A 57357-nucleotide genomic window follows, 5' to 3' on the forward strand; every position below is an offset into this window, starting at 1 on the left:
TTGGGACTTACACCCCGCCCTTCCGTCCCTTAAATGCCGAGGAAGAGGCCGAACTATTCCGAATGCTCCAGGAATCTGGCGCTGATGTACTGTGGTGCGGCATTAGCACACCAAAGCAAGAACGATTTATGGCGAAATATATCGACAGGCTTCCCGTCAAGCTCATGATTGGTGTCGGTGCTGCCTTTGATATCAACAGCGGTCTGCTGAAAGACTCTCCGGAATGGGCAAAGCGTTGCGGTCTACAGTGGTTTCACCGCCTGTGTCAAGAGCCCAGGAGGCTATGGCGCCGCTATCTTTTGAATATTCCCCGCTTTGTATATTTGTACATGCTGCAGTGGGTGGGGCTACGCTCTTATGAGCTGGATCTGCCGAAGAGATCAGCCCACAGCCTGGCGCGCAGCTAATAATATCGTAATAACTTGAATGGACAAGTAACCGTAGTTTTATGTGGTTACTTATATTCTGCTTACTTCTCGTTACTCATATTGCCTTGGTCAAATTATTCGGTAACTTACCAGCTCACTTGATTGAGGGATGGGATTACGTGAATTTTTGCGCGGGTGAAGAGTTGCATAGAACAAGATTGCATTTCACAGGATGCAGGCGTGCCCTTTAGGGCGCCCTTTATGCATGTGCTTTGCCAAGAGCTAGATAACGCGGAGCAGCAACAAAATAATCACGATGAGAAGGATCAGTCCGACCCCGCCACTCGGATAATATCCCCAACTGCGGCTATAAGGCCACGCAGGAAAAGCTCCAATCAGCATCAGAATTAAGATGATAAGCAGAATTGTCACCATGACAGCCATCCCTCCAGAATGTTTGGTAGTGAGATGGCAGAAACTCCGTCATGGATATCTAAGATTTTAAAATTTCGTTATGTTCCAGGCACGTTGCCACAGTTGCCTGACATTCAACCCCTTTTATTTAAACAAAGAACCGGGACCTTACTGTCTTTTCTGGTCATAGCAGGAATTCAGATGGCGCGAAGCAATCTTCCCGGAAGAAAAACAATGGCTGCAACCAGATCGAGTATGCCATGCACTGCAATACCCGCCAGTCGAAATGGCAATAACACCAGCCAGACAAATGGGTAAATCAGCAATGCCAGCAGCGCCAATGGCCAACAGCAGAAAAATAGTAGGCACCACAGCAAAAATGGAACCATCCCAACTCCCTCCTCTTGCATTACGCAGGCTGTGGAGAGGAAAGTTCCATAAACTTTCCGAGTTCGCTGAATTTCAACTCGTAGTGGCCCCCGCCCCAGGGCTTTGGTCTTACCAACAATGCTTTCGCTGCTGGTAGCATCCTTACCACCCATGGTCTGGGCTTGCCCACTAAAGCAGACTGTTGTTATCCCCTTAGGGTCACTGTGATTTTGCGCGAATCGCCCCCCGTAGACGTCATGACGATTTCACCATTGGCCCGCTTCGCAACTGAGGCAAACTTATCGCCCCACTCGATAAGGACCAGGCTGTCAGGGGTTGCGATCTCGTCCAGACCCAGACTGTCAAGCTGGCGCTCCTGTTCGATACGGTAAAGATCCAGGTGATACAGCATGACAGGCTCATCCTTGCCATTCTCATGCCGTACTCCCTCGTACTCATGGATCAGCGTAAAGGTCGGACTGGTGACCTCATCCGGATCGGCCGCATCCAGTGCCTCAGCAATTCCCTTAACCAGCGTGGTCTTGCCTGCCCCCAGGTCACCCTTCAGGATAAGAAATTTTGGTGGCGCCAGCAGCTTTACAATTTCGCGGCCAACGCGAATCGTATCCGCAGCGCTGTTGGTTTCAAATTCGTGGACGGTGGTTCCTGTCGCCTGGCTCATCGCGGCAATCCTTGTATCCAAAGATAACCGCCTTCGTCTTCTGCGCGAAAGCGAAAAGCACGGGAAAGGTGGGCGATCGTGTCGGTGGCCAGCAACGTGTGCTCGTCCTGCTCGCGGACGGCAAAGTCGGCAGCAAGGCCATGCAGGTAAACAGCCGCATTGACGGCCTCTGTCGGGGACTGCGGGTACTGCGCCAGCATGGCCGCCACCATGCCGGTAAGAATGTCGCCGCTGCCGCCTTTGGCCATGCCCGGATTCCCCGTCGTATTGACGGCAATGCTTCCATCAGGATGGGCCACCAGAGTGCGCCAGCCTTTGAGTACCAGAATGACCCGATATTTCATGGCAAAGTCTCGCGCCAACTGATCGCGGTTGGCCTGTACCTCTCCTGTGCTACATTCGCAAAGGCGCGCCATTTCCCCCGGATGCGGAGTCAGGACCAGCAGACGATTGCCGCCATAAAGCCTGTCGCGATGCCTGGATATAAGATTCAGCGCATCGGCATCTAGCACAGTGGGAAGATTTGTCGTTTCCAGCAGGCCCAGAAGAAACTTTTCTGCCTCAGGCTGCTGACCCATTCCTGGTCCAATGGCCAGTACCGATTTTTTATGGACCAGATTGTGCAGGATCTCGGGTTCAAGGTTGCTGCTATGGATCTCCCCCTGCGGGCCCGCCTGAAGCGGTATGGTCATCAATTCAGGGGCAATCTGAGCAACAGAGGCCAGGATGGGCTGAGGCACGGCCGCGGTGACCAACCCCGCACCTGTCCTCAGTGCAGCCAACGATGCCATGGCCGCTGCCCCTGATTTTCCATAGGAACCCGCCACAACCAGAACATGACCGTACTTGCCCTTGTTGCTGTCCGCAGGACGTGGCGCTTCGGTAATCTTCTTCGATGCTCCAGTCCATTGAAGTCCAAGCCCTGACCGGATGGCCGCCTCGGGCGATCCAATGGGGGCAGTCACAATGGGCTTATGCGCACTATTTGTCAGATTTCCAAAGACGTGCGCGGGCTTGGGCGCAGTAAAGGTCACCACTGCATCCGCGCGGAAGGCACCCTCCACCTGGGATTCGCGCGCGTCCGCGTTCCATCCAGAAGGAAGGTCCACAGCAACCACCGGTGTTTGGCGCGCACAAATAAGGTCTCGCAGGGCAGCGGCCACTCCGCGCAAGGGAGGTTGAAAACCTGTTCCCACCACAGCGTCCAGAAACAGGTCTGCTTCTGACAACAATGCAGAGACCGGACCGGAGGAAAGTGAATCTTCATCAGGCGCAATCACCGGTACCATTCCCATGCGCTCAAACATGACGGCTGCGTCTCCTTTCAGTTCCGCAGCATAGCCCAGGAGCAGCACCTTCACCTGCCGCCCGGCCTGACCAAGAGCACGGGCCGCTACAAATCCATCTCCACCATTGTTTCCCCTGCCACAAAGAACAGCGATGCGCTGCGCATCCGGAAACTCGCGCAGAACAAAACGCGCAACGGCCTGCCCGGCGTTTTCCATCAGAGTCAGCGAGGAGACACCATAAAGCTCTGTGGAGGCGCGATCACAGGCACGCATTTCATCCGCAGTCAGGATTTTCATCCCCAGGCCATCCTCTCTGAAATGAAAACGGCCTCCCAAGCGGAGACCGTTTTGTCAGAATCATACTCACGCACCTACTGTGTCGCAGTCGATGCCATCCTTACCGATGCTGTCTCGGTAGCTGGCTTGCTGATGAAGTAGTTCTTGTCCCACAGGTTGCGGTAGAAAATCCCGGTCAGTTCCGCTGCCTTGGGGCCAAAGGTCGGGCGGCCGCCTTCCAGAAAGAAGACCGTCACAATGCGTCCGTACTGCGTGTCCGCATAAGAAGCAAACCAGCCATAGCGGGTGCCGTTGTTGGAGCAGGTGCCGGTTTTGCCCAAAATCGGGAACTGATTGAAGTTGGCACGCAGAGAGCGCGCGGTCCCATACTGGACGGCGGCCTGCATTCCGTCCTGGATCTCGGGAAGAATTTTCGAAATGTCCAGCGTGCGTTTGATGCGCGGCTGAAAATTGAGTACTTCTTCAGGAGTTGTGGGATGCTGCAGGTAATACAACGTTCCCCCATTGGCGATCGCAGCCACCAGGGCCCCCAGTTGCAGCGGGGTCATGGAGACACCTTCTCCGAAGGAGCACATGCGCCCTACGCCACCTTCGCTGTCAGGAATCGGCTCGTCAGGATAAACACCGAGGTGTTCACCGGGAATGTTGTATCCGGCCAACTCTCCCAGGCCGAACTCATTGGCATAATGGCGGACCCGTTCAAAGCCAAGGCGGCGACCCAGTGTTTCAAAGTAGAGATTGTTGGAGTGGGCCAGCGCCTGCGTCAGATTCATGCTGTAATGGCCACCCAGATTCACCGGAGTGTCTTTCGTAATAATCCCCTCATCGAGGGCCGCCAGAGCAACGGAAAGTTTAATCGTCGAACAGGGCTCGGCCCCGCTTGACAGCGCCAGCTTCTGGTTCACCATGGCCAGAATGCGTCCATTACTGGGATCGATGGCCACCACTGTGCCATTCATGTTCCCCAGCGCATCTACAGCAGCCTGACGCACAATAGGGTCTTCACCACCGGTAACATCCCCTGAGATCAGGTCATCGATGTCCGCAAAGGAGTTGCCAGTAAAACGTTCATAATAGCGGTGCCGCACCCGCAGACTCGCGCGACGTACGCGTCCGCGGCGGACGGTCACAGAAGCATTTTCAAGATGGGCAGTGCGGTGCGTATGTTGCAGTCGCGCCATGCGCTGTTTTGCCCGGGAGGACTCAACCACACGGGCGCGGCGCGTGGTGTGGCGGGTCGTGGATGTGCTTCCCGCCCACAAAAACACTGGCAGCACTATGAACCCCAACAAAAAGAAAGATACCCTGTGCCTCATTCCGCGATTCACCCCAAGCCAGCTTATTGCATCCTACCGTAAAAGGCCCCTGTACTTCTGATGACAAGACATCAGTTGCGCAGGCCGGTTCCTCCAAAGGCACCCTGGTCCCATTCTGGGATGCAACCAGGGCCTCAACTCAATTGGACACACCCGGCAGCAAAAAGATGCCTTCCGCTTTTCGGATCACTTTCAGATAGGGAATGTGCCGGGCTGATATTTTCACTATACCTTTCTGAAAGTCTTTTACAAGCCCCCGCGACGCATAAATGCAGGAATATCCAGTTCATCCCCCTGCTCTTCGCCACGCGGTTCAAAAAATACCTCTCTAGGGCTGGACGGTGCCGCCACAGCAACGGCAATGGGCTCGGACCGTTGTTCTATTCCAGTTTCAGCAACGCCCGGTGCTTCCGGCGCCACAGAGGACAGCGGGATGGCCGGGGCCACAGACTGGCGGACCTCCGGCTCCTCTTCCTCTTCGCTCATAAATCTTGGGGCCGACGGCTGGGCTGTCTCAACATGCACACGGGGCGCTACCGGCTCGCGCAACGTTACGTTCAGCATCCGTTCGCGGCGTTCGGCCATCTCCTGCCGGAACCCTGTGGCAATCACTGTGATTTTTACCTCGTCCCCCATATTTTCATCCAGCACCGCGCCAAAAATGATGTTCGCATCCTCATGCGCCGCATTCTGGATAAGAGTCGAAGCTTCATTGACCTCACTCAGCTTCAGCGAACTTGACCCGGTGATGTTGATCAGAATGCCCTTGGCCCCGTCAATCGCACCGGCCTCAAGCAATGGCGAAGAGATGGCCGCCTGTGCCGCCTCCAGCGCACGATTCGCACCGCTGCGTACCGCGGTGCCCATGACCGCATAGCCCATCCCGGCCATCGTGGTCTTTACATCAGCAAAATCCCGGTTAATGATTCCGGGGATGGTAATGATGTCTGAGATCCCCTGCACTCCCTGGCGCAGCACATCATCGGCAATCCGGAAAGACTCAAAAAAGCCCGCGTCTTTTGCCACAGCCAGCAGCTTTTCGTTCGGGATGACGATCATCGTATCAACGGACTCAAGCAGCTCTTCCATGCCGCGTTCCGCCTGAAGCATCCGGCGCTTGCCTTCAAAACCAAAGGGACGGGTCACCACGGCCACCGTCAGTGCGCCCATTTCACTGGCCAGGGAGGCAATGACCGGGGCAGCTCCGGTGCCGGTCCCGCCGCCCAGTCCCGCGGTAACAAAAACCATGTCCGCGCCCTCCAGGGCCTCAATGATCTTTTCCGAATCCTCAAGGGCGGCGCGGCGACCAACATCTGGATTCGCCCCTGCTCCCAGGCCGCTGGTCAGTTTCAGACCAAGCTGCAGCTTTACAGGAGCATGGGAGAGCTGCAAAGCCTGCGCATCCGTGTTGGCGACAATGAATTCCACTCCTTCCACACGGGCCGCAATCATGCGGTTCACCGCATTTCCGCCGCCGCCGCCTACGCCGATGACCTTGATCTTGGCACCGCGCGGGACCTGTTCATGGTAATGAATACGGATCTCTTCTGAAGGGTTCATGGGCATTGGCTCCTACACACTTCCTGCAAAAATGGCGCGCAGTTTGGCGCGCAGTCCCTGGTCTTCCGCCGCACGGCTCACGCTGGTGCGGTGGGCATACAAAAGCATTCCTGTTAGAACAGCGTTCTCCGGGTCCACCAGCTCTTCCGGCATCCTCGACAGCGCTACCGGCGTTCCAATGCGGGCAGGCGTGCGCAGCAGGCTTTCGGCCGTATCCAGCAGACCGGGCAGACGAGCGCCGCCTCCGGTGAGCACGCAGCCGGCCCCCAGGGCCTCCAGCACGCCGCCCTGGCGCAGATTGTCCCGCAATAAGTGGAAGAGCTCGCGCGCCCGCGGCTCAAGGATCTCCGCCACGAAGCGCTGCCGCACCGTACGCGGACCATGCCCGGGCATCCCATACAGCTCAATTTCATTGCCCGAAGGCACCGCCGTGACCACAGCGTGCCCATAGTTGCACTTGATCCACTCTGCCTCTTCGACCGAAACATGGAGGCCAACCGCCAGATCGTTTGTGAAGTGGTCTCCGCCAATCGGGACCACCGCCGTATGCGCCACCGATCCCTCAAAGAAAACCACCAGTTCCGTAGACCCGGCGCCGATATCAATCAGGCAAACTCCCAGTTCCCGCTCATCGGCTGAAATGGTGGCCTCTGCCGCAGCGATGGCTTCAAAAACCGACTCGGTCACTTCCAGCCCGGCTTTATTGGCGCAGGTCACAATGCTCTGCAGGGCGCTGGCCGAGGCCGTTGCAATATGCAGGTTGACTTCCAGCCGGTTCCCGATCATCCCTACCGGGTCATGGATGCCCGGCTGATCGTCCAGAATGAATTCCTGGGGCAATAAATGCAGGATCTCCCGGTCATTGGGCAGCGAAACCGAACGGGCACGGTCCACAGCGGCGCGCACATCTTCCCGTGTAATCTCGCGCATGCGCGTGCCCAGGCTGATGCCTCCGCGGCTGTTCACACCGCGCACATGCCATCCCCCCACGCCCACCACGCAACGATCAATGGTGGCCTGGGCCATGGCTTCAGCCATCATGGCCGCGTCGTTCACGCTGCGGGCGGCTTGCTTCAATTCGGCAATCACGCCTTTGCGCATCCCTTTGGAATCGGCAATCCCATGGGCACGATACCGCAGAGCGCCATCATACAGCTCAGCCACCAGCACCCGGGTCTTTGCGCTCCCCACATCCAGCACCGTCAGCAGGTTCTCCGTCTTCTGGCTCATGCTCTCTTCCTGTAGGGGTGTGCAGGGGCCTTTGTTTTTGCCTTGCCGGCTTTCGGCACTGGCTGTTGGTTCTGCTCAGCAGATGCCTCCTGGCCCATGGCCGCGTCCTTTGACATTTTGAGCACCACCTGACCGTCGTAACGCAGATCTACGGAAGCAAGGTTCGGATATTGCTGCTTCCATTCGCCCAGGTGCTGCTTGTACTCGTTCCAGCGATTCAGGAAGTTGTCCTGCCCAAAATGCAGCAAGATGTCGGAACCACCCTCGGACACCAGCCCCTGAACATCTTCCGGGTCTGAGAGATCAATCTCACTCAACTGGCTGGAGACCCTCTCACCGCCCGTATCGATGTCAGCCATAAACTTCTGATAGAGCTTCATGCGTGGACGCCGAACCGAAAGCGGGTCCTCCGGATGGATGCCGATGACCACCGGAAACGAATAGTGTTTTGCCGCCAGTGCAGCAGGACTCATGTCCAGCAGGACGCCGTCGGCATCTACCAGCTTGACCTGGTTGCCCACCCGCGCAAAGGCAACCGGTACACGTTCCACAATCGAAACACGAATCTGGTTGGGAAGGATGCGCATGACCGTCGCATGGGCCACCCAGGGGACCTGCTCCAGTTCTTTGCGTCGTTGTGCCAAGGGCACGAAAAACAGGTTGCGCCCAATGTCCGCACCAAAAACTGAAAGCAGATCAGCACGCGTAAGCTGGCTGTTGCCGTCAATCTGAATGTTCGCTGCAGAATCGATCCGGAAATGGGGATCATGGTCGAGAAAATTCTGGACGGCCATCACAAGCATGACACAAAGCACCACAAGAATGACGCCGAAAAAGCCAAGGGCCACGCGTCCCGGTATGGTTTTTGTCAGAAACGGAGGCAGGAAGCCCTTGCGAACCGGGACCCGTTTACGGGCACGCAGAAACGCCTCTTCCTCGGATGCGTCCTCTTCATCCACACGTGGAATGGGCCGCTGAAGACGCGTCCGGACCTTCACTTCGGGACGCAGGAACTCCTCAGCTGGCAGATGCTCTGCCAACGCGGGACCGTTTTGATAAGGACCTGTTTTCGCCACGCCCGAGCCGAGTCGTGAGAGTCGCCAGCACCACTATAACGTGCGCTGAGCTGTGGAGACATGAAATTCGACCGATGTATCCGGAAAGGTAACCTCAAAATGAAACAGACCGTGCTATCTGGCGGCAAAGGTAAAGTCTTGGTGCACAGTTTGTCTTGCTGCAATCGTCACAGTGACTGCCTTCTGTCCCAGCACCTCGTGGTCCGCAACAAGTGTATAGGTCCCCGGAGGCAGCCCTCTGATCTCAAAATGACCATCAGGCCCGCTGATTGCGTAAAACGGGTTGTCCGTGACATTGATGAATGCCTCCATCCACGGATGATTATTGCAGCGCACCGGAATCATGAGCTCCGGGGTCCGGAAAACGCGCGTTTCAGGCGCACCATTCGGCCCCTGGGAAATGTCCGTGGCCTGGTTGGTTTCAACTTTTGGCAGCATGTGCACGTTGTGCATCGTGGGATCGCTGTTCGTAAAACGGACCGGTTGGCCAACCATGACGCCAATGACATGCGGTGTATACCTGCATCCCTTCTGGTCCATGACTACCGGGGTCGAGGGAGCAGGATAGATTCGATTGCCCAGGCCGTCTTTGATGTAAAGAAAGACATTCTGTAGGCCGCCATCTTTCCCCACATATTGTTCGCTGTAATTGGCCGGGCTAAGGCTACACACCGGGTCCTGCGCCATATCAATCTGCACCGGGGCCGGCATCTTTCCGGAGACATGGACGGTACCCGAGATGGCGCCTGCCGTGGTCCAGTCTATTTGCGTGTACTGGACGGCCGAATGGGCCCCACCGGTTGGCTTCTTGCATCCGGTAAAAACAAGCAGTAAGCCGCAAACCACGATCGCAGGAGCCAGTTTCCTGATCACCATCCACCCCTTCAGAAAATCTCATCCGCTTTTGGGGCCTCCGTCCATCCATGTGCTTCTCTCAGAACGGAGACCCCGAAGATTGAAGTCTAAGCGGCCTCCTCGACCGCCTTCACGACCGCGTCCGCAAATGCCTTTGTCCCGGAGGTTCCGCCCACATCGCGCGTAAGGGTCTTCTTTTCCGCATAGACCTTCTCAAGCGCTCGCTGTACCCTGTCAGCCGCAGCTTCCTCATCCAGGTGCCGCAACATCAGGACGGCCGATTGCAACAGCGCCGTCGGATTGGCAATGTCTTTCCCCGCAATGTCCGGCGCTGAGCCGTGTACGGCCTCAAAAATGGCCGCCTCTGCACCCAGATTTGCCCCGGGGACCAGTCCCAGTCCGCCAACGAATGCCGCGCAAAGGTCGCTGACAATATCTCCGTAAAGATTTTCAAGTAGCAGCACATCGTACTGGTACGGATTCAGGACCAGCTGCATACAGGTGTTGTCAATAATATGCTCGCCGTAGGTGATTTCCGGAAAGCCCTTGCCCACCTCGCGCGCACAGCGCAGAAACAGGCCGTCAGACATCTTCATGATGTTGGCCTTGTGGATGGCATGGATCTTCTTGCGCCCATGTTTGCGCGCATACTCAAATGCAAATTTCGCGATGCGCGTTGAGCCTTTTTCGGTGATTACTTTCAGTGACTCGACAACGCCCGGCACGACTTCATGCTCCAGACCCACATACTCGCCTTCTGTATTTTCGCGAATGATGATCAAGTCCACATTCGGATAACGTGTTTCCAGGCCAGGCAGGTTCTTGATCGGCCGGAAGTTCGCATAGAGCTCAAACTTCTTGCGCAGGGTCACATTGATCGAAGCAAAGCCCCCGCCCACCGGAGTGGTTACCGGGCCTTTCAGCGCAATTTTGTTGCGCTCAATGGACTCGTAGAGTTCCTTCGGAATATATTCCTTGTATTTCTCGAATGCTTCTGCTCCCGCAGCGAAGCGTTCCCACTCGAATTTCACTCCCGTCGCTTCCAGAATGCGGACCACCGCATCGGTCACTTCCGGGCCGATTCCATCACCGGGAATCAGGGTTACTTTGTGTATTTTTGTGTTGGTCATAATCCTCAGTGCGTCCATGCAGACGCTGTTTGGCCAGGAAACCGGGAATATACAAACAAACTGCGGCCGCGCATCGGCTCAACAGCGCCCACGGGCGCGGGCCGCCATCAACTATGCTTTCCCTTCTTCCCTGCTTCTTTTCCGCTCAGTAATTGTTCCAGTTCTTCCTTGAACTCACGCACGTCCTTAAAATCGCGGTATACGCTGGCAAACCGGATATAAGCGACTGTGTCCAGCGTTTTGAGCCGGTCCATCAGCAGTTCCCCGATCTCAGCCGTCGTCCTTTCACGCTCTGGAGAATCCATCAGAAAGCTCTCTGCTTCATCCACCAGAGACTCCAGCTTGCCGGCAGAAATCGGACGCTTTTCGCAGGCGTGCAGAAGCCCGCTGAGCACTTTTTGCCGCTCAAACCGTTCCCGGCGGCCGTCCTTTTTCACTACCATGTAGGGGATTTCGTCAATACGTTCATACGTGGTAAAACGCTTGTTGCAGCGCTCACACTCGCGGCGGCGGCGGATCGAATCTGCCTCTTTGCTCTCTCGCGAGTCCACCACCCGGTCTTGCGTAAACCCGCAGTAAGGACACTTCATTTGTCTGTCTTCTTCCATTCTAGCAAGGGGCCGTCGCCCTCCAGCCCCTACTGCCCGCTTTTATAAGGACGGGCAAACTGTTAGCATCAGATATTCCCGGAAAGCGAATGGCTGACGCAAAGCTTCAAATCATACCTCTGGGCGGATTAGGTGAGTTCGGCATGAACTGTCTCGCCATCCGCTATCAGAACGACATCATCGTGATGGATGCCGGGCTGATGTTTCCTGAATCAGAACTGCTCGGTGTGGACATCGTCGTCCCCGACATTACTTACCTTGTCGAGAACCGCGAGTTGGTGCGCGCCATCATCCTGACTCACGGTCACGAGGACCACATCGGGGGGCTGCCCTGGATCCTCTCGGAGCTCAACGTCCCGGTCTACGGCACAGAGTTCACTTTGGCCTATGTGGAGGGCAAGCTCGATGAACATAAATTGCTGGACCAGACTGAGCTGATCGAGATCATCCCCGGCACGAAGTTCTCTCTTGGCCCCTTTGTCATTGACCCTATCCGTGTCACCCATAGTCTCGTGGATTGCGTGGCCCTGGCCATTGAGACCCCTGTCGGAATCATTGTCCACACCGGCGATTTCAAGATTGATCTTTCTCCCCCGGACGGCAAGGCCTTTGACCTTCACAAGTTCGCCGAATACGGAAAGCGCGGTGTGCTTGCCCTGTTACAGGACTCGACCAACGTGGACCGCCCCGGCTATACTCCCAGCGAATGGGCCGTCAAACCGCGCCTGGACGAACTCTTCTCACGCACAAAGAAGAAGCTCTTCTTCAGTTGCTTCTCGTCATCGATTTACCGTATCGGCATCGCCGTGGACCTGGCCCACAAACATGGCCGCAAAGTGGCCATTGTTGGCCGCTCGATGGTCGAGTCGGCCGAGATTGCGCAGGACCTCGGATATCTTGATGTGCCTCCCGGCGTCATCATCAATCCTGGCCAGATCGCCGACTACGCTCCGGAAGAAGTGATGGTGCTCATCAGCGGGACGCAGGGCGAACCCATGAGCGCCTTGAGCCGCGCCGCCGTAGACAACCACAAACATGCGCGCATCCACCCAGGAGACACCGTCGTCCTCAGCTCGCGCGTCATCCCAGGCAATGAGAAAAGCATCTTCCGCGTCATTGATCACCTCTGCCGCCGCGATGCGCATGTGATTTATGACGATGGCGCCTCCGGCCTGATCCATGTCAGCGGACATGCCAGCCAGGAAGAGCAGCGGCTGATGATTAACCTGCTGCGCCCGAAATTCTTCATCCCGGTGCATGGCGACTACCGCCACCTGAAGAAGCACGCCGAACTGGCACAGAATATGGGAGTTGTGGACCTGGCCCTGGTCATCGAAAACGGCGACATCCTCGAACTCGGCCCCGATGACGCACGGATTACCGGAAAGGTCACTGCTGGGCGCGTCTGCATTGATTCAGGCTCGACCGCCGATGTCGTCGAAGACCTCGTCATCCGCGACCGCCGCCACCTCAGCGAAGACGGCATCGTTCTGCCCATCCTGACCATCAACAAACTCAGCGGTAAGGTCGAGCGGCAACCGGAAATCGTCAGCCGCGGCTTTGTTGGCGCGGACCCTGAACTGCTGGAAGCCGCCCGCAAGGTCATCACCCAGACACTCGAAAACTCCAGCGATGAAGAAAAGGCCGACTACGGCGTCATCAAGGAGAAGATCCGTATCGACCTGAAACGCTATATCCAGAAAAACACCAGTCGTCGGCCTCTGATTATGCCCGTGATTCTGGAGATTTAGCCAATGCTGGTGACTCTGGAAGAAATCCGCGCAGCGCAGGAACGGATTCAAGGCGTGGCCTCCCATACCCCTTTGGTCCGTTTGCAGATCTCCGGGCCGCCCGGGAATGTCTTCATCAAAGCCGAAGGGCTGCAGCCCATTGGCAGCTTCAAACTGCGTGGCGCCTATAACAAAATTTCGCAGTTGAAGGAGGCCGAGCGCCAACGCGGCGTGATTACCTACTCCAGCGGCAATCACGCTCAGGGAGTTGCTTATGCCGCCCGCGCCCTCGGTAGGAAGGCTGTCATCGTGATGCCCTCCAATGCTCCTGAGGTCAAAAAGCGCGCAACTGCCGCGCTGGGAGCGGAAATCGTCGAGGTCGGCCCCTCCAGCCTGGAGCGGAAAGAAAAGGCCGAAGAACTGCAGGCGCAATTCGGATACGTGATGGTGCCGCCCTATGACGACCGCGACATCATCGCCGGACAGGGCACCTGCGGGCTGGAAATCCTCGAAGACCTCCCCGAAGTAGACCTCGTACTCTCCCCCGTAAGCGGAGGAGGGCTGTTGAGCGGCGTGGCAGCAGCCATCAAACTCCTAAAGCCTTCCGTCCGGGTCCTCGGCGTTGAACCCGACCTGGCTGCCGATGCACAGGAGAGCTTTCGCACCGGCAGGCTTGTCACCTGGCCGGCGGAGCTCACTTCCCGCACCATCGCCGACGGACTGCGCACCCAGCGCCTGGGCGATCTGAACTTCGAGCACGTCCGTGCTTACGTAGATGACATCATCACGGTAAAAGAGGAAGAGATTGCCTGCGCCATGCAGACGCTGCTTTATCAGGCGCGCCTCACACCCGAGCCAAGCGGGGCCGTTACCACGGCCGCTGTCCTCTTTCATTCCGAAGGGCTGGTGCCCTTTCGCAATTGCGTTGCGATTATGAGCGGCGGAAACGTCGAACCTGACGTACTCAAGCGCATGCTGGCCACCAATTAAGAAGCGGTCAGGATGTCTGGACCAGCCTGCTCAGCTTTCCTCCCCGATCGCCACTACGAAATACTGCGCCGGTCCCTGGCCGGTGTTGCGAATGCCATGCTCTTCGCCGGAGTGAATGAAGGCCGCCGATCCCGGACCGATGGTTGTGCTTTTGCCTTGAATCGTGACCTCGACTGTTCCCTTTGAAATAAGAAACAGTTCTTCATGCACGTGGTGATGCGGCGGATGCGGCATGGCTCCTGGCGCCAAAGTGGTTTCATGCACTTCCAGATGCACCCCCGCATGCGTGACGCCGTTCAGGATTGGACGCGAAGCATTGGCTCCATTGGCATGTACAGGTAGTTGATCGAATGGCTTGGCAAAAGACGGAATCGGCTGGTTGTTGTCAGCTGCCCATGCGAAAGGGCCCAAAAGCAATGGAAGGGCCTGGCATAATGCCCGTCTTGAAAGGTCCATAAGCTCCTCGTGTATTGCCTGCGCACTGATTTTACCGGAGAACACGGGCCATGACGCGCAGTTCCTCCTCCGGTACACTCTTTCTTTATGGACCTCTCCGCTATTCAGTCCGCGCTCCGTGAGCAGCAGCTCGATGCATGGCTTTTCTACGACCATCACCACCGCGATCCCATCGCAGAGCGCATCCTTGGGCTGGACCCTCATGCGCACGTTACACGACGCTGGTATTACGTCGTTCCCGCGCAGGGTGAACCGCACAAGCTGGTACACCGCATCGAACAGGGCCGCCTGGACACTCTGCCCGGAAACAAGACCGCCTACTCCTCATGGCAGGAGCTGCAATCTGGTCTGGAGCGGATCCTTCGGCCCTATCAACGCATCGCCATGCAGTACTCGCCGCGCAACGCCATTATGTATCTCTCGATGGTAGACGCCGGCACGATTGAATTTCTGCGCGAAATCGGCAAAACCATCCTCAGTTCCGCCGACCTGGTGAGCCAGTTTGAGGCTGTGCTTACTGCGGAACAGATTGCCAGCCACTATGAGGCGCAGCGCGCACTCGATGAGATCCTCGCAGAAGGGTTTCGCCGCATCGGCCAGCGCGTTTCTTCCGGCATCACAGAATACGAGATGAAGGTGTGGTTTCAGGAGGCCATCTCCCGTGCGGGCATGGTAACGGAAAATGGTCCGAACGTCTCCGTAAATGAAAACTCTTCGGACTCCCACTACGAACCCACGGCAGAACACTCGCGCAGAATCGAGAAAGGGGACTTCCTGCTAATTGATATCTGGTCGCGCATGGACCGCCCCAACTCCTGCTGGTATGACATTACCTGGACCGCTGTCGTTGGCCGCGCGCCTTCTGAACGCGAACAACAGGTCTTCACCACAGTAAAGAATGCGCGCGACGCCGCCATACGCGCTGTACAGCAAGCATTTGCAGCAAAGCAGCCCATCGCCGGATGGCAGGCCGATGACGCGGCGCGCAACGTCATTCATGAGGCGGGATTTGCGCCGTATTTCACCCACCGTACCGGGCACAACATCGCCACCGAGATCCACGGGAACGGTGCACATCTGGACAATCTGGAGACCCACGATGAGCGCCGCATTCTTCCCTTCACCTGCTTTTCCGTAGAGCCAGGAATTTACCTTCCGGAATTTGGCGTTCGCAGTGAAGTCAATATGATGACAACGCAGGACAAGGCCGAGGTGACCGGGCGCATCCAGCAGGAGCTGGTACGGGTAGAATAACGCCCTTTTCCATCGACGCCCGCAAACACGATACGGCAAACCGTGGCCGGAAGCAGTCCTACTGCCCTTCGTCCTCTGCCGGAATCGCGTAGTATCCCTTTCGCGCCTGCACCTTCAGGCCATCTCCCCTGCATGAGATGTCCAGCTTACGGAAGCTGCCGTCCATTTTTGTATTGGTAGGCGTGTAGCTGGCCAGATACTGCGTGCGGAGCTCATCTTCAATCTGCTGAAAGGCTGCTTCCATCTTTTTGCCATTGTTGCCTACATCAATCATGCGGCCGCCGGTCTCTTCGGCCATCTTCTTCAAAGCCGAGGCCCCCGAATAGCCCATGCCATAGTTGAAATAAAAGCCCCGGTCAGCAATCAAAAGCGCATAAATAATGGTGTTGGACTTCTGTGCCTCTTCAATGGCTTCAGCAATTTTGTGTGTGCTGCCCTGGTCCTCTCCGTCGGTCAGCAGAATCAGGGCCTTCCGACCCGTCTCTGAGCGGAGCTTGTCGGACGCCTCATACACTGCGTCATACAGCAAAGTCCCCTTGGGGTCTCCGTGCACGGGTACCGGACCCTGCCCCATTCCAGGAACGCCGATGGCCCCCCCTCCGCCTCCAGTGTTGATCTGCGCCTGGTCCATGGCCTTCTCAAGCAAACGGGGATTGCTGGTGTAGTCCTGTAACAGGTTCACCTGAACATCAAAGGAGACCAGAAAGGCTTCGTCCTTCGCACGCAGGATGCGCTTCAGAAACGCTGTTCCCGTCTGCTGCTCCATGGGCAGAACATTCTGCTGGCTGCCGCTGGTGTCGAGCAGTATGCCCAGGGTCAGGGGAAGGTCCGTTTCAGGAGCAAAATTCTTGATCTTTTGCGGCTGCTTGTCTTCAAGAATCGTACAGTCGTCTTTCGTCAGGTTTGGGACCAGCCCTCCCTGCTTGTTCCGCACCGTAAAATACACACTCACCAGATTGGCGCTGGCACGGAATGTTGTGGTGGCCGTATTGACCTGGTCCGTTGTATCGGGGGCGTTACTGACCGGAGGAGCATCCGGAGAACCGGGCTCCTGCGCGCTGGCGCGGAAACCAATCGCTGCACAGGCCAGGACGAAAACAAATATGGAAATCCGCCGCCGCATGGGTCTACTCTAATTGGACGGATGAGAGGAATGAAAGGTCTTTCTTTCGCCTCGAAGGGGTGCCGAAGAACCCGATCTCTCCGTTTTGATAGTCTTAAAGAAGCCTGAGGTCTCCCGGTGCCACTCACCAAATGGGGACCATCGGCATCTAATGGAAGTGCGCTCTTCTGCTGCGAATCCCAAATGAGCAGGCAGTTGCGCGAAAGAGGTTTTGGGGGTTTTCAAAAACGATGCAAGGCGCCTTGGCTACATTGCTGGCCTTTCTTTTGCTGGGAGCACCCCAGCAGCAACAACAGCAAAGCATTCCCGACGCGCCAGCGCCCCAGCCTGCCAGCGCTTCTGACCTGTCGAATCTGAAAGATCAGGTGGCCCCGGGCAAAGGCACCGCTTCTGAGGCCCTGAAGCAGCCGGCTACGCCGGCAAGCCAGTCAGACGCGCAGCAGCAGCCTTCTTCCTCTTCCGATACACCTTCTGCTCCTCAACAGGACAACAGCCAGCAGCAGCAGGCCCCCTACATCCCGAAACCGGGAGAGAACCAGGCTTTTCTGATCCGTGTTCCCGTCACTTATGTGGACGTTCCTGTGACCGTCCGGGACAAAAAGCATCAGCTTGTTGCTGGACTCACCTGGCGGCAGTTCAAAATCTATGAGGACGGCGTCCGTCAAAATATCGCCTTCTTCTCCGTAGATCCGCGCCCCCTTTCAGTGGCTTTTGTGATTGACCAGACCCTGCCCTCTGACGTCATGCGCAAGGTCAATGAAAGCCTCTCAGCCGTCACCGGTGCATTCACCCCAGCTGATTCTGTTGCTGTGTTTGCCTATACCAGCAGCCCCCGCATGATTACCGAATTTACCGGCGCGCAAGGCGCCCGGCTTCCGGCTGCCCTACAGAGCGCCAAGGCTTCGGGCCGGGACATGGGCGTCATCTCTCCCGGAGGCCCTCTGGACAATGGGCCGACCATCAATGGCCAGCTTGTGGATCCGAACGTCGCTCCTCAACGCGGCAATATGGGCTTTATCACGATTCCCAAGGAAGTTCATCCCCTCAACGATGCCATCCTGGAGGCCGCCAAGGCGCTTGCCCAGCAGCCTAAAGACCACCTGCGCGTTCTTTATGTGATTAGTGACGGCAAGGAATATGGCAGCAAGGCCTCTTACAAAGAGGTGGTCCGCTATCTGCTCACCAACAATATTGTGCTGTACGGGACCCTGGTGGGTGACTCTGCCATGTGGGGCGTCGGCTATTTGGACAAGTGGCACCTCCCTCTCATCCCCACGATGCGGGACAATATCCTGCCTAAGTATGCTTTGGCCACCGGAGGAGCTCTGGAATCCCAATACTCCGAAAATGGCATCCAGAAGAGCTTTGCCACAATTGCATCTTCGGCCCGCACCCAATACTTCCTGGGTTACTACACGCACTCTGGTGTCATGAGCGACAAGTTCCACAAGATTACCGTGGTGGTTGAAGTGCCCGGCCTGGAGATCACTGCGAAAGACGGTTATTATCCTTCAGCATCCATGCGTCAATGAGCGGCCCGCTTTTGGCCCTGGGCGCGGCTTCGGTCTGGGGAATTTCGGACTTCTGCGGAGGACTGGCTACACGCCGCGCCTCCTCCGCTCTGATTGTCATGATCTCTCATGGCCTTGGGCTTCTTGCTCTTACGTTCTTCTTATGGGTGCTCCACCCACCGGCTCCCTCCCATGGGACCATCTTTTACGGTTTCCTTGCAGGAATCGCCTGCGGCTCTGGTCTGCTCCTGCTCTATGAGGGGCTATCGCACGGATCCATGGGCCTGGTCGCTGCACTCTCCGGCGTTCTGACGGCCATGGTCCCCGTCCTGGCCTCCTTTTTGACGGAGGGAAGGCCGACAGGACTACAACTCGCAGGATTCCTTGCCGCCATGGTGGCCATCTGGCTGATCGTCTACACACCGGGATCATCCGTCCACCTGAACGGCCTTCTGGCGGGAGCAGCTTCCGGAATTTGTTTTGGATTTCTCCTTTATTTTCTTCACCTTGCAGGGAAATCTGACCTTCTCTGGGCCATCGCCTTCTCTCGTCTTGGGTCCGTTTCCTGCGCCATCATTGTTGGCCTTTTTCTCGTTTCGCGCGGGACCCGCCCTCTTCTCGCCCCGGCGATAGATTGGAGCGCTCTTCTTCTGCTGGCCGCCGTAGCAGGACTCCTCGATACTGCGGGAAACCTGCTCTACACCGCTTCTTCTCTCCGTGGACGGCTGGACGTAGCTGCCGTATTGGCGTCCCTCTACCCAGCCGGGACCATCCTTCTCGCAATTTTTTTCCTCAAGGAACGTGCGACCCGCAACCAGACTGCTGGTATGGTGCTGGCGCTGCTTGCCGTGGTAATGATTTCCGCTTAGGCTTGTATTCAGCTATTTTTAAGCAAGCGTTTTCTTGCTGTTTCAGGTTCCCCCGGCCCCCGGCTTGAAAACCAATCATTTGTGGGATGACAATGCGTTTCCTTTATAATTACCATTGGATAATGCTCAATGCGCAGACCCCAGAGCGCAGTCAGTTGATGGCCAACTTAGAACGTGAGCTGGCGGCGAAAAAGGACCAGTTGAATCTGCTCATATCGATGTTCCATGCCATGCCGCGAATGTCCCGCTCTTACATCATCCCGGTATTCCGCAGCACCCGTCGTGAAATTGCTGCCCTGCGCCGTCAGATCCGCAGCTTGCGCCATTAGTTCCAATGATCTGGATCACTGCTGCTGTTTCGTTCTGACGGATTGGAGCGCATTCGCCAGAAAGCGCTCCTGCAATACCGGGTGCATATCGGCAATTCTCTGCATCACGATACGTCCTTGCCCCAGAAACGCGGTGAATGTTCCTGCGCCAATGTTGCGGTCATGGTCGCGGCTGTATCCGGCAACAATCTCCACCCCCGGACCATCCACCAGCCAGCCATTGGAACCTGCCCCCTTCACCTGATAGTGAATACTCATGCCTTCATTCACCGGCATGCCTGCATATAAAGGGTGCTCACGCACAAAGTACCACGATCCCATCCAGCTGGCGCGCGATGCGCCTACCATTCCGTGAAAGGTGAATGCTCCAGCATCGGCAAGCTGCCTGGCATAGCCGCCGGCAACGCTGTCTTTGCCTGTAATGACGATCAGTGGAGTTCCGCTCCGGATCTGCTCGATGGCACCCTCTGGCAATCTGTCTTCCCTCATCTGGCCACTCTGCCGATAGGCCCCCATGTCGTCCGTGGGCACGAGAGGCTCGGCTTTTTGCGCTGCATCCATCGCCAGCAACACATCGTATTTCCTCCCAGTAGAAAACGCTTCGGCAGCTACGCCAACAAAAGGCAGTGACGACCCTGCACCAATCAGACCAATCTTCCATCCTGCAAATGAATATGGGTCCGTCTCCACCACCCACAACCGGCACTCATGTGCGGAGTCTGCCGTAGCATTCAGTGCGAGCTTTGTCGTCCAGACACCTGCCTCATTCAGCGGCCCTGTCTCCACGGCTTTTTGCACAAGGGACACCAGCTTGTCTTTTTCAAACTCCGGACACGCCCACGCACCCACCTTCATCGTCCTGCCTTGAGGGTTACGGATGGAAAACATCAGCCTGCCTGTCACTGGCCTGCCCGTATCGTTCAGCAGATAGATATCGAACTTTGCGCGTTCGCCTTTTCTCAACACCAGATGATACTGTTTCGCCACCGGACGCACCGGCAGCAGGCTTTTAGCCAGAAGTTGCGGATCGGTCTTGAAGTCCCGCATCACATCCAGAAGCCCGCTGTGGTTCTCGATGGCCGTGGACTCCCACCCGCTGATGGCCGCATAATCATTCACATCGCAGATACGGATGTTCTCCAGAAACTGCCCCCACGATTCATATGCGCGGCGGCTGATGGAGCGGAAGAGCGCACTGGCTGAGGGAAATGCCGCCCGGAAGCCCCAACGATCCAGAAACGTTTCATAAGCCGCCAAAATTTCCTTGTGGTCTTCTAGGTCGTAGCTCTTGCCGCCGTGCTGCTCAATCTGCTGAATCAGCAGCGCGTGATTATCAGGCGATGCTGCCCCTTTCATCTCGCCCCACTCGACAATCTCACCTTCATCGGTTGAGCGATATAGAAAATCGTCCGGTCCGTTGTAATAGCGATCATTCCAGACGTCGGAAAACGGCCCCTGGTGCTCGTCCCACCATCCGCCTGCCCCGCCTTCGGCAGAGGTACGCACACGGTCGGAATAGGGTTCAATCCATGCCTGCGCCGCGCGCGAAGCAAAGCCATCATTGGCCACAATGGAACGGCTGGGGTCTTCCTGGTGCATCCGCTTCAGAATGCGATAGAGATTCAGATTACTCAGATCAGGCTTTGCTTCATTCTGCAGTATGTATTCCACCAGGGACGGATGGCTGCGGAAGGCCCGGATCATACGGACAATCTTTGCCTCCATGTAGCGCTGCGCGAACCCCGTTGCGCTGACGGCCTCGTATCCGCCACCGGGTTCCATACAGCGCAAAAGGCCCATCCTGTCCTGGACCGCAAAGACCTCTGGTTTCCCCACGTTCCGGTGAAAGTTCAGACAGTTCAGGTGAAATGTTTTTGCCGCTTCCACTTCGCGCTGGGCCAGTTCCGGCGTGGGGAAAAGTCCATTCATGCCCCAGAAGCCCCATGAAATCGAGGTGTAGATGCGAGTGCGCCGTCCATTCAGACGAAACATTGCCTCTGCTCCAATGCCCTCTGGAGCAAACCAGCGGAAGCCGAAAGGAATCTGCCGGAAGTCCGCGTCAGTCTGCAGGCCCTTCCATTCCACCCGCAGTTGATAGAGATGCGGGCTGTCCAGGTCCCACAGCTTTGCACCTTCATATCGCATCTCGGCTTGAAAAACAGCCGTTGCATGGGCATCCAATTGAGCCGGCAGCTCCTTCTTTGCAACGGTCTGGCCCAATGCAGGATCCACAATCGAGAAGACGATGCTCCCAGTCCTGGGCTGCCCGGTCAGATTTTCCAGCTCTGCATGGGCCGTAATCGCACGCACATCCGGCGTATTCAGCACCCAACTGTCTTTTACCCGAACAGGCCCATGCGCAGTCAGGCGCAGCGCGCGGTCCAGCCCGCCAAAACCGTGGCTGCTCTGGAGACGGACCTGCCCCCACTGCAACTGGCGGCCATCAATCCAGTCCATCTCACCACCAGGATTGGTAATGCGAATCGCAAGCTGGTTCTTTTCTCCTGGACGTGCTGCCTGTGTGATATCGCATTCAAACGGCAGCTCTTCCAGAATGCTGTAGCCCACCAGCTTTTGGTTCAGATAGACCTCGGCCCTTAAACGTGCCCCGCGCACGTGAAGAAAGATTCGTTTACCCTGAAAATCCATCGGGACTTCTATCTCGCGCCAAAACCAGGAAACGCCACGGTAGGAACCGTTCTTCACCTCACGGTCAGTATCCTCAAATTTGTACTCATTCTTGTAAGGACGATACCCGAATGCCCCCCAGTAAAACTGCTCCACCGTTGCAGGCAGTGTCACACCCACTCCCTGCGTGAAACCCAGGACCTCCCATCCCCCAGTGGGAGGATTCACCGGAAGCTCCGTCAGCTTGAATTCACCTGGCAGATAAATTGTGTCCTCTTCCCAGGCAGCCTTTGTATCCGGCCACATGCGCCAGCCTTCATCAGGAAGAAAGAGCTCCTGCGTAGACGAAGGTGTTTGTGCCTCTGCTCCGCGTAGCCCGCATGTAGATAAAAGAAATCCTGAAAAGGCCGCGCCCTTCAAGAAACCCCGGCGGCTGGAAACAATGCTCATGTCTACTCCAGTTTGTTTTGAGTAATGACCGCCAGAGGGTCCCAATCATCCTTACCGCTCAGGAATGCGTGGACCATGTACTTCTCCGCCTCTGCACTCGTCAGGAATTTCGTGTGCGGATCGCGCTCCTTTCGGTGCGCTCCCGGCCCGACAGATTGGTATTCCGCATAGAACGCCGTGTCCAGCGAATGTGTCTCGCCTGGATGCCACTCCCGCCATCCCGCAGGCTGAATATGCTCACCCATCCATGTATTCAGAAAGACAACCGTAGCATACGGTCTCCACGGCCTGCCCAGATAGACATTCGTCACTCCGGGATCTGCTGTCAGCCTGCATTCGTCAAAGACATACGCCGAGTCCTCCTTGGGCTCATGCTTGCCCTGCGCCGTGACAAATCCCTCAGAATGCGGAGTGCTGTGGACCTCGCAGTGGTCGAAAAAAGACTTGCCGTCTCCAAAAATAAAATCCACATTGCCGGCAATGTAGCAATTGGAAAAATATTGCCGTGTCGGCTCACATGAAGTCCCGCCGGAAGGACAATGGCTCCCCGTATAAAGTGTGTCCTGATTCCCCAGCAGATGCACATTGTGAAATACTGCCCGGTCACCCGTCACCAGAAGCGCCAGGGCCTGCGATCCTGCCGGAAGCTGCGGATGCGTCCTGTTCCAGTCATTCTCAAACGTAATGTTCTCCGCAAAAAAGTCGTCTGCAGTTACATTCACTGTGGCGGAATGAAATGTCCCTCCGGAGGTGCCCGCGCTCAGGTCGTAGACCACAACCGTCTTGCTGGCGTCTGGATTGGCGCTGCGCAGCCGGATCCCCGGCTTGTCAATGTGCAGCACTTCACGATAGGTCCCAGGAGCGACCAGGAGCGTGGCACCGCCTGTCGCAGGCGCTTCATCCAGCGCCTTCTGGATGGAATAGTAATCGCCAGTGCCATCGGCCGCCACATAGAAGGTTTTGTCTTCCGGCAGGACCGTGTTCGCCGCCTCCGGCGCAGTTGTTGTCTTCGGAAAAGGAACAAAGCGACCAGCACATGGAATCGGACTGCCCTTATTTGTATCTCTCTCTGTTACAGATACGTCCTCACCGTTCGGCACAAGATTTCCACGGTTGCGCAGCGTAATTTCTGCGTCCCGCGCCTGCATCTTCGACTGCTCCAGCCTATCGGCATAAACATTGTCGAGGGTTACGCCGAGCTTGTGCTGCGCATCCAGACCAAGAAACGTATACGTGCCCGGCGACAACACATGCACGTCCTTCAGCACAATGTCGCGGTATACCGGCAGCGCATTTCCCGAGAAGGTGGTGTACAACGGCGTAAACAGAATCGGGTTCTTCGTATCGCGAATACAAACGTCCTCATAGATCACGTCACGCACAAGCCCGCCCCGGCTGCGATCAGACTTGATGCGAATGCCGTTGTCCGCGCCGTCGATTGTTAGGTCTTGCACCAGAATGTGATGGACGCCGCCCTCAGTTCCGCTGCCAATGGACATCCCGTGTCCTGTATAAAAATGGTTGTGCACAATGGACATGTTCGCGGCCGCACCTGCCTTTCCCGACTTGATCGCTACATTGTCGTCCCCCGTGTGAATGTAGGAATACGCAATCGTTACATTTGTGGACGATCCAGGATCAATGCCATCTGTATTGCGCGCCGTCTTTGGCGTCAGGATCTTCACGCCCCACGCCGTAAATCCATTGGTCTGGTTGACTGCAACATGGAAATTTGGCGAATTGCGCAGGGTAATCCGGTAGAGCGTGAAGTTGTCCGATCGGTTGACCTCAATCAGACGGAAGCAGCTCTGCCCCTTGTCTTCAATCTTGGCCCGATGCGCCAGGTCCCACCATGTTTCGTTCTGCCCTATGAGCTTTTCGCCGCCGCGCCCATCAATCGAGCCGTCCCCCATCACCCCGCTGTCCGGAGCGTTGTTCACAGCAATCAGCGGCCTGCACCCATGCCCTTTTTCACTCACAATGCCGCAGCTTCCTGGAGTGATGTCGTAGTCACGCGGATTGCGCGAGGCAAAGATCGCCGTATTGGCGTCCACCAGCAACGTGACACCCTTTTTGAGCTGCAACGGACCACTCAAAAAAATGTCCTTCTGCCCGTCTGCCTCTAACTCCACCGCCTTCCCCGGCGAACAGGAATCAATCGCCTGTTGGATCCGCTTTGTATCTTCGCGTTGTTCCTCGCGCTCGTCCAATCTCCCCTGGCTCGCCTGCAACTCGGCTTTCAGCACCACACATGAAGGAGGAATGGACGGCTCGGTGACATGACGCGTGTCCTGCCCATAGACCGCAACCGCAAATACAAAAACCAGGGTCCAGCACACATGACGCATAATCTTCTCCAGAAAGCACTCGATTTGGATTGGCTTGTGGTCAGACCATTCAATATAAACAGAACGTGCTGCCCTTGTCACCCTAACCTGAGCAGGAAAAGATCATGGCCGTGCACTGCTACCGCCGTCCCGACCAGAACGAAGCACAGCGGAGTTTTTTTGCATTTCCCCAGCTCCTTGACAGCCCTGTCTTTCAGTCACTAATCTTCATGCACATGCTTCTGTGGACTGACCACTCATGCTTCTGAAAAAAACCTCTCTGATCTGTCTCCTCTGGATTCTGCTCTCAGGTCTATCCCTCGCCCAGACCGCGCCTGCAACACCATCGCGACCCTCTCTTCCCACCCTCTTTCTCATCGGCGACTCCACTGTGCGCAATGGAAACGGAACCGGCGCGAACGGCCTCTGGGGATGGGGCGACCTTCTTCCTGAATACTTTGATCTCTCAAAGATCAACATCGTCAATCGCGCACGCGGCGGACGCAGTAGCCGCACTTTTCTCACCGAGGGCCTCTGGGATGACACCCTCGCCCTCATCAAGCCCGGCGATTACGTCATCATGCAATTTGGCCACAATGATGCGAGCCCGCTTGATGATGCCGCACGCGCACGCGGAACGCTACCCGGCACCGGGGATGAAACGCGCGATATCTGGAACCCCATCACAAAAAAGCAGGAAACAGTGCACACTTACGGCTGGTACATGCGCAAGTTTATAAAAGACACGCTGGCCAAAGGCGCGATGCCCATCATCTGCGCACCGATTCCGCGCAACAACTGGAAAGATGGCAAAGTGGTCCGTAATGAGGACTCCTATGGCGGATGGGCGCGTCAGCTTGCCGGAGAGTTTCACATCGGCTTCATCAACCTGAACGAGATCATCGCAGAAAAGTATGAGACGATGGGCGAAGCAAGAGTCGCGCCGCTCTTTCCTTCCGACCACACCCACACTTCACGCGAAGGCGCAGAGATCAATGCTGAAGCGGTCGTCGCCGGCTTGAAAGCATTGCCAGGAAATCCCTTCAAAAAATATTTTTCGCCAAAAGCGCGCACCATCCATGCCTGGAAAGCCCGATAAATCATCGCCCATATGGAGTCACCGCGCTTACCTGCGGATCGAGCGGCAGCTTCAAGAATTCGGGACGGTCCGGCTGCGCTGGATCAAACCCGCTTTCCGTCTTCACAATTGCCGATGTTAGCGGCAACCCTGCTTCGCGAATACCCTGCACCACGCAGCGTGCTAATTCATACGCGCCATAATCGGTGAAATGCGTGTCATCATTCAACGCTAGCGGCTGATCAGGAAAAGTATTCGCCGGAAAATGCACAAATGCCTTCATCGTTCCCTGCGGCCCCATCGCTTCATACAGCGCCTTGCTCATTGCGTTCAGATCAATCAGCGCGACATGCTGTTGCTGGGCGATTTCCCGCATCGCCGCCGGATAATCTCCCAGCGTTTGAATGATCTTCCCCTCTGCATCAAAAGTGCGGCGGTTCATGGAAGTCACCAGCACCGGCGTCGCACCCTTGCTCCGCGCCATTTGAATCGATTCGGCCAGAGATTGTTTATATTCCGCGATCGAAACAAAACCTTTGCCCGGTTTTTGGTCATTGTGCGCAAACTGCATGAAGAGGTAGTCGCCCGCTTTGAGAGTGCTGAAGATTTTTGCAAAGCGGTTCTCCACCGTGAAGCTGTGGATCGTCTCTCCCGATTCGGCCTGGTCAGAAACGCTCACAGTATCATTGAAGAACACCGGCAGCATCTGGCCCCATGCCGCCCACGGCTCTTTGTCCTGGTCCACCACAGTGGAGTCGCCCGCAAGATACACCACAGGGACCTGGACTTTCTCAATGGTAATGCTGCGGAATGCTGGCTTCTGGCCTATGAATTCAAGCGTCAGCTTGTCGTCCCAATCGAGACTGCCAATTTCGCGCGGCTTCAAGTGGACTTCCTTCCCATCCTCAATACGAGGTGTCCGCACATTCACAATAAATTTCTTGCTGATGCTCTGATGCGGCGCCGTGGCTACAGAAAGCAGCATCAGCCTGCGCGACTCGGCCTTCACCGTGGTGACAGAAGCATCTGCCCCGCCGCCCACCTCTACCGTCACTCGATAATCGCCTTCCGGTACAGCAAGAGAAAAGAAAAACGGCTTGTTTGAAGAACAGGTTCCATCTTTGCTGCTTGGAGCGGCACCGAAATCAAATCCGAATTGCGTGTTCGCGGAATAGAAAGTGTGGGCCGTAAGTTGCTTCGAACTCTTCCCTGGTGAGCAGGCAAACCGCCATGAATTGGTTTCTGCCCGCAAGAAAGAGCAGAAGCAGCCAGTAGCAAAAACCAACGCTAGGACCTTTGCATTCATCGTGTAAGGAAACAAAGCGCTCTCATGTCCTTTTAAGATATGGAGCGCTCATGTCTAATGTTTTGCCATACGCGCCATCTCAGACCCGGCAAGCAGAAACGCGCCCACTCCGTAGTCATAGCTCGCAGTTGGCTTGTACCAGGCAGGCGCCGCGCCTGTCTGCTGAATGCAACCCAGGCGCCCATCGGCATAGATGTGCCCTAGCATTCCCTTCCATGCGTGCGCCACAACAGGCTTGTAGATCTTTCGGTCCAGAATGCCCTCGTTCACTCCCCAGGCCATGGCATACGTGAAGAGTGCAGAGCCGGAGACCTCTGGCAAAGGATAATCCGTGGGGTCAAGCAGAGAAGCATGCCATAGCCCGTCCTTCGGGTCCTGCAATGTTCTTACACGCTCTGCCATCTCTCGCAGCAGGTGGACATAATGTTCGCGCCGCGGATCATTCTTCGGCATAAATTGGAGCGTGCGAACAATCCCCCCCATCACCCATCCATTGCCTCGCGACCAGAAAATTTTCTGGCCGTTCTTTTCCCGCTTGTCCAGAAACGTAACGTCGCGTGCAAACAGGTGCTCTTGCTTGTCATAAAGCAGAGACTCGGTCTGCTGCCAGTGCTCTTCAATGTAATCAAGATACTTTCCGTCGCTGGTTGCCGCATACATCCGGGCCCATACCGGCGGCCCCATAAACAATGCGTCACACCACCACCACTGGATCCGCCCCTCTTTGTCTTTTTCCAGTGGATACAACGCGTCCAGCTCCCGTCGCGTAGGAGCAATCTGCGCAGGATCGCGGTCCAGAAAATACAGCTCAAGATAGGATTGGCCCACGCTCTGGTCATCGGCATTCGGCAGATGTGAGCGCAGCTCCCAGTTATATTTCTTTCCCACCTCGCGCACTGCATCACGATAGCGCGTATCACCGGTAGAGGCTGATGCCGCCATCAGACCGGTGTAGAGCACACTGGAAGTCCAGGTGCGGTCAAACCACGGTTGCCAGGTCTTCAGCTCCCAGTCCGCAACCTTCATCATGGCCTTGTGAATGTCCTTCACCTTCAAAGCAGGCGAGAGGTCCGTTGCCAGAGGGCCGCCGTCTTCCGGATCATCTCCAAAATGCCGCGCATTGTCCTTATCAATGCCAGCGCGCTGCTCCACCGTAGGCTGTGGATATTGGGTTTGTGCCAGGCACGACACAAAAGCCAGAGACGCGAGCCATAGGGCCATCACTGCGCGTCCGGGAAATCTATTTTCCATGCACAGGCTCCCTGGCTACCTCCACGGCGTAGACCTGCTCCTGCCCGGACATATTGGAGCGGAAGACAATCCATTTTCCGTCCGGAGTAAAGTTCACATTCGGTTCCAGCGCATAATCGTGCTTTGACATATTCACCAGCTTTTCTGCTTGGAACACTCCCGGCGTAATGAGATCTTTTTCTTCAACGCCCATATTCGGAATGGGAACAGGGTGAAATAGATAGATCCACTTGCCATCGGGAGCGTGCGCCACCATCTTACTGTCTCCGCCGTCGCCTGCAAAAAGTGTCCCGTCTGGCGAGACGTTGTAGTGTACGGACCACTCATTTCGCTGCAAGTGCCACCAGGTTCGGTGTCCGTCGTAGACGTTGTATCCTGCCACCCAAAAGTCCTCCCCGCGCGGCGTCTGCAGGTCATACCAGATCGTTTTGCCGTCCTGCGACCAAAACTCATGCCCTGCAATCTCCATTTGCATCCTGCGCTTATGGACAAGCATGGGCCCGGTCCCGTCCGTATGAATCAGCCAGATGCGGTCCACTTTATGCCAAGGCCCTTCATGGCAGAACATCAGCAGGTTTGGGTCTGTAGGAGAAAAGAGCAGATGGTTCAGCCATTCCGTGCTGCGGTCCAAGACTTTCTTCTCGCCCGTCTTGATATTAAGCGTGAAAAGCGCCATCGGCAGATGCGCGTTGTATCGCTCTTCCAGCATGTGCCCGCGGCCTTCGCGCGTGCGCGGCGGAGGTGAAAGTTGCTGCGCCTTTTCTGATCCTTGTGGTTCCACATATGTTCCGGCCATCAGCGTCTCGTCTGCATTCACGGTTGCAATGCTACCGTGTGGCGGCATCTCTGCGATCTTTGTCTCCTTTTTGGTCGCAGGGTCCAGATACCACACTGCTCCATCGCGAACAAAGTAGACACGCCCGGTCTTATGTCCCACCATGATGGGGTGCGCATGTGGATCACTGCTCAGCGGCTCAATCCTGCGCGTGCCCAGGTCAACAAATGCCATCCCGTGCGGTGTAGTGATGAGCAGTTTCTTGCCATCCGGTGTATATCCGTTCAGGTTGAAGTAGAGACTGCCACTCCCAGGCTCTTCCGAAAGCTGGACAATACGGTGTCCTGTTTCCGCATCCACCCACTCCTTTGGTGTTTGCTGAGCAACAGCAATCAAAGAAGCAGACAAGAAAGCAAGAGCAGCAGAGCATTTCATAACAAGCATAAAAATGTCCTATTGAAGTGATGGAGAACAACGATCTTTGGTCCCAACCCAAGTCCCGCGCCGTGCAGGGACCTGTCTGTCTTCCCCAGCTTCCCCAAAAAGATGCGGGGCCTCCGATGTCCTGAAGACCCCGCACATGAGCGGGAGGCTAAAAATTTACTCGTGCAGAAAACTGCCAATCACGGTTACCACTTGCCGAACCGACTGTTCCAAATGTTGTGGAGGTGGGCCCCCAGGCCGTGTTAATCCCGCCTTTTGTGTTGTGGTTAAACACATCTGAGCAATCGGCGCGAATGACCAGCTGCAAGCGCTCTGGCGTCAGCTGGAAAGCGCGCTGCAGGCTGGCATCCATGTTCCATGCACTCGGCCCCCACAAACCCCACGGCGCAGTCCTTGGAGCATCGCCAATTTTGTAGACCGGCGTCTTCGTCGCATTTCCAAAGGTTGCAGGAGTACTGAATGCATTCACATCGATGTACTGAATGGTTGATCCAAGCTGCTTTGCAGTAATACCTTTTCCCCAGCTTCCATTCTTCCGCGCTGAACCATGCCCAAAGAAAGCGGGGTTGATGTCCGGCATACACTGGCCCTGTCCGGGAGCGGTGCAGCCGCCCCAGGTGACCGCTAACGGAGTGCCCGAGTGATAGGTATAGATGCTCGACAACTGCCAGCCGCCTGCCAGCGTCCGCACCCAGAAGTGGTCGTTGCCAATGGCCCCTTTTCCGAAGGGCAGTTGATATAAGCCAAACGCCGACAGCGTCTGTGGCATGGAGATGGTCGTATACGATCGCTCGATGCGGTCCATCTTGTATGACTTGCCATTGGACATCGCACCGGCAGGAATCGCAAATCCGCTGCGGAACGTACCATCATCCCCGAGGTTCTTCGAATAGGTGTAATTCACCATGTAACTCAGGCCGTGCCACGGTCTTTGCTGTAGCGAGAACTGAAAAGAGTTATAGCTGATGTTCGCACTGTTTTGCCCCCAGGTATCGCTCACTCCGCTGTACTGCGGAAAGGCGCGCAATACTGTTGCAATCGTGGCCTTGGTGCTGCTGTTCACAAAAACCGAGGGAATGTTCAGCCCGGGCATCGCAGCTTTGGCAATGGCCACGTTGGCCGGCGTGGCCAGCGCATTCAGGATCGGCGTTCCGTCAGATGCCGCTACACCACCTAGTGCCGCCAGATAGACCGGGTCCAGTTGGTCCGACCAGTATCCGCGAATGTTGGAACTCCCTGGCGCCACAAAATGGCTCTGCGATCCGACATAATCCGCGCTTGCAGTCAGCGTATCTGTGATTGCATGCTGGATCCCAAAACTGTAGAAAACAAATTCAGGAGCGCGGCCTGAGAGATAAGGATCTGCATATCCCGGGGCTGAGCTTGCCGTCACAAACTTACCATTGCTTACATAATTGCCCGTGTTCAAAGTCAGGCTGGCTGTGCTTGGCCCCTGCGGTACAGGCAGCGTATAACCGGGGCCTCCAAATGCCGTGTTGGCCAGCCCAATCGATTGAAAATACTGACTATTGTTCAGGTAGAAAGAGGGCCCAGCTGATGCACCTGTCGTGACTTCGGCCGGCGCCGTTGCGCTGATGGTAAAGCCTAACTGCCCGGTGCCATTGCCAGCACCTCCGCGTCCGCCCACGCCGCCTGCATGCGAGTAAGCCACGGCAAAGCCCCCGCGTACGACGGACTTCGGATCAGGCTGGTAAGCAAAGCCCAGGCGCGGCCCAAAGTTTTTCCAGTACGTATGCACAGGAGTCCGGCAGTTGCAACTGATGTCTGCTCCGCGATGTCCCGCAAACTCCAGAACGCCCGGTGTTCCCGTTGCTGGATTCATACCAGTAGCGTTCAGAAAGCTCCAGCGGTCGAGCACTTCCTTAAATGGCGGGAAGTAGTCCCAGCGCAGTCCCAGGTTCAGCGTCAGGTTCTTCGTCACCTTCCAGTCGTCCTGAAAATACGGTGAGATGGGGTTATACCGACCTCCGGTCTCGCTGAAAGGCTGGAGCGCGATACTCGGTGACCCACCCACTGCGCCCAACAAATAACTGGCATAGGAATATCCGGAAGTGTTCGTGGCCAGGCTTGTCGAACCCGTAGCAAAGTTCGCCGTTGAATTCGCGTTGTACCCCATCGTTAAAATGCCCGAGTAGGTCGCCTGCGAGGTCAGATTGTCCTGCAGCCACTGCATTTGCACGCCAAATGTCATGGAGTGGTTGCCCTTCACCCACTGCAAATTGTCCACCAGCGTAAATGCGTTGGGGACGGTGTTCTGCGTTGCGCCCGAAGCTCCATTTGCCGTCCAGGCCGATTGCACCTGCGGAAACAGCGTGCTGGCACTAAAGCTCGCCCGGGAAATTCATTCGAGGCCTGCCCCTGAGGCAAATTCGTAATTCCCGCCGTGGTCGCCATATATTGCTGCACGCCATCGGTAATAGACGTGACCGGCTGTGCAAACCGCGTATACCCAAACTTGAACTGGTTCACCAGATAAGGCGTGATGACGATCGAATGCTCGACATCTGCAAACACCGGTTTAATGATCGCCTTGCCGCCATTCGTGTAGGGAGGCGGCAATACTACGCCGCTATTGCCAACCGTAAAGGGAACATTCTCGCGGTAGCCGTAAGCAAACACTCCGGAAAGCTTCTGGCTCTCTGTTACATTGAAGTCCACACGCGTCGTGGTCTCCCAGTTGTCATAGCCGGAAGGCACGCCCCCAAGATAGTTGTTGGTAATCTGCGAATTCGTCGGCTCCGGCAAAAACTTCTGCATGTATAGTGCAATCGGCGAAAGATACGATTGCGGAATCACATTTGGGGAACCGGTCGGTACAGGGTTTCCATTAGGCCCTGGAATGCCACCATATCCATACCCAAATTGGTAGCGGCACGGCCCGTTCGTACTGTGCGCCGTACAGGTAGCTTCTGAGGTTGGGTCGTAAATCTGTCCCGTGGTGACCCCATTGGTTGTCGTCAGCAATTCGCTGAAATCTCCCTGTCGCATCTTCATCGTCGGCACAGTCAGCGTATTCGGGTTCACGCCAGAGCGCCCATGATAGCGGTCATACGCAATAAAGAAAAAGCCTTTGTTTTTGGTAAAGGGAATCGGGCCGCCCACCGCTCCTACCAGCTCATTCTGGTGCTCATCCGGTTTCGGGGCTGGCACCGTCTGTCCCGCGGCATTCTTCACGGTCAAGGCCTTCGCCGCAAAACCCCAGGTGTCAAACATCCTTGCGCGCACATAGTCCGCCACGGTGCCGTGATACTGGTCTCCGCCCGATTTCACCGTGAAGTTCATCAGGCCGGCTCCCTGATACTCGGCCCCGGGAATGCTGGTCACAACCTGAAACTGGTCCACAGCCTCTACAGGAACAGCATTGAAAATGACGCGGTTGTCTCCTTGCTGATTAATGGTCGTCGTCGGAAGGCCATCCAGATACACCTCAGCCAGATAATTCCCCGTTCCACCAATCACCGGCGCCCGCGTTCCCCCCTGGGTCCCCGGCATCAGCGTGGCAAAGGCGGTCGGGTCACGCTGCTGGCCACCCATCAATATGGGAAGGTTCTGGTATTCGCGGTTCTCCATGACCCCTCCCAGCGTCGCCGTTGTCGTCTGCAGCGCTGGTGGGGCAGCCGTCACGGTGACCTGCTGCGTTTGTGACCCCACACTCAACGTAATGTTCAGCGGCGTCACCGTCAGCGCATTCACCGTCAGATTTTCCTGCTTGTAGGACTGGAAACCCGCAGCCGAAACACTCACCGAATATGCGCCAGGGACCACCGGGGAAATCACATACAGTCCATCGGAAGAGGTTGTGCGCGTGTATTGTGTCCCGCTGGCCGTATTCGTTGCTGTGACCGTGGCCCCGGCCACGACCGCACCGCTCGGGTCCGTCACCGTACCGCGAATCGCGCCTTCACCGGCTGTCTGCGCTATGGCCGCGGCCGCCCATGCCAGAAAACAGAACAGCAGCCACAGGTCAGACCGTAATTGTTTTAACTTGATATGCTTATTTGACCTCATACACCAGCCTCGAATGTTGGTTTTGTGCAGGCCGCTCTCTCGTGGGTGGCGATGCCTTTCGCCCGGCCTTAACTTGAATCCCAGCGAAAAAGCTACGTAGGCTGAGAAACGATTGTCAATAAGAAAACAAGTTCTCATTTGGTGTAGATTGAAAAAGCCCGAAAAAGAAGGGCCGTTGTACCGGTATACGGTACGACCTCATAGAGAAGGTGGTACGACCTCTGGACCTCATGCAGACGAAACTGACCGGAAATAAGCTTTCATACTTGCTGCTACTCTTCTTCGCTTCCTGGCTGCACGCACAGTCCCACACCTTCTCCGTCAATGACTATGGAGCCAAAGGCAATGGGGCCACACTCGACACCAGGGCCATTCAGGCCGCGATCGATGCAGCCGCCCAGGCTGGCGGAGGTACCGTCATCTTTCGCCCGGGCACATATCTCTCCGGGGCGATCTTCGTGAAGTCACATGTTCATCTCAACGTTGGAGACGGCGTCACGATCCTCGGTGTTCAGGACACAACCCAGTACCCCATGATGCCCACGCGGGTCGCGGGAATCGAAATGACCTGGCCCGCCGCGCTCATCAATGTTTATCAGCAGCAGGATGCAGCCATTACTGGCCCAGGCACAATCGATGGCAATGGGAAATACTGGTGGGACGCCTATTGGGCCTTGCGCCGGCAATACGAGCCGAAGGGCCTGCGCTGGGCCGCCGACTACGACGCAAAGCGCCCGCGTCTGGTCCAGATCTTTGACTCAAAAAATGTAAGCTTGAAGAACATTCGCCTTGAACGCTCCGGATTCTGGACCATCCACATCTGCTACTCCAGCAACGTCACCGTGGACGGGGCCACCATCCGCAACAACATCGGCGGCAAAGGCCCTAGTACCGATGGCATTGACATTGACTCTTCGCGCCACGTCCTGGTCGAACACGCCGACATTGAAGTCAACGACGACGCGCTCTGCCTCAAGGCCGGTCGCGACTGGGACGGCCTGCGCGTCCATCGCCCGACTGAGGACATCGTCATCCGCGATTCCATTGTGCGCGCCGGGGCCGCAGGATTCACGATCGGCAGCGAAACCTCCGGAGGCTTTCGGAATGTGGATGTCTATCGGCTCACCGTGCTCGCTCCTGTACCTTCGGGCATTCTCTTCAAGTCCGACCGTACACGCGGCGGCGGAGCGGAAAACATCCGCATTCACGACATCACCATGAAGGGAGTGGCCGTTCCCATCCACATCACCATGGACTGGAACCCGAAATACAGTTACGCCACCATCCCCGCCGGAGTCGCCCATCCGCCTGACTACTGGAAGACCATCACCCATCCAGTCAGGCCGCCCGAACGTGGCCTTCCGCACTTCCGTCATGTAAAGATATGGAACATTGACGCCACCGGAGCAATGAAGGCGTTCGTTGTAAGCGCCTATCCAGAGGCACCTTTGGTGGATTTTGACTTTTCAAGGATTTCCATCAGCGCCCAGAGCGCAGGCTCCATCAAAGACGCAAAAAACTGGAAATGGAAAGTGGTCAAGGTCCAGACCCAGGACGGGACAACACTCACTCCGCCAGAATAGCCTTTCGTCCCTCTGCTTCATCGTGTAGCGACGCAGCAGAGGGGTTCGCCTTTCTTCACCATCCTCTGGATGGCGCGAAAAAAGCCATTACACTGGCGCTGCATACCGCTTCGGCCTACGGTTCGCCTGCAAAATCTTCTTGCGCAGACGCAGCGACTTTGGCGTCACCTCCACCAGTTCATCGTCTGCAATAAATTCGATCGCCTGCTCCAGATTCAACAACCGCGGAGGGGCCAGCCGGATCGCCTCGTCAGCACTCGATGCGCGCATATTGGTCAGCTTCTTTTCACGGACTGCATTGACGTCCAGATCATTGTCGCGCGAATGCTCGCCGATAATCATGCCCTCATAGGTCTCTACCCCGGGTTGCACAAAGAGCACGCCGCGGTCCTGGAGCCCATCAAGTGCATATGCCGTCACGGTGCCAGCGCGGTCTGAGATTAGCGCGCCCGTCATGCGCTGCGGGATCTCACCCTGGTACGGCATATAGCCGTCAAACAAAGAATTCATCACGATGGTGCCGCGCGTCTCCGTCAGCAACTCGCTGCGCAATCCAATCAGTCCCCGACTGGGGACGCGGAACTCAAGACGCACGCGGCCGGAGCCGTGATTATGCATCTTCACCATCTCACCTTTGCGCGGTCCCAGCCGCTCAATCACTGTTCCCACAAAATTCTCAGGAATATCAATCGTCAGGTGCTCAACCGGCTCCATCACCTTGCCATCAATCGTTCGCGTCACAATCTCAGGACGCCCCACCATCAGTTCATATCCTTCGCGCCGCATCATCTCGATCAAAATGGCAAGCTGCAGTTCGCCGCGTCCGAGGACTTTGAAAGCATCTGGGCTGTCCGTATCTTCCACGCGAATCGAAACATTGGTCAGCAACTCTTTTTCCAGGCGTTCGCGCAGGTTCCGCGAAGTGACAAACTGGCCTTCACGCCCGGCAAAAGGGGAATTGTTCACGGAAAACTGCATCGCAATGGTCGGCTCATCAATCACAATGGGAGGCAGCGGAGCGGGGTCCTCGATTCCGGTAATCGTCTCACCGATGGTGATGCCCTCTACGCCTGCGATGGCCACAATGTCGCCGATCTCGGTCGTATCAACGTCAATGCGCTTTAATCCGGCAAAGCTGAAAAGCTTGGTAATGCGTGTCTTCTGTAATGCACCGTCGCGCTTGGAGATGTAGACCTCTTCGCCTGTGCGCAGCGTCCCGTTAAACACGCGCGCAATCGCCAGCCGACCCAAATAGTCCGAGTAATCCAGGTTCGTCACCAGAATCTGCAGCGGTCCGTTCGCATCACCGCTCGGCGGCGGAATCGTCTTCAGAATCGTCTCAAAGAGCGGCTGCAGGTCCGTGCCTGGTACCGCCGGATCGAGGCTCGCCAGTCCTAGCTTGCCATTGGTGTAAAGCACCGGAAACTCAAGCTGCTCTTCGGTCGCATCCAGATCGATAAACAGATCATAGACCTCATTCAATACTTCCTGCGGGCGCGCATCCGGACGGTCAATTTTATTGATGACCAGAATCGGAGGCAGCTTCGCTTCCAGGGCCTTCGAAAGAACATAGCGCGTCTGTGGCAGTGGACCCTCCGACGCATCTACCAGCAGCACCACTCCGTCCACCATCTTCAGCGCACGTTCTACTTCGCCGCCAAAATCTGCGTGCCCGGGCGTATCCACAATATTGATCTTCGTGTCGTGATAGTAGATGGCCGTGTTTTTGGCCAGGATCGTAATGCCCCGCTCGCGTTCGAGGTCATTTGAGTCCATCACGCGCTCGGCAACGGCCTCATTGGCGCGAAAAGTCCCCGACTGGCGCAGCATCGCGTCCACAAGTGTGGTCTTGCCATGGTCCACATGGGCGATGATGGCGATATTGCGAATGCTCGTGCTCATGGACACAAATCTCCTCTTTTCTTCCTAACCTTCACAAAAATGTCTCACGGAATGCCGTCAGGCAGGCAGGTCAGACGAAAATGTTCTTCTTTAGTTTACGGCATTTTGTGGCAGGACGTTGGCTCGCAGCACACCACCTCCATCGGCCCGACCAGTTTGCGCCGCAGTGCGGTAGGTGGGCCTGGATTCCCACCCCGACCGGAACCAAGGAATGACAGGAGTGGGCGGCGCGTCTGTGATAGCTTGAGAAGAGACGCATGTCGTATCAGCCGAACCTGTTTTCGTCCAACTCTCCGCGTGGCCCGGCTGGTCCTGCTCCCAAACCTGCAACGAGAGAACAGCAGCATGTCCCGGTATGGATGCGTCGTGTGGACCTGTTTCTGCGCGTGGTCGTGCGACTTTATCTGGGGTTGCTGATTGTTGCGTTGCCGTGGACGCATCTGTGGACAGAAAACCATCTGTTCCATCTGGTTCCCCTGCTGGCCTGGATCACCTTGAACGGGGCCGTCCGCGGCATCGTTTCCGGTCTGGGTCTGCTGAATCTATGGATTGCGATCAGCGACGCCATCCATTATCGTGAGCCTTGACTTATGCCTGAACTGGATCCCGAGCAGCTGGCAAGCGCTCCGCTTGCTTATGAAAATCCGGCCTTTCTGAACAGCCCGGACGGCCGCATCGTCCGCATTCTCTCAGAGTATTCTGAGCCGCTGGCACGCTTCCGCCGAGAGCGTATCCAGGACACAGTGGTCTTCTTTGGGTCGGCGCGTTTCCGCGCGCTGGATGAAGCCAACCACCAACTGGAGCTGCTGGAAAATACCGGATCACAGCGGCCGGCCCCGCAGGAAGAGCAGCCGGCCCGGGACGGCGCTGTGACAGAATTGCAGCTTCGCCGCGCGGAAGCGGCAGTGGAAATGGCACACTACTATGAAGATGCGCGCCGGTTGGCTTATCTGTTGACGGAGTGGGCCAAAGGGCTCAAGTCGCGCCGCCATCGCTTTGTCGTCACTTCGGGCGGAGGCCCGGGCATTATGGAAGCGGCCAACCGCGGCGCGTATGAGGCCGGAGGCAAAACCATCGGGCTCAACATCAAGCTTCCGTTCGAACAACAGCCGAACCGCTACATTACCCCAGCGCTCAATTTTGAGTTCCACTACTTCTTCATGCGCAAGTACTGGTTTGCGTATTTGGCAAAGGCGCTCGTGGTCTTTCCCGGAGGCTTTGGAACCCTTGATGAAATGTTTGAGCTGCTGACTCTGGCGCAGACACAAAAGCTGGCCAAGAAGATGACCGTGGTTGTGTATGGGTCCGCGTATTGGAAAAAGGTCCTGAATTTTGACGTACTGGTGGAAAAGGGGGCGATCTCACCGCGGGACCTGGATCTGTTCCAATATGCTGATACTCCTGAAGAGGCGTTCAACGTGCTGAAGGACGGCCTGACCAAGAACCACCTTTTACCTGAAGAACAGACAGCAGAAGCAGAGGATGAGATAGCGCTGCGGCCGGAGATCGCAAAAACACGGAGGTAAGGGACCATAGTGCCCAGTCCGGGTGCCCAGCAGCAGGACATTATGGAGGAAAGACTCCGGGATCACTGCTTTTTCGCTCTCATTCTCAATTTTTTAAAGCAATTCTTCTCTTGTCCCCACCGCAAACTCTGTTCAGGAAATTGCTGCACTGGCCATTTTCTGAAATTTTCTGCAACCGGAGACAGTCTCCTCTTATCTCTTATGAGGAGCTCGTCTCCGATTTTCGTCAGAGATGACAACCTCACGCTGTACACACGATAGACCCACCAGGCAAACGGAGATTGAAATGAGAAAGACATGGTTGATTACCGGTGCTTCTCGCGGCTTTGGGCGTATCTGGGCCGAAGCTGCTCTGAAGCGTGGCGATCAGGTCACTGCCACGGCCCGCAGGCTTTCCGACGTTGCAGACCTGAAAGAGAAGTTTGGTGAGGCGGCCTTGCCGCTTGAACTCAATGTAACCGACCCGGAACAGGTACAACGTGCCGTGGAGCAAGCCTATGCGCATTTTGGCCGCCTGGATGTTCTCGTGAACAACGCAGGCAAGAGCCTGATTGCGGCCACAGAGGAAGCAAGCGACGAGCAGGTCCGCGATCTGTTTGATACCAACTATTTTGGGATGGTGCGGGTACTGCGGACAGCGCTGCCTTTGCTGCGGAAACAAGGGAGTGGACATATCCTCGGAATTTCCAGCGGTCTCGGAATTACGACACTGCCATACATCGGTTATTACTGCGCCACAAAATGGGCGGTAGAAGCCCTGCACGAAGCGCTGGCCCACGAGGTCAGGCCGTTCGGCCTGAAGGTGACATTGGTTGAGCCAGGGGCCTACGCAACTGACTTCGGAAAATCCTCAGAATGGGCGGCGGCTCTGGGACCCTATGCGGAGTATCGGAAACAGTTTCTGCAAGGTCTGGCCAATGTGGAACGCGGCGATCCTGAGGCCACCGCAGAAGCCATCCTCAAGCTTGTGGACGCAGAAAATCCGCCGCTGCGGCTGGGGCTGGGCACCTCGATTCTGCCACGAGCGCGCGCAGCGTATGAAGAACGTCTGGCGACCTGGGAAGCGTGGAAGGAAGTGTCCGATGCAGCCATGGGGAAGCCCAAGAAAATTACAACAGAGCTGATGGAATACCTGGCACGTGAAACGACGGTTCAGAATTGAAGAAGATGGGCGGATGCCCCACGTCTTGACTGGACGTGGGGCCGTCACTGCAGGTCATATTTTGCTTCGGCTGTCCTGGCCCCACTCAGGATGGCAGAAAATGCATTTCCCAGTCCAACATGCCGTCCCCGCCGAAGTGGAGGATCTGCATTTCTGGCAAGATTGCTTACTTCAGCCCTCGTTTCATGCGATACACAATCCCTACGGAAATCGCAAACTGGTCCTGAATACCGCCCGAACCGAATTTGGTAATTGTGGCATCGGGTGAGATACGAAAGACCAGCCTTGGCGACCGGTTCAGATCAATCGAGCCGCCAAAAGCCCCGCCAAAGGCCAGCTGGTTGCTGAACAGGCCCAATTCTGCCGGAGGAACGTTCCCGATGGCGTGCTGGAAGTCCCCGTAGGCCCCGCCTACCAGGGCGTGCAGCGTCAGCGAGGCATGTTCATTGCTGGGGCCGCGCCATTCCGGACCAACCAGAAACATATGCTCGCTCACAAAGGGTCCCTTGATGTTGTAAATGTTCGGGACCACGCCGCTGGTTCCGTAGTATCCGCGGACGTTGGCTGCTGCTGCCCACCGCTTTGTAAAAAAGCGCGCCGCCTGGGCATCAAATCCGCCCAGATTGGCTCCCTGCAGCAAATTCGGCCCTGCGTTGAAGTGTGAATACGCCACGCCCCCATAGATTTCCCACTTATAGTCATAATTCACGCCGGCCAAGGCGTAATTCGGGGCGACCTGCGGCTGCTGGTTCGGAGATGACACGGTGCTCTGCGTCTGGGCGAAAGCTACAGAAACTACAGCGGCAAGGGCCAGAAAAGAAACGAATGTCCTTTTGAACAAAAACTCCTCCACAGTTCCGGCAAACGGAAATTGTCCGTAAATTTTAAAGATACATGGCCGGGCGGCCTTCTGTCAGATGGTTCGAAGTTTCCTGCCCGCTTCAGAGGCCCTCCCGACGCGGCCGTCTCTGGCTTGCTATACTGAGTAGGAATGCACTCTTTGCGCATTCTACTTCTGGAGGACACCCATCGCACAGTTAGATAAGCGTTCGGCCAAGCAGTTTATCCGTACCAATGAAAGAATCCGCGCCAGAGAAATCCGCGTGATTGATGAGAACGGCGAACAGCTCGGCATCATGCAGCCCTTTGAAGCTTTGAAAATCGCCCGCGAGCGCGGCCTTGACCTGGTTGAAGTCTCACCCAACGCCGTCCCGCCCGTTTGCCGCATCCAGGATTACGGCAAGTATCTGTACGAAAAAGACAAAAGCGAACGGGCCGCACGCAAAAAGCAGAAGGTCATCACCGTCAAGGAAGTCAAATTCTCGGTCACTGTGGATGAGCATGACTATCAGACCAAGAAGAACCAGGTCGTCCGCTTCCTGAATGATGGAGACAAGGTCAAGGCCTCCCTGCGTTTTAAAGGCCGCCAGATGGCCCACCGCGAACTGGGCTACAACATCATCAACCGGCTGATTCAGGACATCGGAGATGCCGGGACCGTCGAGTTTATGCCTCGCATGGAAGGCACCACGCTGCACGCCGTCCTTGCTCCGGCCAAAAAGGAACCGGCAAAGAAGCCAGCTCCTCCAAGACCCCCAGCACCGCAGACGGCAACCGCCACGCAAACATAGAAACAGGACTCAGGCCATCCACTTCTGTCGTCTCCCTGCTTTGCCTCCGCTCAGGATGACCGAGGTGGGTGCATCTCTGGGCGAAGGCTGCCAGGAAGGAAGGCCGAGGTGTGTGTCCCGTGGGAGATCGCCGGATTTCAGTGTGAGTAATTCTGTACATACGCGTCGCGCGGAAGCCCTTCGCGAATGGCCTTGTTTCTCAATTGCACGGCAGCATCGTGCTCCATAGGGCCTCCAATGGTCACCAGAAACGGCGGAACATTCCCTTTAGGGGAAAAGACCTCGGCCTGCAAACCCGGGTCCCTGCTCTGGATCATCTCTGCTTTATGCTGCGCCTGGTCCTGGTGGCGATAGGTGTAAACCACGACGCGCCACACGGATTTCTTCCCCGACATGGCCACTGCCGGCCCTCTGGGCAAAACAGCCTGCTCTGCTCTGGGTATCGGCTTGGCGACCGTAACTGCTGGCGCGGTAGGGGCCTGCTGGAAACTCTTCTTCTCTGGCGAACGAAACACTGCCTGGATTGCGAAAAAGATCAGCAACGCAAGCAGCGCCAGACCCATCGCAATCCCCGCCCATTTTCTGGACTGCTCATGCCTTTCCGCCGGTTCCTGTTCATCTTCCGGCACAGCAGGCACAGGAGAATCAGCACTCTCCGCTGCACGCAGCGCCGAAACAGGCTGACGCAGCAGTGCATCCATTTCCTTCACAGTTGCCTGGCCTCCCAAGGCCCTGCGCACGATCTGTGAAAAAGGCTGCGGCAGAGACTCCACCTCAGGGTCCTCCGCGCCGGGCACCATCACTCTTCGCGTCAGGCAGCGGTAAAGCAGACATCCCAGCGCCTGCACATCTTTTGCCGCCAAGGCCTGAAATTCCACTCCCGGAACTTCACCCTTCTGGACCGCCGCCGCGGTCTGCAGCTTATCGCTGCGCAGTTTGACGACATCGCCCGCCGCCAGCACGCTGGAAGGCTCCAGTTCTCCGCATAGCAACCGCTCATTGTGGATCGCCTGCAGAGCCTGCACCAGACTTTCTGCCACCTGCCGGGTTTCCTCTTCCGTAAGCGCCCGCACGCGCAGCACATCTTCCAGGTTCTCCTCGGTCATCTCCAGGACGGCATATACCAGTGGTGTATCCAGCACTCTGGCCACTCCTGCATCATGAATTGCAACGACGTTTCGATGGCGCACCCTGCTTGCAGCAAGGATGCGGGCCAGCAATGCCTCCTCATCGTTTAACGATTCGATGACACTCAGTATGGCGGGCTTTCCCTCAAAGCTTGTTTCAAACCACCCATACCGCCCTTCTGACCGCACCAGCCTGCCTAACGGATATCTTCCGGCTGCGCCGGCGTTTTCAAAATCGCTCCACACTGCGGACCACCCCATGTTTTCCTGTTACGGCTGAATTCAGCACTGACGATCTCAGGTACATGTCTCTCCCGGCTGGGCCTCTGTGCACATGACCCGTCATTCCCAGCAGAGACAAGACACGTACCATGCCTACCTGCCCGGTCTTCCGGGCTTGCAGTTGAATCTGTTCTGTTTGTCCGGCCTGTGCATCGCATTCAGGCCATTGAAGGCAGGAAAACAAAAATGGAAAGAAGATGCTTGATTTATGCTACCGAGCTTTCCGCGGTTGCGGTAGTCAACCTTGGGACATTACTGGCCCGTGAAAGCAGCGTCATCCCTTCAATCGCCAGCTCTCGGGCCATTTTGCGCAGTTCATTCGGGCGCTGATTGTGAATGTCCGTAAGTTGAAACAGTGCCGCCGCAGCCTTCAGCTTGGCCACGCCTTCAAACGCGGGGGTACCCGCTCCCGGCCCGGCCTGAATCACATTGTCCGCCGTGACTTTGAAGACATCATCGCCAGCGATGACGAAGGCCACCAAATATTTTTCTGCAGAAGAGGAAACAGGAAGAGTTGCCATAAATACATCCTTTTTTCAGAATTCGTCGTACACCGTTAGTAGAGAACAGGTGCCGCAAAGAATTCTATGTGGATGCCCGCATTTCTCATACCTGTTTTGGTTCCCCCGCCGCCGTTTCGCCAGACAGGCCCTCCGCGGGATCAGCGCAAGTGGCCAACTTTGTACACCAGGCCCACAGTGCCCGCAAATTCATTCTGGGTGATGTAGCCGTAATGGGTCGGCTGCCAGTCAGTGGTCACGCGCACAGACCATCGTGGATTCAGGTTGTAATCCATCCATCCGCCAATCGCCATACCGTAGGCCACTTTGTTGTTATAGATTGCAAGCTGGTATGGCTGGACGCCCGTGCCCTTAAAGCCCTGATCAAACGATCCATCGGCCGCGCCCATCAGCAGGTGCATTCCGGCCGCATAATTTTCTCTCCGCAGCATACGCACATTGGGCCCCACCAGAAACAGGTGCTCTGACATGTTCGAAGTGCTGATGCCCAAATTATTCGGTGGAACAATAATGGTCCCGTAAAACCCTCTGGCGGAAAACTCCAGCCCGAAGGCCGGCTTCAGCCATGCCGTCGCGTCGCCATTCCATCCCTTCAGCCAGATGGCCGGCACACTGATGCCAGCCCCGGGGTTGAAGTGGGATGCAGCAAAGCCGCCGTAGATGTCCCACCGCTCCTCATACTGCGGCAGCACGCTGACCGGAGCGTTGGCCTGCACCTGCGCGTGTAAAGAAACAAATGCCGGAAAACAAACCAGAAGCGCAAAGATGGTACGCAGCGAACGAATGCTCGAAATCACGCTATTTTTTCTACCTCAATTCGGAAAGTGCCACAAATAATCACGATACACGGTCGCGCGCAGGCAAGCCAGAGACTCCCCATCCAGCGCCCGCCGCTACACCCCATCTGCGGGGCACGCCCGAATAGATTCAGTCAGACGGGTTGGCTTCAGGATTCGTCGTCCAAATAAGTAGATGATCTGCTTTCCTGAAACCAAGCCGGATGCGGAAGCGAAATGGAAGTCCTGCAAACACCGCTGGCATACACAAAGCTCACGCTCGCCTGGAAATCGGGCCCTCAATGCATCCACTTGCGATCATTTGGGTCTTTCCCTGGGCCGTCATAACGGTCTCCGCTGTCGATATGCACATCGCGCCCCTGCTTCCGCATATAGACTTCGAACTTGCGCGCAGCACGCCGGCGCTTCCAGCGATAGTAGCTGTTCCGCAGACCGAAGTACCCTTCACTCATCGCAAAGGCATATCCGCGGCGCGGCGCCGCTTTGATGTAGAGAAATCCCGCCAGGGCTCCCCCCAGTTCCGCAAATGCATAAAGACGGCTGGAAGAAAACAGCGTGGCCAGGGCGATCAGCATGTAGACCATCACCAGATATTTGGCCTTCATCGTCATCGGAAGCGGAAAAAGCATAAACTCCAGATCACCGTAGAGGACTCCAAACGCAATCAGAAGACCAAAGATCCCCCCAAAGCATCCCGTGATGGCAACCCAAGGCATGCCATAACCAGGCACCACCAGGCTCAGCAGCACTGCCGCCGCCCCTGCCCCCATCACGCTCAGAAAAAACAGCTCGGCCAGCCAGCGCGCGCCGTGGTTGGCTTCAAGAAAGCTGCCCAAAAACCACAAGGACAGCATCTCCATTGCCGTACCCAGGATTCCCGTGTGTACGAAGCAGTACGTCACAATCTGCCAAAGGTATCCATGCAGAAAGTACGGCGGGACCAGCGCAGCCACACTGAGGATGCCTTGTGCCGCCGGAGCAGCCACCACGTTGAGCAGCAGCAGCACAAAGTACGCACCTACGTTCCAAAGCACCAGGCTGCGGGTGAAACCACGAAAATCAGGAAAATTCAGGACTCCGGCCGTGCGCGGCATATCGCTATTTTCTCAGGAAAACGCGCGGGCTTCTACAGCAGACCAGTAGCGCCGGCACCGCACGATACAATAAGGCGCATTCAGGAACCCGGAGCACATCATGCGATTTTTAGGAATGGCTGTTTTCCCCCTGGTCCTTCTATTGCCTGTCACGCCACCAACGCCGTCCGCCGTTCCCGCCAAGTCCCCCACTTCGCCAGCCCAAGACGGCGCAGGGGCAAATCTTCCATCCATCACACCCTCTGCCGCGCACGCCCTGGAGCCGGCAGATCTTGAGACATTCTTTGATGGAATCCTCCCGCTCCAGCTTGAGCGATCCGACATTGCCGGGGCATCCGTCCTGGTCATGAAAGATGGCCGTGTCCTTTTGCTCAAAGGGTATGGCTACGCTGACCTGAAAACAAAAAGGCCCGTAGACCCGGCCACCACCATGTTTCGCCTGGCATCTATCTCCAAACTTTTTACCTGGACAGCCATCATGCAGCTGGAAGAACAGGGCAGGCTCAACCTCGATACGGACATCAACCAATACCTGGACTTCCGGATTCGACCTGCCTTCGGAAGACCCATCACTCTGCGCCATCTGATGACCCACACCGCGGGCTTTGAGGAAACGGACCGCGACCTGATTACGGTCCACCCAGCGAAGGACATCCCTTTGCGCCAATATCTGATTGCCAACCAGCCCATGCGGATCTTTCCACCCGGAGAAGTTCCAGCCTATTCCAATTATGGTGTCGGTCTGGCCAGCTATATCGTCCAGCGCCTGAGCGGAGAGCCCTTCGAACAATACGTGCAGGAGCATATCTTTGCCCCGCTCGAAATGACGCATTCAACGTTCGTTCAACCTCCGCCGCAGGAGCTCGCGCCGTACGTTTCCACCGGCTACCACGAGAATACGGAAAGACCTCCCGTGGGCTTTGAAGTCGTGCATCCAGCAGGCGCAGGCGGCCTCTCTTCCACTGCTGCCGACATGGGCCGTTTCGGAATGGCCTTTCTGAATGGCGGGGAGCTCGATGGCCATCGCATTCTGAAACCGGATACGGTCACCGCCATGTGGACCCCGCAATACCGCGCCAGCGACCAGATGCCGCCCATCTGCATGGGCTTCTATCAGATGTGGCGGAATGGCCTTCACTGGATCGGCCATGAAGGCGACCTCGTCGCCTTTCACAGCCTCTTCTTTATCGAGCCCGTGAATCGTCTGGTCCTCTTTGTTTCCTACAACTCAGCTGGCGGGGCGGACAAGCCCCGTCCCGAAATCATCAACCTGTTTTCCGACCGCTATTTCCCCAGCCATGAAAAGCAGGCCTTCGCCAACCTTCCGCTGGCCCAACGGAAGGCCGTCGCCGGCACCTACCTGACCACCCGCCGCGAGGACAGCACCGGATTTCGCCTCATGAATCTCTGGTCTCAGCGCAAGGCCTCCGTCGACAAAGACGGCGTCCTGCAAATCCAGGACATCAAGGACCTCCGCGGGCACCCAGTGAAATGGAAGCCGCTCAGTCCTGACCTATGGCAGGAAATCGACGGCCAGCGGCGCCTGTTCACCATCCGCAATGACCAAGGTGCCATTGTCCGTCTTGCCTTTGACTTCCCCGGTGTGCAGATGCAGCGCGTACCCTGGTGCGAGAATGCAGAGCTCGTGCTCACCGTTGTGGAAGCCTGTCTCGCCGTTCTGCTGGCAGTCGTGGTGGCCAGCCTGCTTCGTCTCTGGCGGCGGCTCTTCCTGCGCAAGCGCGGCCTGCCAGCACCCCAGCCCGGGACACGCTGGCTTCCCCTCTCTTCGCGCGCTGCTGCATGGACATGGAGCGGATTACTGCTGGCGCTTTTTTCTGTCATTGTTTCTGCCGATGACATGATGCCGCCGACTTCCGCCTGGGACAAATATTTCTATCTCGTCCATGCAGTCACCATGCTGGCCATCTTCTTTAGCCTACTTGCTGCTGTTGCCGGAATCCGCATCTGGAAGGCGGCCGACGTACGGTCCATCACCAAAATCAAATACTCCGTTGTGGCGATTGCCTGCATGGTCCTGAGCGTCTTTGCTCTGCAGTGGCACCTCCTGGGTCTGGCAGCACGCTTTTAGCAGAATCTGCCTGTATGGTGGAGATGTTGCACCATTTTTCTGGAGCCGAACCATGAATCCGAAGTCCTTTCTGCTTACTCTGGCCGCCTTCCTGGCCCTTGTGTCTTTCACCCGGCCTTTGCCGGCCCAGTCCGCTGGGGCGACTTTTACCAATCCCCTGCTGGAAACCGGACCAGATCCCTGGATCATCTGGTGGAAGGGCTTCTACTATTACTCCAACTCAACAGGCTCCAATCTCACTCTGCGCAAAACCAAAGACATCACAGACCTCCGTCACGCCGAAACCCGGACCGTCTGGACCCCCGCGCCCGGCCATCCATGGTCGCACGACCTGTGGGCACCTGAGCTGCACCGTTGGGGGAACAAGTGGTACATCTACTTTGCTTCTGATGCGGGAGACAACGCCTCGCACCGCATCTATGTCGTCGAAAACAGCAGCGACGACCCCATCCAGGGCACCTGGAAGCTGAAAGGACAGGTCAAAGACGCCACCGACAAGTGGGCCATTGACGCAACCATGTTTACCTGGCACGGTCAGCACTACCTGATATGGTCTGGATGGAAAGGCGACACCGACGGCGAGCAGGACATCTTTCTTGCCCACATGAGCAACCCCTGGACCATTGATTCCCCTCGCACGCTGATCTCGGCGCCCACCTATGCCTGGGAAACCCACGGCGATCTGCCGGGCCGTCATGTCAGCGTCAACGAAGGCCCGGAAGCGCTCATCCATGATGGAAAAATCTTTATCGTCTTTTCCGCATCAGGCTGCTGGACAGATTTTTATTCTCTCGGCGTGGTTGAGGCCGATGGTCAATCCAATCTGCTGGATGCCGCAAGCTGGAAAAAGTTCGACCATCCTTTTTTCAAGACTGACCCTGCTGCCCACGCCTTCGGCCCCGGACATAACGGCTTTTTCACTTCTCCTGATGGCAGGGAAAACTGGATCATTTATCACGCGAATCCCGGCCCCAACGAGGGTTGTGGCAACCAGCGCTCACCGCGCATCCAGCCCTTTACGTGGAATGCCGACGGAACACCTGACTTCGGCAGGCCCGTTCCCCTCGGTCAGCCCCTGCCCCGCCCCTCCGGAACCACGCAGCCATAGCTATGCGGGCATGTCCTTCTACCTTTCCGGCAAGGGAGCCACGGCCGGGCTGCGGTGTCCGGCCCGGTCTACCGCCCGCACGCCAAAGATGACATTGTCTTTGGAGACTGGCAGCGTGCTACGATGCTCACCCTCCGGCACGGTAAGGGAAAACTGCCACACCGGAAATGCCAGCTCACGCCATACAATCTCGTATCGCGTACCCGCGGTAGCCCCGGGACCGTCTTTCCATTCCAGCGTGGAATGATTGTCCAGATTCTTCGTCACCACGCGGACCTCTACCGGGGCCGGCGGTGCCGAGGCCAGGGTGGCCAACGTGGCCGCATTCAACGCGGCCACATGCGCCACATACTCATAGTCCACAAATTTTGGCAGGTCCCCGTACTCGACTCCATTCTCAGTCCGGACATTCTGGTGCTGATGATTGAAGTCCTCTCTCCATTCAGTGAAGCGGACCGCGGCAAAGCCCTCCTGATTAAAGGAGGAGTGGTCTCCTCCGCGCAGGAAGCGGTCGCGACGAAACTCCAGCACCGGATGAAAGGGAGGACTGCCCTTTGTCGCCCTGAAGTACGTCTGGCTGATGTCATACACAGCTCGGGCCAGCTCCCGTGAGGATGAATCGCTCTCATACCCCAGCGATTCCATCAGCTTCGCCTGCTCTGGGGTAGCGCTGGCCGGGATCCCTTCAGAAAAGACCCGTACCGCGGATTTGTCCTGGAGCCGGTCCCCTGGGGTCGTATTCCCGCCCACAATGTCATTGTTCAGGACCCCTTCCAGCTGCCATCCTTCAGCTTTGGCCAGCCTTGCCAGATGCCGGCTGCCATTCAGCCCCTGCTCTTCGCCGGCAACGGCGGCAAAGACGATCGTGGCCGCCGGCCTCAGCTGCGACAGCACGCGCGCACACTCCAGGCTTACGGCCACGCCGGAAGCATCATCATTGGCACCCGGGGCATAGCCATGGTCATCCAGCGTATCGGAGTTGCGCGAGTCATAGTGTCCCGTCACCAGATACATGCGTTTTGCCTGCGCTGGGTCTCGGCCGCGCAGGATTGCATAGACATTCGTAATCACCGTTGGCCGCGGAATCCGGCTCTGTGGACTTTCCGTAAAGGTGTCGCGTCTAACCTCAAGGCAGCCGCCGCAGGCCTCCGAATACCTTTGAAATTCCGAGGCAATCCAGTCGGCCGCCGCCTGTATTCCCTGCCCTTTTGGCAGATCCGTCTCCATGCTGGAAAGCGTATTGCGTGTATGGAAGCCCACCAGTGTTTCAATGGTATGTTGTACACGCTGGGCAGAAATCTGCTGCAATGCATGTGCAATCGCCGGATCTGCCGGCGCAGGGCGGATGGGCGCGCCGACGGCGTGCAGGTCTGTCACGATCGCACCGGCTTCCTGTTTGCTGGCAGCTCCGTCTGAAACTCTGGAAAGGAAAACCATGGTGGCTGTAAGAAAAATGACCCTGGCGTAAACATTCATCGACTTAAACCTGAAGTGAAAAACCATTCCGCAAGCAACTCTTGACGGAAGAACGGATTCTCTTTAAAAACTAACGAAGTTGCATCCGGTGAATTGCTGGAATCATCCTAATACTCCGATTTGTAAATGGGGAGGAATTTATGCCGACTTGTCCTGAATGTGAGAGCGTACTTGATTTTGAAGAAGAAGAAGTGGAAGAAGGCGATGTGGTCGTCTGCGATGAATGTGGCCATGAGTTTGAAGTGGTGGCCACAGATCCTCTGGAGCTTGCAAAAGTAGACGAAGACTATGAGGATGAAGAGGAGGACTACTCAGAGGAAGAGGATGAGGAATGAAGCTGTTTCATAAGACCGCCCTTGCTGCTGCTCTGGCCGTCACTTTTCTGCTCTCCTTCGCCGCCATCGCGCAAAGCACCCGTTCGGTAGAAGGTAAGGTCTACGCACAGAATGCTCCGGTCAGTGGTGCGGTCGTCTATTTGCAGGACAGCAAGACCAACAATGTAAAGACCTTTATCTCCACCCAGGATGGCAGCTACCGCTTCGGACAGCTGTCCACAGACGTGGATTATCAGATCTGGGCCGAATACAAAGGAAGCAAAAGCGAAAAGAAAAACATCAGTTCGTTTAACTCAAAGAAGCAGCTGGTGATTGATCTGCACATCAAGGGCTGAACGTCCGGTCCTGGTCACTCCACCCGGCATATCAGGCATTTCAGGTACTCTGTCTCCGGAATCGTCAGTATGACCGGGTGGTCCTGCGCCGCTCCCCGGCGCTCCAGCAGGCGTAAACGACGGCCTGCGTCCCCGGCTGCTGCCGCCACCACCTGTTGAAACTCGGCCAGCGAAACATGATGGGAGCACGAGCACGTCACCAGCACGCCGTCCGGCCGCAGCATCTTCAGCGCACGCAGATTTAGCTCCTTGTATCCCCGCACCGCACCCTCCACAGCGCGCCTGGATTTTGCAAAGGCCGGTGGATCGAGCACGATTGTGTCATAGGCCGCCCCGGAATCACTCCAGTCCCGCAGCAGATCAAAAGCATTGGCCTCGAACCACTCCACATGGGACCCTCGCAGGACCGACTCATTCGCGGCCAGATTTTTCTCCGCTACCTCCAGCGCGGCCCGCGAAACATCTACGCCGGTCACGCGAGGACAGCTTTGCGCCAGATGCAGCGCAAAGCCTCCTTGATAGGTGCAGATGTCCAGTGCCTCTCCATGCGCATATCGTGCCGCCGCAGCATAATTTTCTCTCTGGTCGAGGAACGCACCTGTTTTCTGTCCCGCATTCGCGTCATAAAAAAAGCGGAGCCCATTCACCATAAAATCTGTCTGCGTCCGTGGATGCTCGGAATCTGCGGCATACAGTGGAGCGGCCGGCGGCGTGCTCATTTGCTCCAGTTCGCGGATCCGCGGATCGGACCGCTCCACCACCGTCGCCGGAGCCAGTTCCTCTTTCAGAACACCCACGATCGCCTGTCTCACCGCATCCCTGTCCAGCGCCCGTGTCAGCAATTGCAGAATGACCAGGTCTCCGTATTTGTCCACAATCAGCCCAGGAAGGCCATCGGCCTCGCTGAAGACCAGTCGGCAGGCATTCGTCTCCTGGGTCAGCAAAGGTTTGCGCAGTGCAACGGCCGCCCTCAGGCGCTTCCGCAGCAGATCCATCCATTCCGCTTCCCCCAGCAGCTCCCCGCTAACCATGCGCAGCGCAATCTGGGAAGCATGGCTGTAGAGCGCCGTCCCCAGCAAAAGGCCGCGCGGGTCAGCCACCGTCACAAGCGGTCCGGCCTCGCCTGCAATCTCCTCTACATCAGACCGATAGACCCATACATGCCCGGCCCGCAGCCGGTCTGCGGCGCGACGCGAGACAAAGGCCACCGGGCCGGAGGACTCCACAGGGAACTCTTTTGCGGACCCTTTCAGGCTCTGCTTTGGAATACGGGACGGCATCTGTTCCATCTTTGCATATCTGGTGGTGCAAGCCGGCCCCTGCTCCCGCTTTTCGGCAAACCCTTGGTGACGTAACTTCGATTGTGTAAAAGGCAGGAGGGTGTAAGGTGGCTTTGGCCTGACGAGCTAAAGCCGAACTTGAAAAGGAGCCTTACACCCATGGCGAAGATTGTATCGATCACCGAGCATTTTCAGCACTTCTTGACCAACCTGAAGGAGAGCTTCTGGGGCGACCTGGAGCAGAAGACGCAGGTGGCCTGGAAGCGATTTCTGGAAGCGGAATCGGAGCGGTTGCGCGATCAGTATGCAGTTTGGGACAGCTACGAACGGGGAACGCGCAAGCCGGGACAGTACCGTAACGGCTATTACGAGAGGGATTTTGTGACCCGCTTCGGCACCATCCGGCTGCGCGTGGCGCGGGCCCGCGGCAAGAGCTTTCTTCCCCGGGCGATGGAGAAGTTCCAACGCCGGGCGCCGGAGCTGGCCATACTCATCCGGGAGGCGTTTCTGCGCGGCATCTCTACCCGCCAGGTGGGTCGGCTGGTGGCCACTTTGACGGGCGAGACGATCAGTGCCCAGACCGTCTCGCGGCTGACGCGTGATCTGGATCAGGCGGTGCGGGAGTTTCATCGAGCCGCCCTGCAGGACGAATGGGCTTACCTGTTTCTGGATGGCGTGGCGTTGAAGGTGCGCCGGCCGGCGGGACGGCAGCATGTGCAGATGCTGGTGGCCTACGGCGTGCGCCGGGACGGCACCCGGCAACTGCTCGGCTTTCTGCGCACCCAGGGTGAGGGTCAGGCTCACTGGGAGGCGTTGCTTGAGGATCTCTACCGGCGCGGTCTGAAGGGCGACAAGCTGCTGCTGATCGTCACCGACGGCTGCCCCGGATTGGCTGCCGCCATCCAGACCGTCTATCCCCGCGTAGCCCATCAACGCTGCTGGGTGCACAAGATGCGCAATATCCTCGACAAGGTGCGCAAGCGCGACCATGATGCCGTCAAGCTGGATGCCCAGGCCATCTATCTGGCCGATAGCCGCCGTCAGGCCGAGGCTGCCGCGCGCGCCTTCAGCCGCCGCTGGCGCCGGGAATATCCCACCATGGTGCGGCAACTGGAACGCGATCTGCCCGACCTGCTGGTCTTCTACCATTTTCCCAAGCACCTGTGGCGCAAGCTGCGCACCACCAACATCATTGAACGCTGCTTCGTCGAAGTGCGTCGAAGAACCAGGCCCATGGTTTGCTTCGTCAACGTGCAGTCCGTGGACCGAATCATCTACTCCATCTTCCAGAGATTCAATCTGGAATGGAAAAACCGCACCCTCCGCGTATTTACACAAGCAGCTTGACGTCACCCAAACCCTTTCCCCCGTGGCCCAAATCTGCGGAATCCCGTATACTAAGAACTGTTGTATCGATAGCTTTCCGAGCAGGATAACCATGCCCAAACTGAAGACTCACAGGGGCGCGGCCAAGCGCTTCAAAAAGACGGCCACGGGCAAAATCAAGCGTGGCCAGTCCAAAATGCGCCATATCCTCACGTCGAAGGAGGTCAAGACCAAGCGCCGGCTTTCCGCCCCCGCTTATGTCTCTGACGCCGACCACGCGAAGGTGGCCCGCATGATTCCGTACGCCTGATTCCGGTAGCTGGTAAAGCGTTCCAGCCGCCCCGGTCATTGGACCGAGACATTCAGGTAAGAATGCGAGTGAAGAGGTCAAAGCGCAAGCTCCTGCCTCCAGCCGCGAAACGAAACGCAAAAAGGAGAACAAAGCAATGCCCCGCGTTAAACGTGGAACCAAACGCACCGACCGGCGCAAAAAGATCCTGAAGCGCGCCAAAGGTTATTTCCTTACAAAATCCAAGCTTTACCAGGCCGCCCAGGAGGCCGTTGAGCGCGGACTCAAATTCGCTTACTCTGGCCGCCGCCAGAAAAAGCGCCAGTTCCGCTCGCTCTGGATCGTGCGCATCAATGCCGCCGCCCAGCAGAATGGCATCAGCTACTCGCAGTTCATCAATGGCCTCAAAAAAGCCGGCGTCGAGCTTGACCGCAAAATCCTGGCCGACATCGCCGTCAACGATGCTCCCGGCTTCGCCGCCCTGGTCGAACAGGCCAAGGCTGCCTTGTCCCAGGCCGCTGCCTAAAGGGCCAACTTCTAGGGAAAGGGCGCGTTTTTCGCGCCCTTTCCCCTTTTTGCAAGATTTTCAATCATTTTCCCGCACGTTTGAAGAAAATCTGTATAATCAATTTAACGCTCAAACATCGAGTGGGTTTTTGTAAGCACGGAATGCCATCCAGCAATACCCTGCCCTTCTACCTTCCCGTTTTTCAGCGACATCTCAATTCAAAGGAACACCCAAAATGGAACAGGGTACAGTGAAATGGTTTAACGATGCCAAAGGTTTTGGCTTTATCACCCGTGATGCGAACAACGAAGACATCTTCGTGCACTTCTCCGCGATTAACTCAAACGGATTCCGCAGCCTGCAGGAAGGCCAGCGCGTCCAGTTCAATGTAGTGAAGGGCGCCAAAGGCTTCCAGGCCGAAAACGTTCAGGCTGCCTAAGCCGCGGATTTGTTCAAAGTGGCCCCGGTCAGGACATGGACCGGGGCCATTGTGTTTTAGGCCGGATGGACACATTCTGAGTACCTTGCAAGGCGGTCCAGCAGCTCCACTGCCTGGACCGCGCATGGCCCATCAGCCAGGTCCAAATTGCATGCCATCTGAAGTGCCTGCAAAAGCCCCCGTAGTCGCGCTGCATCGCCTTCCTGCGCAGTGCGATATGCAGCAGGAACCCGGACAGGGCGTCTTTTTGCTGCGAAGTAAGCGGATCAAATGTATCGCGCCAATGCGGGCGATACTCCTCATCTGCTTCAAGAAACCGAAGCAGATGATCGGAACCTCCCGCCTTTGCGTCCCCCTCCGAGACCTCTGCCGGTGGCATATGTCCCTGAGACAGCACAGCAGCACATAGAAGTCCCATCACATATGCCGTATGATACGCAGTCGCCAGTCTATATCGTGTTCGTTCAGTTCCAGATCGCGCTTCAATCTCACAGATGCGGGTCCCCGGAGTCGGCAAGAATCCGGCCTTGTCTTCCACATGCGCAAGTACTCGGAAGGCAAATGTGGCCGCAGGACTCCACGGTTCTCCCGTCAGCGGCCAGGTTAAGAGGATCTCGCCTGCAACATCATAGTCCTGCTGATCGAGACAATATGCCAGCAACGCTTCAGCCTCTGCCAGCAGCACATGGCGCGGACGAGGCAGCGGCACAGGGTGGATACCGAAATCGGTGACATACATCAACGCATGAGTAAAGGCATACATGTCCTCGCGCCTGCAGGACAGCAGGTCCATCGAATGGTTCAGAATGGACAAATGTGCCATTTCCGAGCGCCGCTTGTTCGATGCAAGCCTGGGCACTCCTAATGCGGACCATTCTTTTTCCAACATGCGGTGCGGAACGCGCTCACGTCCTGCACTGGCCCGCGAACCGAGTGCATGTTGCAGCAATGCGTCAAACGCTGCATCCGGGTACCCAAGGCGATTCAAACAAAGATGCCCTAACGCATATTCCCACGCCGCAGACGGTTCTACACATACGCCCAGCCTGGCCCGCTCGTTGCGTGCATGAGGAGCAAGACCGTGAGCAATGCCCTTTACTCGTTCCTGAATTTCAGGTTGCACGACCTGCCCCGCAGCAAGAAGCAGGACGGCGGTTTCAGAAAGGATTTTTTCCGGACGAACATTTTTTGTGGAATCCGTGCTGTCTATATATCCATCCGGGACCAAGTGCTCCACTGTAAGTTTTGCGATATCAAGAGCATGGCAGAGGCGGCGGACAAGATCGTCGGTCCGGCTTTGCCGCTGGGCAGGTCCTCTCGCTTCTGCCATGCTCCCTCGTTACTGGCGAAGTTCGCCTGCGTTGGCCGCAAGCGAGCCCAGGTCTTCCACCGGAGTGCCCGGATTGTAGATGCGGTAAATGTGAATAAAAATGCGATTGGTTCCGCAGAAAAAGTCCCACGGCTCCTCGGCCACTGCAAGTGATGGTCCAAGTTCGCTGACGGCCTTGCCAATGGCGGCAAAATCAACAGCTTTCGTATCAAGCAGTTGCTTGACGATCTTTCTGTGCTGATCAATATTTCCCATGTGAATTTCTCCTTGTCTCTCGCGGAATTGCGTAGAGGGGAGATTCCCGCGACTGTGAGGATGGTGCCGGCAGAAAGAAATCTGTTTCAGCACAAAAGAAAACCCGCCGCGAATCGCAGCGGGTCATCCATGAACGCAGGTACTCTAAAATTTCAGATACAACCCGACCATCGGCTCACTGGTCAGACGCCAGGTCCCCGTCTTGTAGCGCACATCGTCATAATCCGGAGTGGGATAGTATAACGCCCGGTACTGCACCCGCACCCCAAAGTGCGACGTCAGAAGAGGAGCGTTCACGCCCAGGCCAAAGTTGAAGGCAGGCTTTGCCTGCGCGCTGGCCCGCTGTCCTCCATTCAGCGATGGGGAAAAGAGCAGGGCGCTCACTCCGGCCAGCCCGAAAGGCTTGATGCCGAGAAGTCCCGGAGCGCTTACCAGGTAGGACCCGCCAAACTCATGCACATTGTGCTGCACGCCAAAAACATTGGACGAGTAGTTGTCCGTGTAGCGCGTATACCCGTAGCTTGCCTCAAATCCCATCCACGGGTGGTAAATGTGCCGGAAGGCCGCCTGTCCGCCCACAGACTTCGTGGGGTCCACCGTCACACCGTCCCCACTCACCGATTGAGTGAACTGGCCAAAAGCGCTCACGGAAATGTCGCTGTTGTGAAAAACGTGAGCAGGGTTTTGCGCCCGCGCCGTAACGGTGAAGACGACCCATCCCAGCAGCGCAACAAATAAGAACGAAGACTTCCACCAATTCCGGAAATTTGCCAACATCTGGTCTCCCATAGTCATAGTAGACGATTGTTGCGTCCGAAAGGGGAGGAACCCCCGGGGATGCAATTTCCGCTTTGTCCCCTGCGCTGATAAAGTCAAATTATGATTAAGGCCGTTACCGTAGTGCAGCAGACCAGCACTCCGGCAGAATTTGACCAACTGGCAGGATTTTTTTCCGCGCTTGGGTTTGAAAAAGGCAAAGGCTGGGAGACCAGTGATGGCCGGGGCAGCTCTTTTCTCGCTCCACTAGGCAATCTTGAGTTTGTGCTGGGAAGCCTCCCCGCTTCTTCCACCATTCTGATTGAAGTCACCAGCCTGGATTCTGTCCGCGAAGTGGCCAGTCGATGGCTCAAGCAGAACACGACTGCTTCCCGCATCAGCGAAATTTCTGAAACAGACTGGAATTCGCGCCTCTTTACCGTCGAACTGCCCCCGGCCGCT

At 56.7% G+C, this 57357-nt stretch carries 53 protein-coding genes (2 of these 53 cut by a window edge); 22 read left to right on the plus strand and 31 right to left on the minus strand.

Annotated elements, in window-relative coordinates; all coding sequences use genetic code 11:
- Positions 1-407 carry the 3' portion of a WecB/TagA/CpsF family glycosyltransferase gene (locus tag N655_RS17020; RefSeq protein ID WP_044933869.1) on the plus strand. The gene continues 406 nt to the left of window position 1, outside the view, so the window shows 407 of its 813 coding nt (coding positions 407-813); the start codon falls outside the window, past its left edge; its stop codon occupies positions 405-407.
- A 243-nt stretch (positions 408-650) separates the two neighbouring features.
- Here the strand turns inward: N655_RS17020 and N655_RS20050 are convergent, their stop codons facing one another.
- The 11 genes from N655_RS20050 to nrdR form a co-directional block, all read right to left on the minus strand.
- Entirely contained in the window at positions 651-812 is a 162-nt protein-coding gene (locus tag N655_RS20050) for a DUF3309 family protein (RefSeq protein WP_044933871.1), read from the minus strand.
- A 167-nt stretch (positions 813-979) separates the two neighbouring features.
- Entirely contained in the window at positions 980-1324 is a 345-nt protein-coding gene (locus N655_RS21080) for a hypothetical protein (RefSeq protein ID WP_349509463.1), read from the minus strand.
- A 32-nt stretch (positions 1325-1356) separates the two neighbouring features.
- Positions 1357-1833, minus strand: a complete 477-nt coding sequence (gene tsaE / locus N655_RS0102960) for a tRNA (adenosine(37)-N6)-threonylcarbamoyltransferase complex ATPase subunit type 1 TsaE (protein WP_026441792.1) — start codon at positions 1831-1833, stop codon at positions 1357-1359.
- Positions 1830-3419 carry a bifunctional ADP-dependent NAD(P)H-hydrate dehydratase/NAD(P)H-hydrate epimerase gene (locus N655_RS0102965; protein ID WP_026441793.1) on the minus strand — a complete coding sequence of 530 codons (1590 nt, stop codon included), beginning with the start codon at positions 3417-3419 and terminating at the stop codon, positions 1830-1832. Before N655_RS0102965 ends, tsaE begins: the two co-directional genes overlap by 4 nt.
- Before the next feature lie 74 nt (positions 3420-3493).
- A complete protein-coding gene (locus tag N655_RS17030) occupies positions 3494-4735 on the minus strand; it encodes a penicillin-binding transpeptidase domain-containing protein (protein WP_044933873.1) in 1242 nt (413 codons plus the stop codon).
- Positions 4736-4981: 246 nt separating this feature from the next.
- On the minus strand, positions 4982-6295 hold the full coding sequence (gene ftsZ / locus N655_RS0102975) for a cell division protein FtsZ (RefSeq protein ID WP_026441794.1): 1314 nt from the start codon (positions 6293-6295) through the stop codon (positions 4982-4984).
- 12 nt (positions 6296-6307) lie between these two features.
- Complete coding sequence (gene ftsA, locus N655_RS0102980; protein ID WP_026441795.1) at positions 6308-7525, minus strand: cell division protein FtsA; 1218 nt, start codon at positions 7523-7525, stop codon at positions 6308-6310.
- Positions 7522-8565: a cell division protein FtsQ/DivIB gene (locus tag N655_RS17035; protein WP_049961220.1), complete on the minus strand. Its 1044-nt coding sequence runs from the start codon at positions 8563-8565 to the stop codon at positions 7522-7524. The genes ftsA and N655_RS17035 overlap by 4 nt, the downstream gene beginning before the upstream one ends.
- A gap of 150 nt (positions 8566-8715) precedes the next feature.
- Positions 8716-9477 (minus strand): carboxypeptidase regulatory-like domain-containing protein, encoded by a 762-nt coding sequence (locus N655_RS0102990; RefSeq protein ID WP_026441796.1) that lies wholly within the window; start codon positions 9475-9477, stop codon positions 8716-8718.
- An 86-nt stretch (positions 9478-9563) separates the two neighbouring features.
- Complete coding sequence (locus tag N655_RS0102995) at positions 9564-10586, minus strand: isocitrate dehydrogenase (NAD(+)) (protein ID WP_026441797.1); 1023 nt, start codon at positions 10584-10586, stop codon at positions 9564-9566.
- A 107-nt stretch (positions 10587-10693) separates the two neighbouring features.
- Entirely contained in the window at positions 10694-11176 is a 483-nt protein-coding gene (nrdR, locus tag N655_RS0103000; RefSeq protein ID WP_026441798.1) for a transcriptional regulator NrdR, read from the minus strand.
- Between the two features lie 107 nt (positions 11177-11283).
- Between nrdR and N655_RS0103005 the strand changes: the two genes are divergently transcribed.
- Both N655_RS0103005 and N655_RS0103010 read left to right on the plus strand, forming a co-directional pair.
- Positions 11284-12945, plus strand: coding sequence for a ribonuclease J (locus N655_RS0103005; RefSeq protein ID WP_026441799.1), 1662 nt, complete (start codon positions 11284-11286; stop codon positions 12943-12945).
- A 3-nt stretch (positions 12946-12948) separates the two neighbouring features.
- Positions 12949-13914 carry a threonine ammonia-lyase gene (locus tag N655_RS0103010; protein ID WP_044933875.1) on the plus strand — a complete coding sequence of 322 codons (966 nt, stop codon included), beginning with the start codon at positions 12949-12951 and terminating at the stop codon, positions 13912-13914.
- A gap of 30 nt (positions 13915-13944) precedes the next feature.
- Here N655_RS0103010 and N655_RS17040 read toward each other — a convergent pair whose 3' ends face one another.
- On the minus strand, positions 13945-14370 hold the full coding sequence (locus N655_RS17040; protein WP_044933877.1) for a cupin domain-containing protein: 426 nt from the start codon (positions 14368-14370) through the stop codon (positions 13945-13947).
- A gap of 87 nt (positions 14371-14457) precedes the next feature.
- Here N655_RS17040 and N655_RS0103020 point away from each other — a divergent pair, with 87 nt between their 5' ends.
- Positions 14458-15624: a M24 family metallopeptidase gene (locus N655_RS0103020; protein WP_026441801.1), complete on the plus strand. Its 1167-nt coding sequence runs from the start codon at positions 14458-14460 to the stop codon at positions 15622-15624.
- A 58-nt stretch (positions 15625-15682) separates the two neighbouring features.
- Here N655_RS0103020 and N655_RS0103025 read toward each other — a convergent pair whose 3' ends face one another.
- Positions 15683-16747, minus strand: coding sequence for a VWA domain-containing protein (locus tag N655_RS0103025; protein WP_026441802.1), 1065 nt, complete (start codon positions 16745-16747; stop codon positions 15683-15685).
- 242 nt (positions 16748-16989) lie between these two features.
- Here N655_RS0103025 and N655_RS0103030 point away from each other — a divergent pair, with 242 nt between their 5' ends.
- The 3 genes from N655_RS0103030 (at position 16990) to N655_RS0103040 (ending at position 19456) form a co-directional block, all read left to right on the plus strand.
- Positions 16990-18279, plus strand: a complete 1290-nt coding sequence (locus N655_RS0103030; RefSeq protein ID WP_162173479.1) for a VWA domain-containing protein — start codon at positions 16990-16992, stop codon at positions 18277-18279.
- Positions 18276-19127, plus strand: a complete 852-nt coding sequence (locus N655_RS0103035) for an EamA family transporter (protein WP_044933879.1) — start codon at positions 18276-18278, stop codon at positions 19125-19127. The genes N655_RS0103030 and N655_RS0103035 overlap by 4 nt, the downstream gene beginning before the upstream one ends.
- Before the next feature lie 92 nt (positions 19128-19219).
- Entirely contained in the window at positions 19220-19456 is a 237-nt protein-coding gene (locus N655_RS0103040; protein WP_155987488.1) for a hypothetical protein, read from the plus strand.
- Positions 19457-19471: 15 nt separating this feature from the next.
- Here the strand turns inward: N655_RS0103040 and N655_RS0103045 are convergent, their stop codons facing one another.
- On the minus strand, positions 19472-22534 hold the full coding sequence (locus N655_RS0103045; protein ID WP_026441806.1) for a glycoside hydrolase family 2 protein: 3063 nt from the start codon (positions 22532-22534) through the stop codon (positions 19472-19474).
- A gap of 2 nt (positions 22535-22536) precedes the next feature.
- Positions 22537-24882 (minus strand): pectinesterase family protein, encoded by a 2346-nt coding sequence (locus N655_RS20055; RefSeq protein ID WP_069955801.1) that lies wholly within the window; start codon positions 24880-24882, stop codon positions 22537-22539.
- A gap of 238 nt (positions 24883-25120) precedes the next feature.
- On the opposite strand from N655_RS20055, the gene N655_RS17050 reads away from it, so the two are divergent.
- Positions 25121-25960: a rhamnogalacturonan acetylesterase gene (locus tag N655_RS17050; RefSeq protein WP_044933883.1), complete on the plus strand. Its 840-nt coding sequence runs from the start codon at positions 25121-25123 to the stop codon at positions 25958-25960.
- 1 nt (position 25961) lies between these two features.
- Here N655_RS17050 and N655_RS0103065 read toward each other — a convergent pair whose 3' ends face one another.
- The 5 genes from N655_RS0103065 to N655_RS20495 all read right to left on the minus strand — a co-directional run bounded on the left by N655_RS0103065 (position 25962) and on the right by N655_RS20495 (position 33744).
- Positions 25962-26993: a rhamnogalacturonan acetylesterase gene (locus N655_RS0103065; RefSeq protein ID WP_238324452.1), complete on the minus strand. Its 1032-nt coding sequence runs from the start codon at positions 26991-26993 to the stop codon at positions 25962-25964.
- Between the two features lie 306 nt (positions 26994-27299).
- Positions 27300-28496, minus strand: a complete 1197-nt coding sequence (locus tag N655_RS0103070) for a glycoside hydrolase family 88/105 protein (RefSeq protein ID WP_044933887.1) — start codon at positions 28494-28496, stop codon at positions 27300-27302.
- Positions 28486-29715, minus strand: a complete 1230-nt coding sequence (locus N655_RS0103075) for an oligogalacturonate lyase family protein (RefSeq protein WP_026441809.1) — start codon at positions 29713-29715, stop codon at positions 28486-28488. Before N655_RS0103075 ends, N655_RS0103070 begins: the two co-directional genes overlap by 11 nt.
- A gap of 148 nt (positions 29716-29863) precedes the next feature.
- Complete coding sequence (locus tag N655_RS20490; protein ID WP_155987489.1) at positions 29864-32035, minus strand: TonB-dependent receptor domain-containing protein; 2172 nt, start codon at positions 32033-32035, stop codon at positions 29864-29866.
- Positions 31942-33744: a TonB-dependent receptor gene (locus N655_RS20495; protein ID WP_162173480.1), complete on the minus strand. Its 1803-nt coding sequence runs from the start codon at positions 33742-33744 to the stop codon at positions 31942-31944. Before N655_RS20495 ends, N655_RS20490 begins: the two co-directional genes overlap by 94 nt.
- Positions 33745-33953: 209 nt before the next feature.
- Here N655_RS20495 and N655_RS0103085 point away from each other — a divergent pair, with 209 nt between their 5' ends.
- Positions 33954-35327: a glycoside hydrolase family 28 protein gene (locus tag N655_RS0103085; protein WP_238324453.1), complete on the plus strand. Its 1374-nt coding sequence runs from the start codon at positions 33954-33956 to the stop codon at positions 35325-35327.
- Positions 35328-35414: 87 nt separating this feature from the next.
- On the opposite strand, the gene typA is transcribed toward N655_RS0103085, so the two are convergent.
- The gene (gene typA, locus N655_RS0103090) at positions 35415-37229 is read right to left on the minus strand and encodes a translational GTPase TypA (protein ID WP_026441811.1); all 1815 of its coding nucleotides are present in this window, start codon (positions 37227-37229) and stop codon (positions 35415-35417) included.
- Positions 37230-37486: 257 nt separating this feature from the next.
- On the opposite strand from typA, the gene N655_RS0103095 reads away from it, so the two are divergent.
- From N655_RS0103095 to N655_RS17060, 3 genes are all read left to right on the plus strand, one after another.
- Positions 37487-37816, plus strand: coding sequence for a hypothetical protein (locus tag N655_RS0103095; protein WP_026441812.1), 330 nt, complete (start codon positions 37487-37489; stop codon positions 37814-37816).
- Positions 37817-37819: 3 nt separating this feature from the next.
- Positions 37820-38755, plus strand: coding sequence for a TIGR00730 family Rossman fold protein (locus tag N655_RS0103100; RefSeq protein WP_026441813.1), 936 nt, complete (start codon positions 37820-37822; stop codon positions 38753-38755).
- 286 nt (positions 38756-39041) lie between these two features.
- Entirely contained in the window at positions 39042-39917 is an 876-nt protein-coding gene (locus N655_RS17060) for an SDR family NAD(P)-dependent oxidoreductase (protein ID WP_044933891.1), read from the plus strand.
- Positions 39918-40083: 166 nt separating this feature from the next.
- Here the strand turns inward: N655_RS17060 and N655_RS0103110 are convergent, their stop codons facing one another.
- Positions 40084-40758, minus strand: a complete 675-nt coding sequence (locus N655_RS0103110; RefSeq protein ID WP_155987491.1) for a hypothetical protein — start codon at positions 40756-40758, stop codon at positions 40084-40086.
- Positions 40759-40981: 223 nt separating this feature from the next.
- On the opposite strand from N655_RS0103110, the gene infC reads away from it, so the two are divergent.
- Positions 40982-41548, plus strand: coding sequence for a translation initiation factor IF-3 (infC, locus tag N655_RS0103115; protein ID WP_238324816.1), 567 nt, complete (start codon positions 40982-40984; stop codon positions 41546-41548).
- A 137-nt stretch (positions 41549-41685) separates the two neighbouring features.
- Here infC and N655_RS0103120 read toward each other — a convergent pair whose 3' ends face one another.
- The 4 genes from N655_RS0103120 to N655_RS0103135 all read right to left on the minus strand — a co-directional run bounded on the left by N655_RS0103120 (position 41686) and on the right by N655_RS0103135 (position 45369).
- The gene (locus N655_RS0103120) at positions 41686-42936 is read right to left on the minus strand and encodes a protein kinase family protein (RefSeq protein ID WP_026441816.1); all 1251 of its coding nucleotides are present in this window, start codon (positions 42934-42936) and stop codon (positions 41686-41688) included.
- A 227-nt stretch (positions 42937-43163) separates the two neighbouring features.
- Entirely contained in the window at positions 43164-43478 is a 315-nt protein-coding gene (locus N655_RS0103125; protein ID WP_026441817.1) for a hypothetical protein, read from the minus strand.
- Between the two features lie 140 nt (positions 43479-43618).
- Positions 43619-44275: a hypothetical protein gene (locus tag N655_RS0103130; RefSeq protein WP_026441818.1), complete on the minus strand. Its 657-nt coding sequence runs from the start codon at positions 44273-44275 to the stop codon at positions 43619-43621.
- Between the two features lie 278 nt (positions 44276-44553).
- Positions 44554-45369: a rhomboid family intramembrane serine protease gene (locus N655_RS0103135; protein ID WP_026441819.1), complete on the minus strand. Its 816-nt coding sequence runs from the start codon at positions 45367-45369 to the stop codon at positions 44554-44556.
- 100 nt (positions 45370-45469) lie between these two features.
- Here N655_RS0103135 and N655_RS17065 point away from each other — a divergent pair, with 100 nt between their 5' ends.
- Together N655_RS17065 and N655_RS0103145 are read left to right on the plus strand one after the other, a co-directional pair.
- A complete protein-coding gene (locus tag N655_RS17065) occupies positions 45470-47458 on the plus strand; it encodes a serine hydrolase domain-containing protein (RefSeq protein ID WP_044933893.1) in 1989 nt (662 codons plus the stop codon).
- 52 nt (positions 47459-47510) lie between these two features.
- Positions 47511-48566 (plus strand): glycoside hydrolase family 43 protein, encoded by a 1056-nt coding sequence (locus tag N655_RS0103145; protein WP_081823546.1) that lies wholly within the window; start codon positions 47511-47513, stop codon positions 48564-48566.
- Between the two features lie 18 nt (positions 48567-48584).
- Here the strand turns inward: N655_RS0103145 and N655_RS0103150 are convergent, their stop codons facing one another.
- Positions 48585-50042, minus strand: coding sequence for a M20/M25/M40 family metallo-hydrolase (locus N655_RS0103150; RefSeq protein ID WP_238324455.1), 1458 nt, complete (start codon positions 50040-50042; stop codon positions 48585-48587).
- 140 nt (positions 50043-50182) lie between these two features.
- On the opposite strand from N655_RS0103150, the gene N655_RS0103155 reads away from it, so the two are divergent.
- Entirely contained in the window at positions 50183-50377 is a 195-nt protein-coding gene (locus N655_RS0103155; RefSeq protein ID WP_026441822.1) for a hypothetical protein, read from the plus strand.
- The gene (locus N655_RS17070) at positions 50374-50712 is read left to right on the plus strand and encodes a carboxypeptidase-like regulatory domain-containing protein (RefSeq protein ID WP_044933895.1); all 339 of its coding nucleotides are present in this window, start codon (positions 50374-50376) and stop codon (positions 50710-50712) included. The genes N655_RS0103155 and N655_RS17070 overlap by 4 nt, the downstream gene beginning before the upstream one ends.
- Positions 50713-50726: 14 nt before the next feature.
- Here the strand turns inward: N655_RS17070 and N655_RS0103165 are convergent, their stop codons facing one another.
- The gene (locus tag N655_RS0103165) at positions 50727-51992 is read right to left on the minus strand and encodes a class I SAM-dependent rRNA methyltransferase (protein ID WP_238324456.1); all 1266 of its coding nucleotides are present in this window, start codon (positions 51990-51992) and stop codon (positions 50727-50729) included.
- Positions 51993-52151: 159 nt separating this feature from the next.
- Between N655_RS0103165 and N655_RS0103170 the strand changes: the two genes are divergently transcribed.
- The 4 genes from N655_RS0103170 (at position 52152) to N655_RS0103185 (ending at position 54554) form a co-directional block, all read left to right on the plus strand.
- Positions 52152-53339, plus strand: a complete 1188-nt coding sequence (locus N655_RS0103170) for an IS256 family transposase (protein WP_026441353.1) — start codon at positions 52152-52154, stop codon at positions 53337-53339.
- A gap of 91 nt (positions 53340-53430) precedes the next feature.
- Positions 53431-53628 (plus strand): 50S ribosomal protein L35, encoded by a 198-nt coding sequence (gene rpmI, locus N655_RS0103175; RefSeq protein ID WP_026441824.1) that lies wholly within the window; start codon positions 53431-53433, stop codon positions 53626-53628.
- 136 nt (positions 53629-53764) lie between these two features.
- Positions 53765-54133: a 50S ribosomal protein L20 gene (rplT, locus tag N655_RS0103180; protein WP_026441825.1), complete on the plus strand. Its 369-nt coding sequence runs from the start codon at positions 53765-53767 to the stop codon at positions 54131-54133.
- A gap of 217 nt (positions 54134-54350) precedes the next feature.
- Positions 54351-54554, plus strand: a complete 204-nt coding sequence (locus tag N655_RS0103185; RefSeq protein WP_026441826.1) for a cold-shock protein — start codon at positions 54351-54353, stop codon at positions 54552-54554.
- A gap of 28 nt (positions 54555-54582) precedes the next feature.
- Here N655_RS0103185 and N655_RS0103190 read toward each other — a convergent pair whose 3' ends face one another.
- The 3 genes from N655_RS0103190 to N655_RS0103200 form a co-directional block, all read right to left on the minus strand.
- Complete coding sequence (locus tag N655_RS0103190) at positions 54583-55884, minus strand: DUF6895 family protein (RefSeq protein ID WP_026441827.1); 1302 nt, start codon at positions 55882-55884, stop codon at positions 54583-54585.
- Positions 55885-55893: 9 nt separating this feature from the next.
- Complete coding sequence (locus tag N655_RS0103195) at positions 55894-56139, minus strand: hypothetical protein (protein ID WP_026441828.1); 246 nt, start codon at positions 56137-56139, stop codon at positions 55894-55896.
- 144 nt (positions 56140-56283) lie between these two features.
- Positions 56284-56916 carry a porin family protein gene (locus N655_RS0103200; protein WP_155987492.1) on the minus strand — a complete coding sequence of 211 codons (633 nt, stop codon included), beginning with the start codon at positions 56914-56916 and terminating at the stop codon, positions 56284-56286.
- 102 nt (positions 56917-57018) lie between these two features.
- Between N655_RS0103200 and ribH the strand changes: the two genes are divergently transcribed.
- Positions 57019-57357, plus strand: the beginning of a protein-coding gene (gene ribH, locus N655_RS21020) for a 6,7-dimethyl-8-ribityllumazine synthase (RefSeq protein WP_081823548.1). Its footprint extends 525 nt past the window's final position; only the first 339 of its 864 coding nucleotides appear in the window; the start codon lies at positions 57019-57021; its stop codon lies beyond the right edge, outside the window.

The sequence above is a fragment of the Pseudacidobacterium ailaaui genome (genome assembly GCF_000688455.1).
Lineage (GTDB): Bacteria > Acidobacteriota > Terriglobia > Terriglobales > Acidobacteriaceae > Pseudacidobacterium > Pseudacidobacterium ailaaui.

What these genes read in the sequence shown, in the direction of transcription:
- N655_RS20050 (WP_044933871.1), bottom strand. Translation starts at nt 812, where the DNA reads ATGGCTGTCATGGTGACAATTCTGCTTATCATCTTAATTCTGATGCTG.
- N655_RS21080 (WP_349509463.1), bottom strand. Translation starts at nt 1,324, where the DNA reads ATGGGTGGTAAGGATGCTACCAGCAGCGAAAGCATTGTTGGTAAGACC.
- tsaE (WP_026441792.1), bottom strand. Translation starts at nt 1,833, where the DNA reads ATGAGCCAGGCGACAGGAACCACCGTCCACGAATTTGAAACCAACAGC.
- N655_RS0102965 (WP_026441793.1), bottom strand. Translation starts at nt 3,419, where the DNA reads ATGAAAATCCTGACTGCGGATGAAATGCGTGCCTGTGATCGCGCCTCC.
- N655_RS17030 (WP_044933873.1), bottom strand. Translation starts at nt 4,735, where the DNA reads ATGAGGCACAGGGTATCTTTCTTTTTGTTGGGGTTCATAGTGCTGCCA.
- ftsZ (WP_026441794.1), bottom strand. Translation starts at nt 6,295, where the DNA reads ATGAACCCTTCAGAAGAGATCCGTATTCATTACCATGAACAGGTCCCG.
- ftsA (WP_026441795.1), bottom strand. Translation starts at nt 7,525, where the DNA reads ATGAGCCAGAAGACGGAGAACCTGCTGACGGTGCTGGATGTGGGGAGC.
- N655_RS0102990 (WP_026441796.1), bottom strand. Translation starts at nt 9,477, where the DNA reads ATGGTGATCAGGAAACTGGCTCCTGCGATCGTGGTTTGCGGCTTACTG.
- N655_RS0102995 (WP_026441797.1), bottom strand. Translation starts at nt 10,586, where the DNA reads ATGACCAACACAAAAATACACAAAGTAACCCTGATTCCCGGTGATGGA.
- nrdR (WP_026441798.1), bottom strand. Translation starts at nt 11,176, where the DNA reads ATGAAGTGTCCTTACTGCGGGTTTACGCAAGACCGGGTGGTGGACTCG.
- N655_RS0103005 (WP_026441799.1), top strand. Translation starts at nt 11,284, where the DNA reads ATGGCTGACGCAAAGCTTCAAATCATACCTCTGGGCGGATTAGGTGAG.
- N655_RS0103010 (WP_044933875.1), top strand. Translation starts at nt 12,949, where the DNA reads ATGCTGGTGACTCTGGAAGAAATCCGCGCAGCGCAGGAACGGATTCAA.
- N655_RS17040 (WP_044933877.1), bottom strand. Translation starts at nt 14,370, where the DNA reads ATGGACCTTTCAAGACGGGCATTATGCCAGGCCCTTCCATTGCTTTTG.
- N655_RS0103020 (WP_026441801.1), top strand. Translation starts at nt 14,458, where the DNA reads ATGGACCTCTCCGCTATTCAGTCCGCGCTCCGTGAGCAGCAGCTCGAT.
- N655_RS0103025 (WP_026441802.1), bottom strand. Translation starts at nt 16,747, where the DNA reads ATGCGGCGGCGGATTTCCATATTTGTTTTCGTCCTGGCCTGTGCAGCG.
- N655_RS0103035 (WP_044933879.1), top strand. Translation starts at nt 18,276, where the DNA reads ATGAGCGGCCCGCTTTTGGCCCTGGGCGCGGCTTCGGTCTGGGGAATT.
- N655_RS0103040 (WP_155987488.1), top strand. Translation starts at nt 19,220, where the DNA reads ATGCGTTTCCTTTATAATTACCATTGGATAATGCTCAATGCGCAGACC.
- N655_RS0103045 (WP_026441806.1), bottom strand. Translation starts at nt 22,534, where the DNA reads ATGAGCATTGTTTCCAGCCGCCGGGGTTTCTTGAAGGGCGCGGCCTTT.
- N655_RS20055 (WP_069955801.1), bottom strand. Translation starts at nt 24,882, where the DNA reads ATGCGTCATGTGTGCTGGACCCTGGTTTTTGTATTTGCGGTTGCGGTC.
- N655_RS17050 (WP_044933883.1), top strand. Translation starts at nt 25,121, where the DNA reads ATGCTTCTGAAAAAAACCTCTCTGATCTGTCTCCTCTGGATTCTGCTC.
- N655_RS0103070 (WP_044933887.1), bottom strand. Translation starts at nt 28,496, where the DNA reads ATGGAAAATAGATTTCCCGGACGCGCAGTGATGGCCCTATGGCTCGCG.
- N655_RS0103075 (WP_026441809.1), bottom strand. Translation starts at nt 29,715, where the DNA reads ATGCTTGTTATGAAATGCTCTGCTGCTCTTGCTTTCTTGTCTGCTTCT.
- N655_RS20495 (WP_162173480.1), bottom strand. Translation starts at nt 33,744, where the DNA reads ATGAGGTCAAATAAGCATATCAAGTTAAAACAATTACGGTCTGACCTG.
- typA (WP_026441811.1), bottom strand. Translation starts at nt 37,229, where the DNA reads ATGAGCACGAGCATTCGCAATATCGCCATCATCGCCCATGTGGACCAT.
- N655_RS0103095 (WP_026441812.1), top strand. Translation starts at nt 37,487, where the DNA reads ATGTCGTATCAGCCGAACCTGTTTTCGTCCAACTCTCCGCGTGGCCCG.
- N655_RS0103100 (WP_026441813.1), top strand. Translation starts at nt 37,820, where the DNA reads ATGCCTGAACTGGATCCCGAGCAGCTGGCAAGCGCTCCGCTTGCTTAT.
- N655_RS17060 (WP_044933891.1), top strand. Translation starts at nt 39,042, where the DNA reads ATGAGAAAGACATGGTTGATTACCGGTGCTTCTCGCGGCTTTGGGCGT.
- N655_RS0103120 (WP_026441816.1), bottom strand. Translation starts at nt 42,936, where the DNA reads ATGGGGTGGTCCGCAGTGTGGAGCGATTTTGAAAACGCCGGCGCAGCC.
- N655_RS0103125 (WP_026441817.1), bottom strand. Translation starts at nt 43,478, where the DNA reads ATGGCAACTCTTCCTGTTTCCTCTTCTGCAGAAAAATATTTGGTGGCC.
- N655_RS0103135 (WP_026441819.1), bottom strand. Translation starts at nt 45,369, where the DNA reads ATGCCGCGCACGGCCGGAGTCCTGAATTTTCCTGATTTTCGTGGTTTC.
- N655_RS17065 (WP_044933893.1), top strand. Translation starts at nt 45,470, where the DNA reads ATGCGATTTTTAGGAATGGCTGTTTTCCCCCTGGTCCTTCTATTGCCT.
- N655_RS0103145 (WP_081823546.1), top strand. Translation starts at nt 47,511, where the DNA reads ATGAATCCGAAGTCCTTTCTGCTTACTCTGGCCGCCTTCCTGGCCCTT.
- N655_RS0103150 (WP_238324455.1), bottom strand. Translation starts at nt 50,042, where the DNA reads ATGAATGTTTACGCCAGGGTCATTTTTCTTACAGCCACCATGGTTTTC.
- N655_RS0103155 (WP_026441822.1), top strand. Translation starts at nt 50,183, where the DNA reads ATGCCGACTTGTCCTGAATGTGAGAGCGTACTTGATTTTGAAGAAGAA.
- N655_RS17070 (WP_044933895.1), top strand. Translation starts at nt 50,374, where the DNA reads ATGAAGCTGTTTCATAAGACCGCCCTTGCTGCTGCTCTGGCCGTCACT.
- N655_RS0103165 (WP_238324456.1), bottom strand. Translation starts at nt 51,992, where the DNA reads ATGCCGTCCCGTATTCCAAAGCAGAGCCTGAAAGGGTCCGCAAAAGAG.
- N655_RS0103170 (WP_026441353.1), top strand. Translation starts at nt 52,152, where the DNA reads ATGGCGAAGATTGTATCGATCACCGAGCATTTTCAGCACTTCTTGACC.
- rpmI (WP_026441824.1), top strand. Translation starts at nt 53,431, where the DNA reads ATGCCCAAACTGAAGACTCACAGGGGCGCGGCCAAGCGCTTCAAAAAG.
- rplT (WP_026441825.1), top strand. Translation starts at nt 53,765, where the DNA reads ATGCCCCGCGTTAAACGTGGAACCAAACGCACCGACCGGCGCAAAAAG.
- N655_RS0103185 (WP_026441826.1), top strand. Translation starts at nt 54,351, where the DNA reads ATGGAACAGGGTACAGTGAAATGGTTTAACGATGCCAAAGGTTTTGGC.
- N655_RS0103190 (WP_026441827.1), bottom strand. Translation starts at nt 55,884, where the DNA reads ATGGCAGAAGCGAGAGGACCTGCCCAGCGGCAAAGCCGGACCGACGAT.
- N655_RS0103195 (WP_026441828.1), bottom strand. Translation starts at nt 56,139, where the DNA reads ATGGGAAATATTGATCAGCACAGAAAGATCGTCAAGCAACTGCTTGAT.
- N655_RS0103200 (WP_155987492.1), bottom strand. Translation starts at nt 56,916, where the DNA reads ATGTTGGCAAATTTCCGGAATTGGTGGAAGTCTTCGTTCTTATTTGTT.